The sequence below is a fragment of the Sphingobacterium sp. NGMCC 1.201703 genome (assembly GCF_047784615.1).
Lineage (GTDB): Bacteria > Bacteroidota > Bacteroidia > Sphingobacteriales > Sphingobacteriaceae > Sphingobacterium.
In genome coordinates this window covers 115,344-173,014 of sequence record NZ_JBLOHD010000006.1, presented here as the reverse complement: position 1 = coordinate 173,014, position 57,671 = coordinate 115,344, and the positions used below count along the sequence as shown (strand labels likewise).

The following is a 57,671-nucleotide window of genomic DNA, read 5'->3' as shown; positions in this document are numbered from 1 at the left end:
TAAGATCAATCTTACATCCCGTGTTGTACTTTTATAGTTCGGATCACGTCTTCTGTAAGCCTCAAAATCCATGTAAAACTTAGGAATATTGATTACCCCGACTTTATACATTTTTCCGTCAGCTCCTTTGATATTCAGGATCTCTTTCTTTGCAGATTCTTCCTCGACAACGATTTTTTCACGCACCAAGGAAACAATGCGTGGATGTGAGTTCATCGGTTGTCCGGCCGGAATAATTTTAAGTCGGACAATTGTTCCCTTAGGACCTTTTATTTTGGCTACGGCAGCGTCTAATCTCCAGCCGATGATATCTTCAAATTCTCCGTCTTTACCTTGTGCCACAGCAATGATCTTGTCGTTCACCTGAATGGTCTTATCTTTAAAGATAGGTCCTCCCGGAATAATCTCATTGATACTTACAGCCTCGTTGTCAATGGTCAGTCTGGCACCGATACCTTCAAAAGTATTGGCCATACCCTCATTGAAAGCTTGGGCATAAGATGGATTAAAATAAGATGTATGTGGATCTACAGCATCTGTTAGCGCCTGCATTATAATCTGAAAGGCATCATTTGCGTTGTATTTTTTGGTCTGTGAAATTAGATTCACATAACGTTTCTTCAGTGTCTCCACCTGTTTGGTTTTGGCACTGTCCGTCGATTTTCCACTGGCAGTTTCCAGGTTCAACAGATCATATTTCACCCGTTTACGCCATTGATCGTTTGCCTCGGCGTCTGTTTTGAACCATCCTAATTTTTCACGGTTAGGCTGATAAACCTCGTCTTTGGTAAAATCGTGCTTTTTGTCGATTTCGGAAAGGGCATATTGCATTCTTTCCAAATACCTCTTTTTATAGACATTAAAGATTTGGAAGGCGGATGAAAGATCTCCTCCTTTGATATCCTGGGCGAGGTTATTCTTGTAAGCCTGAAATGCATCAATATCCGATTGTAATAGATAATTCTTGCTCTGGTCCAATCCTTTGATTAGATTATCATAGATAATTCCAGATATCGAATCATTCATTTTGACCTTTTTGTAGCTGGCATTTTCTAATAATCCGATCACTTCTTTCGCGATGATCTGATGCTGGGTGCTCGGTTTGAGCCCGCCATCATCTGGAAGTGCTACCCGCGGTTTTGAGCCACAGGACACAATAGATACCACAAAAAGTGCAAATATGAGTTTCCTAAACATATTTTCGACAGTTTTAATAATCATTTTATAAACTAAGATAAATTCGCTACTATATACAATTTTAAATTAAGCTGAATATAGAACAGATTTATCGTTCTCTTTTTTGCCACCAATAAACTTTTATTAAAGGAAATAAAAATATTCAGCTCTTATTGATAAGCGTGCTAAATTTAGTGAAATTCATAGCACATTAGCATAGATTCTAAAAATTTATTTGATTTATCCTCTAATATTTACAAAAAGCTTAAAGTACGATTTGTTTTTTACTTTCGATTTTTCAGTTGAAATGATCTGATGAAAGTCGATTAATTGTATAATTCATTTTTCAGTTGCGTATAAGCCTTGTAGGTCTGGTCAGCCGAAGGATAGTCCTTTAGGGTAAGGTATACTTCCCCCAATTTGTCCAATATGGCCAGTGACAACTGTTTATTATTCTCATTGGAGGCCAGTTCGGCTGCCTGAATAAATTCCTTGACCGCCACTTTGTAATTGCCATCCTTCTGTTTGGAAGCGGCGAGCAGATATTCGATTTCTGCCAGTTCTCCACTCAGATTTTTGGCATTTGCCAGATCCCGGGCCTGGAGCAGAAACCATTGTGCTTCGGTAAATTTGTTTTGCTTAAAATAAATCTCTGCGAGCATCTCCCAGGCGAATATTTTGCCCTCATAGGCCTTCGCTTTATTAAATAAGGGGATGGCGCTTCGGATGATGTTGTTTTCAGCCGCCTTAAAGTTTCCCTGTCCCGCGCGCGCCATGGCAAGCAACAACCAGGCATTGGCCTGCTCCACATAGCTTTTGCTTACCGTGGCATAGGTATGGTACTTTTGGGCATTTTCTTCGGCCTTATCAAAATCCCCATGATACAGCTGAAAGTTGCTTAGGTTCAGGTTGATCGTTGCAATATCATCTTTATTGTCCGTCCGATTCGCCAATGACAGGGCCTCATATAAAAATTTGGAAGCGCTGCTACTATCGTTATTCTTGATTGAAAATAGCCCCGCTTCGTTGGCCAGGGCATAGCCTGCAATCCAGTTCTCGGCTTTTCTTTGATTGTCAATGACCGTATTCCATGCACTGGTATTGGAGGGAACAGGGCTCATCAAATATTGAAAATGGCCCATGTTATTGGTACTTTTCAATTGTAGCAGTAAGCGTTGGAATAGCAATTGTCTCGCGATTTCCTTACTAAATCCTTTTTTATCGGTATAATTATCTTCGATAATTTCGTTTTCAGTCTTTGGAGGAGGTAGGAAATACACCTCCGGTCCTATACCTTTAAATGTGGTATCGTATTTTTTTATCGCCCCAGTATAATCCTTTGGACTTTGCTGTGCTGCTACCTTCCCGCTTATTCCTACGGTTAAGATTAGGGTAGTCAGAAGTAAGGCCCGGTATTTCGTTCTCCTCATAAATGATTACGTGTCAATTAACGTCTCATACAAACTTAACTAAATTGCCTGCCAAAAGCAATTTGTCGATAGCTGCTCTGTCACAAGCATTTTTAACATATCAGAACAAATATGAAGAAAATTTATGTGAAAAAATGTTAAAGTCCCACTCATATCTCATATCTCATATCTCAATACTCAAATCTAAATACTAAATACTAATTTTGTGTATGGCAACACGTATTCCACTTGCAGAACGACTACGTCCACATCAATTGAGTGATTATGTGGGGCAGCAGCATATCGTCGGTCCTGATGCAGTCCTTTATCATGCAATCCAGCAAAAGAATATTCCTTCGATGATCCTATGGGGGCCTCCGGGGGTTGGGAAAACAAGCCTGGCGCTGTTGATTGCGAAAGAGCTCGATAGGCCTTTCTTTTCCCTGAGTGCCATTCAGGCCGGAGTAAAAGATATCCGTGAAGTCATTGATAAAGCTGAGCGCTTGATGAATTTCAATCAGGATCAGCCCATTCTATTTATCGATGAGATCCATCGTTTTTCCAAGTCCCAACAGGATTCGCTGCTGGGAGCGGTCGAGCGCGGTTTGGTTACCCTGATCGGTGCGACAACCGAAAACCCTTCTTTTGAGGTAATATCGGCTTTGCTATCCCGCTGTCAGGTCTATGTGCTGGAGCATCTGTCCGAAGCTGACCTAATCGGACTGGTTCAAAAGGCGCTGCATGAGGATGAATACCTCCAAAAGCATGACATTGCCGTTGAAGAATATGAGGCCCTGTTGCGCTTGTCTGGCGGTGATGCGCGTAAACTATTGAATGTACTTGAACTTGTTGTCAATGCGGCACTTCTTCACAAGGAGCCGATTACCAATGCCTTTGTCCTGCGCCAGGTACAACAGAATATGGCGATCTATGACAAAGCTGGAGAACAGCACTATGATATTATTTCGGCTTTTATTAAATCGATCCGGGGATCGGATCCAAATGCAGCGGTATACTGGCTCGCCCGGATGATTGAAGGAGGAGAAGATCCCTCATTTATCGCCCGTAGATTATTGATTTTAGCCTCAGAGGATATCGGTAATGCCAACCCCAATGCACTCCTGTTGGCCAATAACTGTTTCCAGGCCGTGAATGTCATCGGCTGGCCCGAATCGCGTATTATTCTTTCACAGACCGTCATTTATCTGGCAACTTCGGTCAAGAGCAATGCATCCTATGAAGCCATCAATAAGGCTCAGGCGCTGGTGAAACAGACAGGCGATCTATCCGTTCCTCTGCACATCCGTAATGCCCCCACCAAACTGATGAAAGAGCTCAATTATGGGGCTGAATATAAATATGCACATGCCTATCCCGGCAATTTTGTGTTGCAGGAATTTCTGCCCAAAGAGGTTAGTGGCGTAAAGCTATACGAGCCGGGACAAAATCCACAGGAGGAAAAGATCCGACAGAGCCTGCGGGACAAGTGGAAAGAGAAATACAGATATTAGTATTTAGACATTGGTAGTTAGATTGTAGTAGCCGCCGAAAAACTACAATTCTTTGATATCAAGCGTAATTATATTGCATATAAAAAGCAATTTATCTATGTTTGTTTTACAAATTGCTTCAACATATGAATATAGTGCCTCTAAAGCAAGTAGGGCGTTGGGCAGCGATAGCGCTAATCGGACTTACGGTTCTTTCCTGTAAAAAGGATCACCCCAAGCCCGAACCACCGGAGCCAAAACCAACTGACCGAACCGAAGGTCAGCTTATCAAAGACGATATTTATAAATACTATAAATTGTATTCCTTGTGGGCAGACGGTTCAGTTCCCGATTATCTGAATAATCCGGCGCAATTTACAGATCAATATAACTCTGCCACAGCTGTACTCGAGGCATTAAAAAAAATGAGTCCGGCACATGCCGCATATGCGAAATGGGGCGGGGTATTGGATCGCTTTTCTTATGTGGAGGGCATTAATGGCTATGATGTTTCGGGACAGGCAAGCACCAAGATGGATAATAGCGACGGTTATGGGATTTCTGTCCAATGGTTTTCGATCGACGGTAAGGTTGCCAAACCTTATATTTCCTTTGTTGAAGGCGGCTCCCCGGCTCAAATAGCGGGATTTAAACGGGCCGACATTATTACTTCGGTCAATAATGATAAGGAGAATTATTCGGTCGAAGTCAACTGTCCCACTAGCACCTGCGAGGTGAAGGATGCAGCTGCCTATAGTCGCCTAAGAAACAATATCAATACAGCTTTAGATGCCGCGAACCTGACACTCCAGGTACAACGTGCCAATAACCAGGTTTTCAAAAAAGAAAACTTGGCCTATACATCTTATCCGATCAATCCAATTTATAAGGATACTGTCTATACCTACAGTAGTAATAATGTAGGCTACCTAGCACTTTCCTCCTTTGAAGAAATTGATAATGTCTCGAGTGGGGGGAAGACCAATAAAACAACTACTGACGCCGCATTTAACAAATTTCAGAATATGCAAATCAAAAGCCTGATTGTTGACTTGCGTTATAATGGTGGTGGCTATGTGGATGCCGCGGTATATATTGCCGATAAGATCGGGGGGGCAAAGACCAAAGGTAAACTGATGCTGACCTATGAGATGAATAAATATATGCAGTCGGATGCCGCAAAAGGATTACGGGAGCAGTTAAATATGAACGATACCTATTTCGAGGGACTGAGCACACTCAATCTCAATAAAGTCTATTTCCTGGTGAGTGAAGAGACAGCTTCTGCGGCAGAGATGCTGATCAACGTGCTTACACCGCATCTAAGCGTAGAAATTATTGCGACCGGGACAAAAACCTATGGTAAACCGGTTGGATTTTTCGAGCAAAAAATACAGAATAAAGCCTCCTATTGGCCAGCTTCATTTATCTTAAAAAATTCACGCGGAAATTTAGGTGAGAAATATAACAATAGAACCGAGGCCAATTTACGTGATTACTGGGATGGTTTGGTTCCTGACGAGGTCAATATAGGTGATGATGTATCGTTCGATGTGGGTAATCCCCAGGAGAAAATGTTGGCGACGGCTTTAGCTGATGCGGCACCGACTAGTAAAGCACGGGCGACATTGCGCAGCCTTTCTACACGAAGTATCCGCACCGTCGAACAGGGTAAAATCCATACACGGCCAGAACGTGGCATGATTAAAAGAATAAACAGATAATCTAAGGGCTCGCTATCTGATTGTAGCACTAGCGCGGAGAGAAGTGAAAACGGGAATGTCCAGTCTTTTTTTGGATATTCCCGTTTTTATTTAGTTCTGCTCAGTTCCCTATAACCTGATTTCAACTATTCAGTTCAAGGCTCGCTTTCTTTATGAAGTTTATCCCCATCAGCAGCCTCATACAGCTTAGTATGCTAGCTTTCCGTATTATCAAATATAAAATCATAACAAAGCTGCGCCGCCGCCGCATCAGGTAAACACTGCAAATAACCCACAGCGACTTCGCCAATTATTTTTTCCAGGATTGTATTCATTTCCGTAAATAGATCTTTATTCCATCGGATTGCTGTGCAGCTGGGTAGTACAGCAATAAAGCCCTTGAGTCCTGGCTGCCAGGTAAAGGTATTGGCTGGAGCCTGTTGTAAGCGTACGAAGGCTTTTAGCGGCAATCGTTCATTTTTATAGCAAGCTGTCTTGCCGCTCCAAGGTGTGCCATAGATAAAAATGCCCTCAGCAGTTATCCGGACGGCAGGATTATCATCATTGAGCAATACCGTGTTAGGAATATTTGCGAGCCACAGCCTACTATGGGTACTTTTTCCGGTTCCGCTTTTCCCTAAGAAGGCAATCCCGTTACCCTGGTGATTGACCACGGAAGCATGGATCATAATGGTATCATGCAAGAGACTGGCCTGGCCAAATATCATCATCGACATCCAGGTTATGACTGCGCTCTGTTCATCGGCTGAACTTTCCGGGACATAAATCGTAGAAAGTTCAAAGTTACGGTTACTATATTGGTACCATGTCCCATTTCCGCGCTCATTTACGATGGTGGTAATAAACGTATCCTCCTTCTCATAAAAACGGAAGCGATCGCCCCAAGCGATAGACTCATCTGTCCGTAGCAGTCCCAAATCCGCTGTTACGGGGGCCTTTTCGAGACTAATATTGATCGTAATATCCGCTTTTTCATCCACAAGATCGATCTGAAAATCCCGAAACGAGCTGAGGATGTGATTCAATGCAATAGCTGTTGGGTGATTAAACTCCAAAATTAAGTCTGCGATGCGGTAACGGGTTTGAGACTCAGATAAATTCGTTATATTCATAATTCGGGTCCTATGTGAATAATTCCTTCAAGAGCACAGCGGCTCGTTTCTTCTTTTAATATGTTATAATGCCTATCCAGCTTGTTTTCATAGCCATTTGCGTTTAATGATTATTGGTATTCCTTTAATCCAGATAAATGCGATGCTGGCATTTATCTGCCAAATGTAAGTCGTGCGTTACAAACAGGCATATTTTATGTTTTCCATAGTCGAGCAAGCGTTGTGTCAGTGTATCCGAAGTGGTTCGGTCTAGGGCCGAGGTCACCTCATCAAAGAGCCAGATATCGCCATCGTGCATCAGTGCACGGGCAATAGCGATACGTTGGGCCTGCCCCTCCGATAGCCCCATGCCGGATTCTCCCACTAAAGTATCCACGCCATCTGGAAAGTCAAATACAAATTCTGCACAGGCCAGCCAAAGCGCTTTATGGATATCGAGCGGGCCATCTTCTTTGACATGGAGCATAAGATTCTCCCGGATGGTGCCGCTAAACAACGAATTGCCCTGCGGGATATAGGCAAAATTGATGCGGTGTTTTGCCTCCAAAAATCTTTCGCCGGTCGAATCTACCAATGTGATCGTACCTTTTTCAGCTTTAAGCAGCGATAATAACAGCCGGATCAAGGTGGTCTTTCCTTTACCGCTGGGTCCGATAATTGCGGTTGGTTCACCTGCTTTCAGCGAAAGATTTAACTGCTGCAGCACCCATTTATCTTCATAGCGAAAGGAGAGGTCCGTGATCCGCAGTTCTTTTGTGCTGTTCAGGCGTTCCTGCTTTACCTGAGGCTCAATCTCACCTTCCTGCAGTTCCAATAGTCGGTCTGCAGATACCCGAAAGCGGACGAAACCTGGGATATAGGCAATCAGCGCAAGAATGGGCGTCTGGATCCGGGCGACCAATTGCAAAAAGGCCGTCATCGTTCCAAAAGTAATCTGTCCCGATTGTAGGCGATAGACCCCCCAAATGAACGCAACCAGATAACCGGCATTCATGGCCACTTTCATGGCCCCCTGTGTATAGGTTGAAAAATTGATCTGGCGCATTTTCAGCAGGAAAAGCTGTTGTTGGCTTTCCGTTAATTTGGTCCGTCTTTTTGGGAAAATGCCCATTGCCCGGATAAGCAGGCGGAAACGCAGATTTTCCTGGAGCACTTTTGAAAAATTGCTTTCCTCCTCTTTGACTTCTTTGCTGAGTTTGCGCATCCGGCGGAAGTACAACTTTGAAAAGACAAACAAAGGGGAGATGGCGAGGATCATCAGGGCGAGCATTGGATCCATATACCACAGAAACCCAACGGAGGCCAGTAACTGGATAATCGTCAATACAAAGGAAATCACGGTGCTGGCAATGGTGTTGGCCACCTCCTCGCAGTCCGTCTGAATCCGTATCTGTATATCACCGGTATGCCAGTTTTTGATCAGCTTCCATACCGACAGCATCTGTGCATCCAGCATGCTCCGTTGCAACTGGAGCGTAAGCATCAATTTGATGCGCTCCAGCAGCCGGCCCGAGTAGCCTTTGATCGCCACATTTAAGCTGATACTCCCAATAATGCCGATCAACAGCCATTTGAGTGGCAGCTCGCCTGGGGAAGTCGCTACATCAACTGCTTTTTTGGATAGGTATACAAAAATCAGCGAAAGACCGATACAGATCAGTTCCAATACAAAGTAGAGTAGTAATCTGCCGCGGTAGCCATCGCTGATGGACCAGGCCCAGCACGCATGTTGTTTCAGGCTGTTATTGTTCATTCAGATGATCAGTGGAAGCGTTATTTTTCCAATAGTCCTTGTTTCTCAAAATCCGCAAGTAAAACTTTTGCATCGGATTGCGCCTGTTGCTCGTCTACATCATAGTTGTCACAGAGTAGCCCAACGATTGTTGTCATGTCAAACTCCTTGCCTTTCAATTGTTCCCATAACCATGCTGCTGAGCTATTTAATGTGTATACAGTTGATAAATCAACCATATCTTGACTAGGGTCAACAATTAAATGATCTGAACCAATTGTTCTCAATACTAAATCCGATCTTAATTTCATATGTGAATTATTTGTTTTTTTTAATGACCATATGCGATATCCTTATGTTTTCATACCAGTTTGGTTTTTTCCGCACATGGATATTTCATATGTTAATTAGCTGTTTTTAATAGTCCTAATTGAATAGCCAAATGATCGCTATGCATTTGGGTACTTTATTGAATAGAACTAAATAGAATAAATAAAATCAAAATTAATAATTATTTTCTCATACTTTCTATCTCCTGTTGTGACGCGCAATTTCAGCTGCTTAATCTGCTCTAGCCCGTTATTAGACGTTTTAGTTTGGCCTTAATCCGGCGCAAAAGACGGATATGGTACCATCCCAAGCCGCGTAATCTTGCCCAGCTATGATTTAAATTAATTTCCAGCGCTGAGTTTTTGGGAAAATGGATCGAAGCAACCGCAATAATGTCGCTGCTATTGATATACTCCCGTAGGACAAGATTGCCATCTCCGGCCAGCACGATCTGTGCATTCTTTCTCCCCACATAACGATGAAAAACATATTTTCCTTCATGCCGGGCTAATATATTACTGCCCAATTGCAACGGTTCACCGCGATAAGCCTGTAATAAAACGCTGTCACCGTCTTCAATAAATGGGCGCATGCTTCCCCCTTTGATGCGGATACGAACTTCTTTACCCTCGTCCAGCATTCGTTGTACTTCGGCAAAATAAAGCTCATTGGAGATAATACGTGTTTTATTGTCTTCCGAATGTCCGGCCATAGTGTATTAATTGGGTTGCACGAAGAATTGAATGACCTGTTGTAAATACGTATCTTTCAATAGTACGTTTTTGTTTTCATCCAAGAGGTATATCGTTGGTGATGCCTTGAGGTCATACAAGTTGAAAGATAGGATCTTGCTGTCGCTATCAAAACCATTAATCCATTTTTCGGACATTTCGGACATATAATTTTTCCATTTGCTGCGGTCTCCCCAAGGGTCGATGGCTACGATCTGCAGTTGTAATTCCGAAAATGCCTGTACCAATTGCGGGGTATCACGGAGCTGATGGATGGTCTCTTTGCAATGCGAGCAGTCCGGATCGTAAAAAATCAATAAGGTAAACTTGGCTTTGACTTCTGATAGCTTTTGTTTGCTCCCATTGGCAAGTTCATAGCTAAAATCCTCCGCGGGTTGACCTACTTTATTGCGCAAGACCAATTTGTAGACCGGCCGATAAGCCTCTTTCTCCAGATCCGATAGTAGATCCGTTTTGATCATATAGCGAAGCACAGACTCGTAGAGGATATCATTTCGCATCGGCGAATTGCCATCATAAAGATAACGTTCGTATAATTTAACAAAGTGGTCGAAACTGGTCCTATTGGATTTGGCTTTATCCAACATCAGGTCTACAGCCTTGTCCCTTGTGGCAGAATCCGGAGTTTTTGATAATAGTCCGAGAAAGTCAGCGAGTTGCTGCTCACCTTTGTCGGGATTCTTCACCTGGGTGCTGTCGTTCATATCGAATTTATCCCAGAAATGTAACAAACTGCTATCTGCAGCGCTTATTGAGCTCGCCTTTTGCGGGATTGTTTCGTTACTTTCTTTTTTTGATTTATTATTTCCATCGCAGGCCCACAGTAGACCTACAATTATGCCTATCGACAACCAAAAACCAAGAGTTGAACTTTTCATTCTAATTTATGCTTAATGTCGCTAAGTTAATAAAACTTTCAGGATTCCCTTGATACAATCCCGGCATTATTGTGCCAAGGAGGTTTACTTAACTTATCGACCCTTTGAATTGATGTGACTGATTTCCTGGGGAACAGGTCGTAGCAGATGGGATCCTTTTTACGTTAGAAAGCTGAATAGCGCAGCATTAAACGAGAATAAAAATGGACTTTCTGTCGTCATGTAGCTTTCTGCGTAAATTTTTTAAACGGTTTAATTAAATAGTTTTACTAATTTTGCGGCAAATGCCAATATATCGAATGAAAAAAATAGTTTTATGGTTTTGTATGATCGGATTTGTGGGCACCGTATGCGCACAGACCAATCCCGCCAATATCAAGGTAGATAATCTGACAGATGCGCAAATCGAGCAATATGTAAAACAGGCTGCCCTAATGGGTTATGACGAAAGCCAGTTGGATGGCTTTGCCCGTGCGCAGGGGGTATCTGCTGTTGAAGTCCAAAAACTAAAAGAGCGTTTGGCAAGGATTAAACGTAAAAAGCAACAACCCGATCAGTCTCAAGACAATCCGAATACCACGAGCAACGGCCGTCGGACAACTGGCCGTCAGGTAGGAGGAGCAAACAATACAGACTCTTTAAGTAATAAACGTAACACTAATCCTGATTCTCTTCAGCAAGATGACGGGAAGTTAAAAATATTTGGTTCGGACCTCTTTAAAAATAATAGCATCACGTTTGAACCCAACCTTCGGATGGCGACGCCAAGCTCCTATATCATTGGGCCGGATGATGAGATCTTGTTGGATATCACCGGTGACAATGAAGCTTCTTATCAATTACCTGTCAGCCCGGATGGAATGATCAAGGTGGAATATGTGGGGCAGATTAATGTGGCGGGCTTATCCATTGCTGCTGCAAAAAGCAAGATCGAACAACGCTTGAGCGGCACTTATCCGGCAATCCGATCGGGAAGGACCAATGTCAGTCTTACCATCGGTAATATCCGGACCATCCGCGTTACTTTGACTGGTGCTGTGACAAAACCAGGGACCTATAGCCTGCCGTCTTTAGCCACGGTGTTTAATGCTCTTTACGCTGCGGGCGGTCCCAATAAAAATGGTACCTACCGTCAGATCCAGGTGATCCGTGCCAACCGCGTCGTTAGTACGATTGATGTCTATGATTTTTTGGCGAATGGGATACAACAGGGCAATATTCGTTTACAGGATCAAGATATTATCCATATCCCTGTCTATGGTGCGCGGGTGCAGTTTGAAGGTGAAGTAAAACGACCTGCTATTTTTGAGACGGTCGCGGGGGAGTCGCTATCCGATATCTTGCGGTATGCCGGCGATTTCACGGAGAATGCCTATACTGCGAAGATTAAAGTATTGCAAACAACAGGGCGTGAGCGCAGTGTGCAGGATGTATATTCCGATCAATTTGCAAATTATACGCCAAAGGGCGGTGATCAATATATAGTCGAGCCGATATTAGAACGCTATGCCAATCGGGTTTCTGTCCTGGGGGCAGTATTCCGCCCGGGTATTTTTGGACTTGAACCCGGATTGACATTGAAACAAGTTCTTGAAATGGCAGATGGTGTACGTGAGGATGCCTTTTTAGAACGTGGTATCATCAACCGCCTACAGAGCGATAATACTGCCGAGCTGATTAATTTTAATGTGCGTGAAGTATTGGCCGGAACAGCTGCTGATATTCCGTTAAAACGTGAGGATAAAATTGAGATCGCCTCTATTTTTGATCTGCGCGATGAATATAAATTTACTGTTCAGGGTGAAGTGCGTTTTCCGGGTGATCTGCCTTTTGCCAGCAATGCCACGCTGGGGGATGTGATTCAAAAAGCTGGCGGGCTGACCGAAGCAGCAAAAAATGCACGTGTGGAGATTGCCCGAAGACTTAAACAGCGCAATGCGGATGATCACAGTTCTTCGCAGACCATTTTAGTGGATATCAAAGATGGTATCCTGACAGATCCAAGCATCGCTTTACAACCCTATGATGTGATTTCTGTATTAGGCGATGCCGGTTTCCGTACGCAACGCCAGGTGACCATAGAAGGGGAAGTTTTATATCCGGGTGTTTACACCATTTCACGCGAGGACGAACGTATTTCGGATATCATCAAGCGTGCAGGCGGATTGACCAATTATGCTTATACCGAAGGTGCATCACTAAGACGCACGGGGATGTCAAAACTGAAAGCGGCGGAGAAAAAGGAGAAAGAGCGTCTAAAAAAAGAAATGGAACAAGATAGCTTGGACGAAGAGGGTAATAACAAAAAGAAAAATACAGATAAGGATTCCGATGAGGAAAACGCTGACAACTCCAAAGCTAAAAATACTGCTTTGGCTAAGGTGTCACAGCAAGGGATGTCAGCCGAGGAGGTTGAACCCAGCGACCTGGTTGGTATCGAATTGAATAAAATTTTAGCGAAACCTTACGAAAAAGGTGATTTATTGGTTTTGGACGGTGATATTATCACCGTACCAAAAGAACTGGAAACCGTGAAAGTCGTAGGTGAGGTTTTGAATCCGAATAATGTTGTTTATGTGAAGGGTAAAAATCTGAAATACTATATCAACCAAGCCGGTGGTTTTACGGATAATGCATTGAGAAAACGCGTTTTTGTTCAATATGCCAATGGTGCAGTAAAGGGTAAATCCGGAGGATATCCTGATGTGAAACCAGGGGCGGAGATTGTTGTACCTAAAAGAGCGCCAAGGGAGAAATTGAGTTCGCAAGCGTGGATCGGTATAGGAACTGGTATCGCTTCAACATTGGCCATTATCATTAGTTTATTTAAATAATCAATCTTGGAAAATAAAAATAGCCAAATGGTTTCTGCTGAATTATCTTTGGGCGAAGTGACAACTAAAATAAAAAAATGGCTTAGCTATCTATTGTCAAAATGGTATGCTATCTTGGCTTTTGGGCTGGCAGGTGCTGTGTTAGGAATGTTCTATGCAAAGCAAAATAAGCCTATTTATACTGCAACAACGACATTTGTTTTAGAGTCTGGTGAAAGTAATACCGGGGGTCTAGGACAAGTGGCAGGATTGGCAGCATTGGCAGGAATAGACTTTGGATCTTCCACAGGTGGAATTTTTCAAGGTGATAATTTGTTAGAATTGTATAGATCGCGAAAAATGTTAGAGGCGACATTATATAGCCGGACAGCTGCCGACTCCTCGGTTTCTATGATTGAAAAATATTTAGATGTTGCTGAGGTGAAAGAGAAGTGGAAGAAAAAGAAACCCGAGCTATTAGAGATCTCTTTTAAAAATATAAAACAAAAATCCTCGTCTTTGCAGCGGGCGAAGGATAGCGTGATGGAATCTGTCGTAGCAAATATTAGAGATAAATGTCTTGTTGTAGAAAAGTTGGATAAGAAGCTGTCTATAATTAGGGTAGAGGTAAAATCAAATAATGAATCGTTTTCAAAAGATTTTAATGATGCCTTAGTAAAAAATGTGAATGATTTCTATGTAGCGACAAAGACAAAGAAATCGCAGGATAACATAAAAATTCTGCAGCATAAAACAGATTCGGTTAGAGGAGTTATGACCGGAGCAATATCCTCGGCAGCAATTGTTATAGATAATACACCGAATCTTAATCCGACAAAACAAGCCCAGCGAATTATTCCAACGCAACGATCGCAGTTCTCTGCGGAGACGAATAAAGCTATTTTAAGCCAATTGATTCAACATTTAGAAATGGCAAAGATGGCTCTGTTGCGTGAAACGCCTTTAATACAGGTTATTGATGAACCTATTTTGCCGTTGAAGAAGCAATTTATAAGTATTTATAAGGGGCTTATTTTTGGAGTCATAATAGGGGTAATGTTATCCTTGTTCTTCATGTCGATTGCATTTGTAATAAAGAGAACGGTCAGATGAGCAATCGCACAAGGAGACTGAAAAGCAATATTTCATATTCATTATTGTTTAAAGGCATAAGTGTTGCGTCTACACTCGCGCTGGTGTCCATTACATTGAATTTTGTAAATAAGGATCAATATGGATTATGGCTAGTCCTGAGCAGTATAATAGGCTGGGTAAATTTCTTTGATATCGGATTGGGCAATGGCTTAAAAACAAAGTTAACAGAATCGATTACTGACGGTGATTTATTAAAGGCAAAAAAATATGTAAGTACAACATATCTTTTGCTGTTTTTTATATCCCTTCTCTTATTGCTTGTATTTTTGCTGCTGCAATTTTTTATAAAATGGCAAAATTTACTCAATGCCCATTTTATGAGCGAGGGAGATCTACGGAAAGTGGCGTTTATCGTTTTTTTCTCTTTCACGTTCCAGTTTGTATTAAACACAATTGTGACGGTAGCAGCCTCGAATCAAAATACTATAATCGGTGCTGTTGTAAATTGCCTGATCAATGTGATATCGCTGTTCTTTATTTTTCTACTAACTATCTTTGTCAAAGACGGCAGCCTAGAAATGTTGGCAATACCCATGGCTTTAAGCCCTGTTCTTGTTCTTCTTGCGGCAAATTTTCTTCTGTTTAATGGTCGATTTAAAACCATTAGGCCCAGTATCAAATTTTTTGACTCTTCTTTGCTAAGGGATATTTTCCAGCTAGGCTGGAAATTCTTTATCATCCAAATGGGACTAATTTTGGTCTATAATATTGATAATTTAATTATCACCCAGGTTTTTGGTCCAACAGCTGTAACCACCTATAACATAGCTTATAGATACTTCAGTGTTGTGACGATGTTGTCAGGTATAGTAATGACTCCACTATGGACTGCTTTTGGCGAAGCGCATAGAACAAAAGATTATGGCTGGATAAAACAAACAATCAAAAGAATGAACTTAATTGTCTGCGGTCTGGGAGTACTTGCCTGTCTAATGGCTTCTTTTTCCAATATAGCGTATAGACTGTGGCTGGGATCTGAAGTTAATCCACCGATATTGCTTTCGTGGGTTTTGGCGATATATACTGTTTTGAATGCATTCAGAACGATCTATCATTTTTATTTAAATGGTGTTGGAGTGATTGGTCTCCAAGTTTTGCTGGTGGTCGGAGTTGGTATTCTAAATGTGCCATTAGGAATATTTATGGGACGTCTTATCGGTCTCCATGGTGTTGTGCTGGCGACCTTGATTTTGAGTTCGATATCCTTTATTATTGAATATACCCAGTATAGAAAGCTTATGTCCGGTACAGCAGTTGGGATTTGGAAGAGCTGATAACTCCCGTTAATTTAATTAAATTTAAAAAAATGACAAATTTTCCTAAGATATCTATTGTTACTATAGTTTTTAATGACAAAAAAAACATCGAAGCTACAATAAAGAATGTATTATTCGAACAGAATTATGCCAATAAAGAATATATTGTTGTCGATGGGGGATCAACAGACGGAACGCTTGACATTATAAATAAATATAAGGATAAAATTGACATCGTTATAAGCGAGAAAGATAAGGGTATTAGTGATGCATTTAACAAAGGGATAAATGCGGCGTCAGGTGATTTGGTGGGTCTAATTAATTCTGGCGACTATTATGAACCAAATATTTTGAGCGATGTTGCAGCTTCTTATAAAAACAATAGTGGTGCCCCTTTCACTGTTATACATGGGAAGCTGTCTCTTTTCAATAAGCAATCGAGCAAAATTTATTTACCGAAAGCTTTGGATACATTCGCTTTTCAGATGGCGGTATGGCATCCGACCTGTTTTGTTTCCAGAGAGGTTTATCTGCAGTTCCAGTACGATCTAAGTTATAAAATAGCTATGGATTATGAGTTATTCTCGAGAATCTACGCTGCAAATGGGGCTTTTTATTTCTTGGATAAAACAGTGGCACATATGAATACAGAAGGCGTGAGCAATGTAAATGCAACAAGGGGATTTGATGAAGTCCGTAAGGCCTCTATCGAAAATTTAAAAATTCCATCTTGGAAAGCGTACCTTTATAGCGGATACAGAAAGGTTTTGTTTCATCTTGTAAACCTCAAAAAAAGGATATGCTAAGTGTACTCTTTTATTTGTTATATTTTTTACTTATACTGTCTACGGTCTATTTTTTTTTAAAGAAATCAATAGGGATTCTATATCCATTAATAATAACTGCGCAGTTTAATGTAACGTCTCTCCTAAAGGTTGGGATAACGGTATCGTTTTTTGAGCTTAATCTCTTTCTTTTACTGTTTATTATTCTATTATTCCAGCGGCAATTTTCAATAGCTTGGCTATTGAAAATTAGGCTGTTTTTGCCAGACTTTATTTGGATATTCTTCCTTATTTTTTCCTTGATCTCTATCATTGTAGGTCTAGTGCGTGTAGCTTTTGGAGATCTTATTCCAGATCCCTTTATGAGCCCTTCTCCATTTATTAGGGGATTGATGTCATTAAACAAGTTTTTTGTGTTTCTGCCTATTTTCTTTGTTATCAGACAATACCTGTTAGACAATTTTAATGTAGAGAAAATAAATAGACATTTTTTACTGGCCATGATTGTCGGGGGGATTTTACCTTCACTAGCTGTTATTATTCAGTTTGTGGGAGTAGGTTTTACCCTTATTCATAATAATCCTTCTTTCGCCGAGACATTCCGAATTGAGACATATCAAGGAGCAAGGCCTGCCGGTCTGACGAATGAAGCCTCATTTTTTGCCTTTCAATTGTTTTTTTCCAACCTCGCGCTTTTTTATGCCTTTCGTAAAAGGATTATTAACTTCAAAATATTTATCACAACAGCATTGCTTTTTTTAATTGGAATTATACTATCCATATCGCGGTTGGGACAATTGTTTTTTGTCATGTTTTATATAGTGGAATCTGGACGATATATCAATGTCTTTAGTTCGAGAGGGATCTTGAAATTGCTCTTTATCATGCCAATATTGTTAGTCATTGTTTATTTTTTAAGTACTATTTCCGTCGGAGGATTCAACATTGGTGAGCGTTTTTTGAGTACATTTGAGGTTGAGGCAGATTTATCAACAATAGAGCGATATGGGACTACCCAGGCACTTTTTAATCTATTGGTGAAAAAGTCTTTGTTAATTGGAATAGGTATGTACAACTTTCAGTACTATATTAAAGATTATCTACCAGATTATATGGACGTAATGTATTACCCTAAGGGAGTTAGTCCTGCTTCTTTCAATTTTGTACTACAAATAATCGCCGAACAGGGTTTATTCTTGTTTTTAGCTTTTATGGTATTAAACGTTATGATTTTAAAAAAGACGAAAAATTCATTTATTAGAAATTGGTATATCTATCTGCTTCTATTTTCAATGTCTTTTCAGACGTTGAATTTTTCTATTCCCTTTTTAATTATGTTTTTTGTGTTTAAGAATGAAGAGAATAGCCTTTTTAATCGATAAGCCAAATTTATACGGAAGTGAACTTCACGTATTAAAATTAATCGAAATGTTAAAGGGAGAATATGAAATTCACCTGATAGCTTTTGATGAAGGGCCTTTGTTGGAAAGGATTCCGAAAGACATCGCTGTACGCGTTATAAAGATAGGCTGGTTTCCAACTGTAGGTGTAAATCAGCTCTTTAGCTATATTAACGAGAGAAACTTTGATTTTATTCATGGTCATCAACCCAAAGCTATCCTATGGGCAGCAATTTTAGGAAGGCTTCTCGGATTGAAGTCCATTATTACCATTCATTCACTGCCAGAGAATAATAGAGATTCATATACAAATCTGTTTAAAAGGCAATTGGTATGTATGTTCCATAAAATGGTACTTTTTCTCGCTGAGTTCTTGTCTCATAAAATTATATATCTTACTTCTTTTACCTTAAAAAGGTCATTTTTTAAAAAGAAAGCATTTTGTATTCCGAACTGGGTAGAAGTGGATAGAAAACAAGCAAAAGGGAATATAGATAAGCCGCCGAAATTTATTTGCGTTGGTAGCATAAGTTTTCAAAAGGGAACAGATAGAATGCTTGAGGCCTTCGGTTTGATTAAGGAGCATCCATGGTCGTTGGAAATTGTGGGGGACGGAGAGGAAAAATATATAACTTTGTTAAAGCAAAGAGCTTTTGCTTTAGGTATTTCTGATAAAGTCACATTTATGGGGTATCGTTCGGATATCGACCAGTTAATGGCAAGGTCTGACTATTTTGTTTTATTGTCTCGAGGTGAGACTTTTGGGATGGTATATTTGGAAGCCATGAATGCTGGATTACCAATCATAGCATGGGATATTCCTGCAGTAAGAGAAATTGTTCCAAAAGAAAATTTGATAATGAGTAATTTAAATGATCTTAAAAAGATATTTGAAGATGACTCCTTTGCTTTATATCGAGAAAGACAGGAGCTTAATAAGCAATTTATCAAGAATCATTTTTCAAAAGAGCTGGTGAGAAAGCAGTATATAAAAATTTATGATTAGATTCTATTTATTTGTTGTCCTTGAGTATGTTCTAAATATCTTGCATTTGAATAAAAAAATGCAGGTACAAGTTATGAAAAAGCAGCGCAGCCCTATTTTAAATAATGAAGTCATTGTGCATACACATGAGTGGTCTGGGTATGCGTCTGAACGTCACAAGGTGATTAAGTATACCGCGAATAAGTTTTTGTGCGGATTGCGATTTCATTTTGAGCGGCTCCAGCAGTATAGAGGAATTCGTCCTATAAGAAACATATTGACGGTGTCGGATTTGAATGATAATTATAGTGAAAAATTAAAAAGTGAAAAGTTCTTCGATAAAAGTGTTGAAATATATGGGGTACCTAATCGGGGAATGGATTTTGGGGGATATGGTTTCGTTGTTAAGAACTTAATAGCTGGCGATAATAGGTATATTTTTCTGACCAATACTTCTATCAACGCTGATTCTGCTATTTTTATTGATGAGTATACTGATCTATTTAGTAAACATAGCAATTTGGGATTGTTGGGAATTTCTTATAGTTCAAAGGTATACCAGTCGTTGATCAGGGACAATTACACACCACATGTGCAAAGCTTTTTTTTATTAACTACCACCGATATTTTGCGTGAAATAACTGCCGCTAATGGAGGAGTATTTCCTGGTGAAAATGAAGATTATAAACTTTCAATTATTCGTTTCGGTGAGGCCAGGTTGTCACAGATTACTTTATCATTAGGATATGATATTGGGATAGTTAATGAAGAAGGCAGGTTGCAGCTTTTACCTGTTCAAAAAGATTCATCCTTAGTGGAAGGCGATTACCGACTTTTTATTAAAAAGCCGAATTTTATTAATAAAATTATCAATGAATAAAATAATCACAATCGTATTGTTCCTATTTTTGGTGCTCAATATTTCTTGCCATGGAACGGCAAAACAGACATCTACGGAGCAGGTGGATGCTAATTTTGCATTGAATGTTCGCGATTTTGGAGCAAAAGGAGATGGGGCTTCAGATGATACGAAATCTATACAGCAGGCGCTGAATCAAGGGATCGGAAAAACTATTTTCTTTCCAATGGGAAATTATCGTATCACCAAGCCTTTAATTTTACCCAATTCGATCAAGCTTCTTGGTGAGGGAGATGTTGGCGGAACAGGAGGTATGGTCATCAGCTCGGGCGTGGGTAAAGATCTATCGTCGATTTTTACGGCAAAGGGAAACCGTTTAGAAGATGTTATATTCGAAAATATCAGAACCCTAGGAAGCAAATCTGGGATTTACCTGAATGTGGCAAACGGTGGAGCTTTTACTAAGGTGAAGATCTATAATTGTGTTTTTCAGGAGCATGATATCTGTATTGATGTTGGAGGGGGAATTGTGGAAGGTATGTATGCAAATATAATTCGCGACAGCTACTTTAAGGCTTCGCGGATAGGTATCTTTTGTGAGGGCACATATAATATTAATACAATCGAGTCAACAGGGTTCGAAAATATGAAAGAAGGCTATCTAAGCTTGGGTAAACGGGGAAAAGCGGCTTTAGCTAACTCATTTCTTCGAAACAGGTGCGAGGCTGTCGTAGATATAGAAAAGGGGATTGGTTTATCATTGAATCCGGCAACTTATGGCTTTGTGATTGATGGGAACTATTTTGAAAATAGTTTTCAGCATCTCATACAATTGAACGGGGCAAAAAATGTGCAGATTCATAGCAATATTGCGACCTCGGATTCCAGTTCAGCGTATTATTTGATTGAGGTCGGCGACGGACAAGCGGGCATCATAAATAATGCGGGGCTAACAGGTTTAATCCTTGATATAGGGGCGAATGGTTTTGTATGGGAAATTGAGGGCAATAATTTTTTAAATTATACAAATCGCATTCAAAGATCCAATCTAGGACGGGTCTTAAATATATATAATCGAAAGTTTGATAAAGAAAAATAAGAAAGGGAAATGAAAATAGCATTAATTACCGGCATTACAGGACAGGATGGGTCATATTTAGCAGAGTTTTTATTGGAGAAGGGATATATGGTTCATGGAATAAAAAGAAGAGCTTCATCTTTTAATACCCAGCGGATCGACCATCTTTATGTTGATCAACATGAACAGCATGTACGATTTAAATTGCATTATGGAGATCTTACAGATTCTACCAACCTGATTCGTATTATACAGGAAGTGCAACCAGATGAGATTTACAATTTAGGTGCGATGTCACATGTCAAAGTTTCATTTGATTCTCCTGAATATGTAGCGAATGTTGACGGTATAGGCACATTGCGTATTCTTGAAGCAGTTCGTATTCTGGGATTGGAGAAGAAGACGCGTATTTATCAGGCTTCCACTTCTGAATTATATGGAGGCTTGGCCGAAAATAAAAATGAACGTGGATTTTATGATGAAAGTTCACCTTTTTATCCTCGTTCACCCTATGGTGTAGCCAAAATTTATGGCTTTTGGATCACAAAAAATTACCGTGAAGCCTACAATCTTTTTGCATGTAATGGAATTCTGTTTAATCACGAATCTCCCCGTCGCGGCGAAACATTCGTCACCCGAAAAATTACAATGGCAACGGCAGCGATTGCACTGGGCAAACAAGATTGTCTGTATTTAGGCAATTTGGATGCGAAAAGGGATTGGGGGCATGCCAAAGATTATGTGGAAGCGATGTGGTTGATATTGCAGCAGGATCAACCAGAGGATTATGTGATTGCTACCGGCGTTACGACTACAGTTCGTGATTTTATCAGCATGTCTTTTGCACAGATAGGCATAGAACTCGATTTTCGTGGAGAGGGTATTGAAGAGAAAGCATTTATCAAAACATGCAGTAATCCCGATTTTACTCTCGAAATTGGTAAACAAGTCGTTGCGATTGATCCGGCTTACTTTAGACCAACCGAGGTGGATCTTTTGATCGGTGATCCTACAAAATCAAAGACAAAACTCGGTTGGAAACCAAAATATGATCTAGCGGATTTAGTAAAAGAGATGGTAGAAGCTGATTTGGATAGGTTGACAAGTTAGCATACTTTTTATTTTGGGCATTACGAATTGAAGCAAGTTGCTGCGACAATCTGTATTGTTAAAGATTTATTGTGGAATAAGAGAGGTAAATTTATGAATAAGAGTGATAAGATATACATAGCAGGGCATCGAGGTATGGTGGGCTCTGCAATATTGCGGGAACTTCAGATTCAAGGTTATGAAAATTTAGTGTTGAAGACCTCTTCAGAGCTGGATTTACGCAATTCGAATGCCGTAGCCCATTTTTTTGAGCAAGAAAAGCCAGATTACGTTTTTCTTGCTGCGGCAAAAGTAGGTGGGATCATCGCCAATAATACCTATCGAGCAGATTTTATTTATGAAAATTTGATGATTCAGAGTAATGTCATTCATCAATCTTATTTGAACGGTGTAAATAAGCTCATGTTTTTGGGATCTTCATGTATTTATCCGAAACTGGCTCCTCAACCGTTAAAAGAAGAATATCTATTAACTGGGGAATTGGAACCTACCAATGAGCCGTATGCAATTGCAAAGATTGCTGGAATTAAAATGTGCGATGCCTATCGTTGTCAATATGGATGCAATTTTATTTCTGTTATGCCTACAAATTTATATGGTTCTAATGACAATTATGACCTAAATAATTCACATGTACTTCCCGCGCTTTTGAGAAAATTTATAATTGCTAAAAATGAAGGGCACACCCAAGTTGTAATATGGGGATCGGGTACACCTCGTCGAGAATTTCTTCACGCTGATGACTTAGCGTCTGCAAGTGTATTTCTAATGAATCATTATGATCAAGAAGGACTCGTCAACATTGGCGTTGGTGAGGACATTTCTATTTATAGTCTAGCTCAAATGATAAAAGAGATTGTCGGATTTGAGGGTGAAATAATTCTTGATAACTCAAAGCCAGATGGAACGCCACGTAAATTGATGGATGTTTCAAAACTCAATAATCTGGGATGGAAAGCAAAAATCTCACTTAAAGAGGGTATTAGAAGTGTCTATAATGAGGTGAAGCTACTGTTTTGAAGTAGCTTCGTTATTAGATGAAGCTTTTTTTAATTTGTTAAATTGAGTATAATAGAAATTAATAGGGGAGGTGGATTTTTTTAAAATTATATAGAAAATAAATTTGTATAATTTTAAAATATAGCCAAAAAAATATTTTCTTAATGTAGCGAAAATGTTGGGTGAAACGTTTGTTAAATAAAACTTAATATTATTATATTTGCATAGCTTTATTTTACTGACTAAATACATTTTATGATCTATATTTTTACCCTAATATTTCTTTTTGCATTAGCGTTTATTTATTTAAACATTGCGGATCGATTTAATATAATTGATAAACCCAATGAACGTTCTTCACATACTAAAGTGACGATTCGTGGCGCAGGGATCATCTTTTATGTCGCTGCGATGATATATTTTGTAAAAAACGATTTTGAATACCCCTGGTTTTTTCTTGGTCTTACGCTTTTGACCTATATTTCATTCTTGGATGATATTCGGGGAGTACATCCTACAGCAAGATTAACTGTCCATTTCACCTCGGTTTTATTGATGGTTTATGAATTTGGGGTGTTCGATTATCCTTGGTATTACCTTGTTCTGGCTTTTGTATTCAGCATTGGTGTCATCAACGCCTATAATTTTATGGATGGTATTAATGGAATGACGGCTTTTTGTACAATGGTGATGGGCGGCCTTTTACTTTACGTTAACACCAAAATAAATTATATAGAACAAGATTTTCTCATCTATACTTTACTCGGGGTTGTAGTTTTTGGATTCTTCAATTTCCGTAAAAAGGCGGCTTGTTTTGCAGGGGATGTTGGGCCTGCAGTACTCTCCTTTATGCTATTGTTTGCCTTGGGCAAGCTGATCTTAAAAACGGGAGATTTTACCTACCTTCTTTTCCTAGGCGTATATGGAATTGAAATCGGCTGGTCAGTGGCGCGTCGTGTCTATCAGGGATATCATATTTTTGAACCGCACCGTACATTTTTACTACACATGTTAAGCAATGAAGTTGGCCATAGCAGCTTGTTAGTATCCACTGCATACGGCCTTGTTCAATTGTTGCTTGGGATGTCAGTAATTTATATTGTCCAATTTGATGCTTCAGTACAATGGTCATTTGCGGTTGCTGTATTATCTGTGCTGAGTGCATTTTATCTTATTCTAAAACAGTATATCTTTCATAATTATCATATCAAAGGTGAAGTGGAACATGCGATCCGTCGTCAACGGATCCGTATGGTCAAAGCGTGGAAAAACAAACGAGTACAGTTGGCCCCAGAGGTGAGATTAGCTGAGGAAGTAAAAATTATTGAAATGCCCCGAAAAGATAAACGGGAAGAATTATTGCACACGGGAGTTTGATAGCGTCTCCTTGCAGCTTTGGGTAAAATAAAAATTTAGTAATTTTACCTGGATTTTCAGAAGGAGCAAATATGCAATCAGGATTAAGTTTTACCGCAATAGATTTCGAGACAGCTACGGCTAACCAAAATTCCGCCTGTGCCATTGGCCTTGTGGTGGTTGATCAGGGCGTTATCGTCGAAGAATTTTATTCGCTTATTCAGCCTCCTCATAACCAATATATGTGGCAGACAACACGTGTTCATGGCATTAAGCCAAGGGATACAGCAGAAGCTCCAACCTTTAAAGAATTATTCCCGCGTATTTTTCCACTGATCAATAACCGGATTATGGTTGCTCATAATGAATTATTTGACCGCGGTGTTTTGCGTAAGACCATGAATTATTATAATCTACCTTATGATAGTTTGGGGTTAATGGATAAATGGGAATGTACCTTCAAAATTTATCAAGAAAAAGGTTTCAAACCTGCTCGATTGAATGCCTGTTGTGAAGTATTGGGAATTGAATTGAATCACCATGAGGCACTTTCCGATGCGCGGGCTTGTGCTAATTTGTATCTGATGCATGCTGATGTCCCTTCTTTGGCATGATATTTACGTAAAATTATAAAAGAACAAAAGATGGTTTTCTATTGTTCTTATTATAAATTTTATCTTTGATTGATAAAATAGGTGTTTCTTATTGTTACTTTAAATTTATTGCAATTATGATAACTATTCCAGCCAAGAATATGCGTATTGGTATTACCTTTAGTGCATTTGATTTGCTGCACGCCGGACATATCAAAATGCTTGAAGATGCTAAGCGTCAGTGCGATTTTCTGATCTGTGGTTTGCAGACCGATCCGACCTTAGACCGACCGGAGAAAAATAAGCCAGCACAGACAGTAGTAGAACGTTATATTCAGCTGAAAGGATGCAAATATGTAGACCAAATTGTACCTTACGCAACAGAACAGGACCTCGAAGATATCCTCCGGTCTTTTAAAGTCGATGTGCGTATTGTTGGTGACGAATATCGGGAGAAGAATTTTACTGGTCGATCTTATTGTGAGGAGAAGGGCATCGAATTATATTTCAATAGTAGAGACCATCGTTTTTCAAGTTCTGGCTTACGAAAGATTGTAGCGGATGCCAATTCAAGTGAAGAAACAGTTTTAAAATCTTTTTAGTCAAAACGAAACCGAGCTTGCGAGCTCTCATCAGCCATTAAAAAAATAATTAGATGAAAATAGGAATTACCTTCGGTGTGTTCGATCTTTTACACGCTGGTCATATTATGATGCTGGAAGAGGCCAAAAGACATTGTGATTACCTGATTGTTGGGCTTAATACGGATCCCTCGGAGGTCTTTCCGGAGAAAGCTAAACCTACACAGACTATTGTTGAGCGTTATATCCAATTGGAAGGCTGCCGCTATGTGGATGAGATTATCCCTTATGAGACCGAGCAAGATCTGATTGATATGATCAAAGCACTACCTATCCAGATGCGTATTATTGGTGAGGAATATCGGGATACAGATTTTACGGGAAGATCCTATTGTGTAGAGGAAAATATAGAAATCTATTATAACAAACGTACACATCGTTTTTCAAGTGAGGGCTTACGTAAGGTTGTTGCTGATAAAGAAGCGAGGAAAAAATAATAAGTAATGAGTAATATTATCCATGTTGTATTGACTGGTGGGGTAGGCAGTCGCCTTTGGCCCTTATCACGTAAAAGCTATCCCAAACAATACCTTTCTTTGTTTAAAGACGGTTCATTATTCGAGATGACCATAAAGCGCAACCAGTCGCTCTGCGGTCAGGTTATTGTCGTTGGCAATTGCGACAATCATGCGCTGAGCCGGGAAGTAATGGAAAACAACAAAGTAGACTATATCGATATCGTGGAAGCCACACCACGCAATACTGCAGCGGCCATTGCCTTTGCAGCCTTTGCGGCGCAACCGGATGATATTCTTATTGTCACGCCATCGGACCATGTTATTGTGGGTGACGAGGCCTATGCAAAGGCGATTAAATCCGGCATCGAAAAAGCAAACAAGGGCTATATCGTTACGTTTGGGATACAGCCTACAAGACCCGAGACCGGTTACGGATATATCGAATACAAAGATGACAAGGTTTTATCATTTCGGGAGAAACCGAATCAGGATACTGCCGAGGATTTTATTGAGCGCGGTAATTTTCTTTGGAATTCAGGCATGTTTTGCTTTCGGGCAGATACCTTCCTAAGCGAATTGCAGAATTTTGAGCCCAAAGTATATGCGACAGCCTTTAATGCCTGGCAGCATCGCCAGGATGGGGAGCTTGACTTGGCATTGTCCAAGGAGATTCCATCGATTTCAATTGACTATGCTGTTATGGAGCGATCGAAGAAAATTCGCGTCGTTGCAACGAGTTTTCAATGGTCCGATCTGGGCTCTTTTGAATCCATGTACGACTATCTCAAACAAACGGGGCACCCTGTCGATGAAAATGGAAATATGGTCATCGGTACAGATGTCTATACGGCTTTTGTAGGTTTAAAAGATAGTATTTTAGTACATACTAAAGACGCTATTCTTGTTCTGCAAAAGGAAAAATCGCAGGATGTCAAAAAAATATACAACACCTTAGAACGCCATCAGTCCAAACTGATTGATTAATTAATAAAGAAATTATGGAGCCTGATTATTAATCAGGCTCTTTTGTTTGGAGATTATCGGCACTATTCAATATTGTCTCCTTCCAGCGGGTTGTTAACAGAAAAATAATGTGCATATGCTGCTGTTTGTTAGCTCATTTGCAATTGTCCCTGATTTGTCCCTATTTATTTAATGTTGAATTAATAACAATATAAGATATTTGGTTAGTATTTGATCGCGCCTTTGTGTGTGCAACATTTTAGTCATTTAATTTTAACCAACATTTTGATATGATAACCATAGTTTTACCTGTTTTTTTATTTTTAGTCGGATATTATTTTTGGCGGAGCAAGCAACAGAAACAACGGTTCAATAGAAGCGTTGGCATAACCGTTTGCTATATGTTTCAGGAGCGCCCGGGACAATACAGCGGTGATAGAAACATCAGGAGTGGGGTGTTTGTCTTTCAGGCGGAAAGGAGTAACGATCGGCTAAAAAATATTGTTATTCGAAAAGTAAAACCTTTACATGCTGGTCTGGATGTTAATCTTGAGCAAATTTTGGTTATTCCTTTTGAAAGGAAAGGCAATTCCAAATCGGATGTTTCTGTTCGTTTTAAGGTAAATAGGCGGAATGCAAAGATCGGTGATTTAACAGGTGGGCGGGTGTATATTTCCGGAGTGCTGAATTTTGAAGAAAGTAGATCTGAGCCATTCACGGCAACTTTAACCATATCGGATCTTTATCAAAAAGCGGAGGCTTAGATCAGTTCATAACTCTTGTTACATTTTTTGGAACTCCTTGTTACGGGGAGCCTAAATTTTATATTTATTTCTGATTGATGTTCCACGTGAATTCTTCTGTTTTAAAGGTTATTAACCAGCATTCAAAAGGAGGTTTGGATAATTTTTGTATTATTTAACAATTTATTCATTTGCATAGCTGATCTGTGTTGAGTACTTTTGTTACTCATTAATGCTAAACCGATGTTGGATTCATTGATCACTTCCAAAACCCGGCTCAAACTGTTGATTAAGTTTTTTGTCTCTGCAAGTAGTCAGGGACATTTACGTGGCCTTGCGGACGAGTTTCAGGAGTCGACAAATGCCATTCGTAAAGAACTTAACCAGCTTTCGGAAGCAGGATATTTGGAAAAGAATACATCCAAAAACAAAATTCTGTACCGAGCGAATACTTCCCACTCTTTATTTAAGCCGCTTCAAAAATTAATTCATGCCTATTTGGGTATTGATGAAATTGTGGAATATATTTTACAAAAATCCGGAGATATTCAGGAAGTTGGCATTCTAGGCGATTATGCTGCGGGTATAGACTCTGGAAAAATAGATGTGTTAATTTTAGGCGAAAATATAAATCAGGCATATTTATTGCAGTTAGCGGAAAAGGTTGGGAAAAAATTGACTAAGAAAGTAAATCTTTCTTTTGAAGAACCTACAGGAGAACAACGTTATATCAATTTGTATAAAAATAATTCCATTATATAATTACTTTCAATAAAATGAGTAAAATATTAATTACTGGTGGGGCCGGATTTATAGGGTCCAATCTCGTAGAGCATTTTTTAGGTAAAGGGCATCAAGTTGTTGTCTTGGATAATTTTGCGACAGGGCATCGCCATAATTTGGTGCAGCATAGCGATAATCCGGACTTTACTTTAATTGAAGGTGATATTCGTAATAATGCGGATTGCCAAAAAGCAGTACAAGGAGCTGACTTTGTTTTACACCAGGCAGCCCTGGGCTCGGTGCCACGTTCGATCAAGGATCCACAGACCTCAAATGAAGTAAACGTAACCGGTTTTTTAAATATGTTAGTCGCAGCGCGCGATGCTGGTGTGAAACGTTTTATTTATGCAGCATCGTCTTCTACCTATGGAGATTCTGAGAGTCTTCCAAAAGTTGAGGATGTAATTGGAAAGCCTTTATCCCCTTATGCGATTACCAAATATGTTAATGAGCTATATGCAGATATCTTCTCTAAAACATATGGATTAGAAACAATCGGTCTTCGCTATTTTAACGTTTTTGGTCGTCGCCAAGATCCTAATGGAGCTTATGCAGCCGTTATCCCATTATTTGTGAAGAAGTTTATGAATCATGAAAGTCCAGTAATCAATGGTACAGGAGATTACTCGCGCGACTTTACCTATATTGACAATGTAATTCAGATGAATGAGCTTGCAATGACAACAGATAACGCGGCTGCTGTGAATACTGTTTATAATACAGCTGTTGGTGATCGCACCACCCTGAATCAATTGGTTGGTTATCTGAAAGAGTTTTTGACGGAGTATGATTCCGAGATTAGACAGGTAGAAATTATTCACGGTCCGAATAGACAAGGTGATATTCCGCATTCATTAGCTTCAATTGAGAAAGCGCGCCAGTTATTAGGCTATGAACCTACACACGTTATACGTGAAGGGTTGAAAGAGGCTGTAAAATGGTACTGGGATAATTTAAAATAACAATTTAATTATTATAAACTCGTATATAAATGAAAAAAATAGCTGTAATTGGGTTGGGATATGTAGGCCTGCCGCTAGCGAGATTATTTGCAACGAAATTTCCAGTTGTTGGTTTTGACATTAATCAAAAACGCATTGATCAATTGCGTTCGGGTAAAGATTTAACCTTAGAAGTTGAGGATGATATCCTTCAAGAAGCATTGGTTAATGAGAATCCATTTGCAACAAATAAGAATGGTTTGTACTGTTCAAATCAGTTGGTGGATATTGAAAATGCTAACTTTTATGTAGTTACGGTGCCGACTCCGGTCGATAAAAATAACCGCCCAGATTTGACTCCTTTATATAAAGCATCGGAAACAGTAGGTAAGGTGTTAAAGAAAGGTGATATTGTTGTTTACGAATCAACAGTATATCCCGGCGTAACAGAAGAAGAGTGTATCCCGGTTTTGGAAAAAATATCTGGATTGAAATTCAACGAAGATTTCTTCGCAGGTTATTCTCCAGAGCGCATTAATCCGGGGGACAAACAACATACAGTTGAGAAGATTTTAAAAGTAACATCGGGTTCCACTCCGGAGATTGGTGCAGAAGTGGATGCCGTTTACAAAGAAGTAATTACTGCAGGGACACATTTAGCGCCATGTATCAAAGTTGCTGAAGCTGCTAAAGTAATAGAAAACTCGCAACGTGATATTAATATCGCTTTTGTCAATGAGTTGGCGAAGATTTTTAATATTTTAAATATTGATACACATGCAGTATTGGAAGCTGCTGGTACCAAATGGAACTTTTTGCCGTTTAAACCTGGCTTAGTAGGAGGGCATTGTATCGGTGTAGATCCTTATTATTTGGCACAAAAAGCGCAAGAACACGGCTATCATCCAGAGATTATCTTAGCTGGACGTCGGCTAAATGACTCTATGGGTGAGTATGTTGCTTCTCAAGTGGTTAAAACCATGATCAAGAAGGGTATCAACGTAAATGGCGCTGAAGTTTTGATGCTTGGAGTAACGTTTAAGGAAAACTGTCCGGATGTTCGTAATACAAAGATTGTTGATGTGATTGCCGCATTGGAAGACTATGGTATTAAGGTGACTACTTATGACCCATGGGCTAATCCTGCTGAGGTAGCGCATGAGTATAGGATCGAGAGCCTAACAGAGTTACCAGATAATATTTTTGACGGTATTATCTTTGGAGTAGCACACAAAGAGTTTTTGAATATGGATCTTAATGCTTTGAAGAAAGAGAAATCCATAGTTTATGATGTAAAAGGGGTGGCTCACGCACAAGCAGACTCAAGACTTTAGAATATGAATGTACTAAATTTAATCGGACGGACAAAGGAGCTATTTTTAGAAGACATTGAGAAACACGAAACAGAGCTTTCTCGCGTAGTGTCTTCCTCTCGTTTCTTGGTTATTGGTGGAGCAGGGTCAATTGGACAGGCTACTACAAAAGAAATTTTTAAAAGAAATCCTCAGAAACTACATGTTGTTGATATAAGCGAAAATAATATGGTGGAGCTTGTTCGCGATATACGTAGTTCTTTTGGATATATAGATGGTGATTTTCAAACATTCGCATTAGATATTGGATCTATCGAATATGATGCTTTTTGGGAGGCAGACGGACAATATGACTATGTTTTAAATCTTTCGGCATTAAAGCATGTTAGAAGCGAGAAGGACCCCTATACATTAATGCGTATGATTGACGTTAATGTATTTAATACCGATAAGACTTTACTTCAGGCTATCAACAAAGGTGTGAAAAAATATTTCTGTGTTTCAACTGATAAAGCCGCTAATCCCGTTAATATGATGGGCGCCTCCAAGCGCATAATGGAGATGTTCTTAATGAGAAGAAGCGAGGAAATAGTAATTTCAACTGCTCGTTTTGCAAACGTAGCTTTTTCTGATGGTTCACTTTTGCATGGCTTTAACAAACGAATTGAAAAAAGACAACCTATTGTTGCTCCAAATGATATAAAGCGTTATTTTGTAATACCAAAGGAATCTGGAGAACTTTGCCTAATGTCATGTATTTTTGGAGAGAATAGGGATATTTTTTTTCCAAAATTAAGTGAGCAACTACATTTGATTACTTTTGCGGAAATCGCAGAAAAATATTTGGAAGAGATTGGCTATGAGCCTTTTCTTTGTAATACTGAGGATGAAGCAAGAGAGTTGATGAAAACTCTACCTGCAGAAGGGAAATGGCCTTGTCTGTTTACTTCAAGTGATACTACCGGAGAGAAGGATTTTGAAGAGTTTTTCACAGATAAAGAGGTGTTGGATATGGAGCGATTTAAAAATTTGGGTGTAATTAAGAACGAATTGTATATAGAGGAAGAAAAACTGAAGTTATTTGAAGAAACAATAACTGAGTTTAAAGTGAACCGTGCTTGGAAAAAAGAAGAAGTTGTGGATCTGTTTTTTAAAATGATACCAGACTTTGGGCATAAGGAAACAGGTAAATATCTTGACGCTAAAATGTAATGATGAATAAATTACAACAGGTGGTTTCATTCGTTCGAGACCAATATAAAACAGATAAATTTATACCCCTTCATGAACCTCGGTTTAGAGGAAATGAGAAAGCTTATTTGTTGGATACTATTGATTCAACATTTGTGTCGTCTGTGGGAGCTTACGTAGATAAGTTTGAATTAATGATGCAAGAGCTCACAGGAACAACAAAAGCTATTGCTGTAGTAAATGGGACTGCCTCTTTACAAGTTGCATTACGACTTGCTGGCGTGAGGCCAGGGGACGAAGTTATTACACAGGCTTTGACATTTATTGCTACAGCTAATGCAATTGCTTACAATGGAGCTGTTCCGATATTCTTAGATGTTGACTTGGATACAATGGGATTGTCACCCTACGCAGTGAACTTATTTTTGGAGGAATTTGGGGAATTGCGTGAAGATGGCTGTTATAACAAAGCTACGGGTAAGAAGATTTCTGCATGCATGCCAATGCATACATTCGGTTTTCCTGTTCATATGGATGAATTACTGCAGGCGTGTGCTAAATGGAATATTCCAGTAGTTGAAGACGCGGCAGAATCCTTAGGCAGTTATTACAAAGGTAAGCATACAGGATCAATGGGTCTTATAGGAGGCTTTTCATTCAATGGAAATAAAACAATTACATCAGGTGGTGGTGGCGCTATTGTTACAAATAATTTGGATATGGGAATACATGCAAAATATTTGACAACCACGGCGAAGAAACCCCATCCATATGAATTTTTTCACGATGAAATGGGCTATAACTTTCGTATGCCAAACTTAAATGCCGCGTTGGCCTGTGCTCAAATGGAAGAGCTGGAAGGGTTTTTAGCAGATAAAAGAAAACTTGCCAGCGAATATGAAGTTTTTTTCCAACACGAAGGAATCAAGTTCCGTACTGAAACTCAAGATACTAAAGCAAATTACTGGTTGATGTGTGTTGAATTGGCTGACAGAACTGAACGGGATAATTTCTTAAAATTTACTAATGACAATGGGGTTATGACGCGTCCTATTTGGACGTTAATGTATCGTTTGCCAATGTATGCCTCTAGCCAAAGAGATACACAGCGTAATGCTGAATTCTTAGAGGAAAGAATTGTTAATATACCGAGTAGTGTAAGATAAGAAGGAAAAATGAAAAAAGTAACTATAATCGCTGAAGCGGGAGTGAATCACAATGGGAGCATTGAAAACGCGTTTAAGTTGATAGACGCGGCGGTAGATGCCGGTGTGGACTATGTCAAGTTCCAGACTTTTAAAGCGGATAAACTTGTATCGAAATCTGCAAAAAAAGCGGAGTATCAAATTCAGAATACGGGGAATGCGGTAGATTCTCAACTCGATATGTTAAAGAAACTCGAACTTTCGCATGAGGATCATAGCCAATTGATTAATTATTGTAAGAAATTTGGGATACAGTTTTTTTCGACAGCCTTTGACTTGGATTCTTTACAGTATTTAAAGGATATTGGATTAGATTTAGTTAAAATTCCTTCCGGCGAAATTACAAATTTGCCTTACCTCAGAAAAGCGGCACAGTTGTTTAATAAGATTATTCTATCAACTGGAATGTGTACTTTAGAGGATATTCGTCTTGCTGTGGCTGTTTTTGAAAAAGAAGGCATAAAAAAAGAAGACATAACCATACTTCATTGCAACACAGAGTATCCGACACCTATGTCAGATGTTAATATGAAAGCAATGTTGCTTATTGGTGAGACTTTTGGTACTGACATCGGTTATTCAGATCATACATTAGGTATAGAAGTTCCAATTGCTGCAGTTTCACTAGGAGCGAAGGTTATTGAAAAGCACTTTACATTAGATAATACGATGGAAGGTCCTGATCATGCGGCATCGTTGGAGCCTGCGGAACTAAAAGCGATGGTTTCAGCAATTCGCAATGTAGAACTTGCCATTTCTGGCTCAGGCTTGAAAGAGCCAAGCGCATCTGAACAAAAGAATATAGCAATCGCTCGAAAGAGTATTGTTGCTAAGACTTATATAAAAAAGGGAAGTTATTTTTCTGAGGAGAATCTTACAGTAAAACGCCCCGGTTCTGGTATTTCTCCCATGAAGTGGGATGAAGTGATTGGAACTATTGCGAATAAAGATTTTGAAGAAGACGAATTAATAAGCATCTAATGAAAAAAATTTGCATCGTAACCGCAACAAGAGCGGAGTATGGTTTGTTGAAGCCATTAATGCTTGAGTTACGTAACTATTCGGAATTCAAATTACAGGTTTTGGTTACCGGAGCACATCTGTCCCCTGAATTTGGTCTAACCTATCGTTTTCTTGAACAGGACGGTTTCTCAATAGATGAAAAGGTTGAAATGTTGTTATCTTCTGACTCAGCCAATGGGATTGTCAAATCTATGGGAGTAGGTATGATCGGTTATGCAGACGCATTTGCTAGATTATCTCCTGATGCTATTGTTATTTTAGGGGATCGATACGAAATGCTTTCCGTTGCTTCATCGGCGGCTATATTTAATATTCCTATTATACATTTGCACGGCGGTGAGATTACGGAAGGAGCCTATGATGATGCTATCAGACATGCAATTAGTAAATTAAGCGCTTTACATTTTACATCCACTGAAGAATATCGACAGCGTGTTATTCAAATGGGGGAGCACCCTGATAAAGTTTATAATGTTGGTGCTATTGGTCTAGATAATATTAGTTCTTTACCGTTAATGGAAAAAGAACAGATAGAAGAAAGTCTTGGGATAAAATTTAAAAAGTATAATTATCAGGTTACTTTTCACCCCGAAACTTTATCAAATATTTCCTCGCAACATCAATTTAATGAATTGCTTAGTGCTATCGAAGAACAAAAAGATAGTTACTTCATTTTTACAAAGGCCAATGCCGATACAGATGGACGTATTATTAATCAAATGATTGATGAATATGTCTCCAAAAATCCAAATAAAGCTTCTGCATATAATTCACTTGGGAGTCTACGTTTTTTATCTGTTGTAAAAATGTGCGATGCTATTATTGGAAATAGTTCTAGTGGGATAATAGAAGCACCTTCTTTGCATACTCCGACGATTAATATCGGTGATCGTCAACGGGGGAGAACACAGGCTGGCAGCATTTTGAATTGTGACGTAGATAAGGCTGAAATTTTAAGATGTTTTGAAAAAGTCAACGAACCTGAATTTAAAGCCGTTGTATCTCGCATTTTGAATCCATATGGAAATGGAGGGACAGCCCAGAAGATAATTGAAGTTATTTCGAAAGTCAACTTTAAAGAATTACATACTAAAGCATTTTACAATATAAAACAGATATAAATGAATATTGTTGAAAACCATAAAATCCTCCAATCTGCTTCTATTCGAGAGGCATTAATCAAATTGGATAGGCTAGCTTCGGATGCTATTCTATTTGTAATAGACGAAGAGGGTAAGTTGCTTGGATCTCTCACTGATGGAGACTTAAGAAGAGGCTTTATAAAAGGATTAGGATTTGATGATAATATAACTGATTTTATTCAGCCCTCACCAAAATACATTCTTGAGAAGGAGTATAGCTTGGATAAATTGGCGACATTTCGCGCTAATCATTTTAAGATTGTTCCTATTTTGAACGAGCAACACAAAATAATTGATATTCTCAATTTCCGAACACGTACGACACTTATTCCAGCGGACGCGGTTCTAATGGCTGGAGGGGAAGGTAAGAGGCTGCGTCCACTTACGGAAACTACTCCAAAACCACTTCTAAAAGTTGGAGAAAAACCGATAATTGAATATAATATTGACCGTTTGCAAAATGTAGGTATTAAAAATATTAATTTAAGTATCAATTACCTGGGGGATCAACTTGTTGATTACTTTGGGGATGGTCAAGAGAGGAATTTGAATATTAAATATGTTCGCGAAGATAAACCATTAGGTACGATCGGCTCAATTCTTTTGATAGATAACTTTGATCATGAAGATATTATCGTTATGAATAGTGATCTTTTAACGAATATCGACTATGCTGATTTCTTCAAAACATATAAGGATTCAAATGCGGATATGGCAGTTGCAGCTACATCTTATCATGTAGATGTACCATATGCCGTTTTGGAAGTCAATGAAACAAACAGAGTCAAATCGCTAAAAGAAAAGCCTCGATATACCTACTATTCAAATGCAGGTATATATATATTAAAGAAAGATATTTTGAAGATGATACCGAGAGATCAGTTTTTTGATATTACAGATCTTATGGACCGTGTTATTGAGATGAATCTGAACCTTATTACCTACCCTATTAACGGCTATTGGTTAGATATTGGCAAACACGAGGATTTTAAGAAAGCGCAAGAAGATATTAAACATATAAAATTGTAAAAATATAATGAAGACCGCACTTTATTTGTTCCTTACTTTCAATATGCTTCTGTTATTTGGAGGTTGTAAAAAGAAGGAGAATTTTGCGATTGATCTTGAGGTTGAGACTCCAACTTTTTCTGATAAAACTATTAGATTAGAAGGGCAGAGTTCTATTTCTCTCATTTTTAGTAGTAAGTTTTATCTTTATAACTCTGAGAAGCCAAACGAAAATTTCGCTTATGCGGATATAATTGATGTAAATAATAAGCTATTTATAATATCTCAACATAGTGAAAACAATATTCAAGACCATCATAAAGGCTATTTGACAATTGCAGAAAGTATGGATGATGGAGAGACTTGGAGTAATTTTAGACCATTGGTTACAGGTTTTGAGGATGCAATAAATGTTAGCGCTCCTTCATTTGTCAAAATTTCAGACAAACATATATTTATCTTTTATCTGGTAAAATACAGTACAAGCCGAATTGATATATACTCACAGGAGTCATTTGACGGTTGTACAACATGGACGAATCCACAAGTAGTGTCAAGAACCAATGTCGGATATCAAATTCTAAATAATGCAAGAGTCCAATATATAAATAATAGAATTATTATTCCTCTTTCGTATCCACAGTCAGGTGATATTTCCAATTATAGTTTATCGAACAACGAACTAAAATTATTTTATTATTATTCAGAAGATCTTGGGAAGACTTGGAATAAATCAAAGGCTCTTTCTGCAAATTTAAGTTTATTAGAGCCAGGGTTAATTTCGCTTTCAAATCCAGCGGAGTGGTTAATGAATATTAGAACTGACAACGGGAAAATTCTTTTTGCTCGGACAAAAGACAACGGAGTAACGTGGAAATATGAAAATAGTGATATTATTTCTCCTTCTTCTCCACAGACCCTTTTATATGATAAGGAAAGAAAAGCGGTTTTTATGGTATGGAATAATACAAATGTTAATGCTCCCAGTCATGGAGCAAATCGGAGCCCTTTAACGATGGGAATAAGTTATGATAATGGTTATACTTGGCAAAAGATTAGAGATATCGAATCCAAAACTAGTTTATATGACTATGCATATGTTGCCCTTAAAAAATTGGATAACCGAATTTATTTGGTATATAACGAACGAAATAATAAGACAGGAAAATTCAAAGTAAAAATCTGTTCGTTTAAATAGGCTAGGGTGTTAGGTAATTACATCATTATTAGGTGTATTTGTATTTTTGTTTTAAATTAATGATAATGTTTAAACTAGAAAAAAATTATTATATAGCTGAGACTGCTTTTCATCATGAAGGCGATGTCACTTTTTTAAAAGAGTTGGTTGGTCACCTACTAAAACTCGATATACAAGCAATTAAATTCCACTTGCTATTCGATGTTGACGATTACATGGTGAAAGGGCATTCTGCAATCGATGTAATTAGACGAATTAGTATTAGTGAAAAAAACTGGGAAGATATTTTTGAACAGGTCTTAGAAGGAGGGAAGGATATTGTCGCATTAACTAATGATGTTAGTTCTTTGAAATATATTAACAGTATACAGAACGAAAGGAATATTGCAGCAATAGAGTTACATTCTACAGGATTGAATGATTTATTCTTATTACAAGAAGCTTGTAATTTTAAGAAGACAGTAATTTTAGGTATTGGGGGCTCTACTTTTGATGAGATTCAATTTGCTGTAGATTATCTAAAAAACAACGGCAAGTCAGATATTTTATTGATGCATGGTTTTCAAAACTACCCAACTAGTTATGAAGATATTAATTTTAGTAGAATTAACTTGATGCGGGAAGCCTTCAATTTACCTATTGGATATGCTGACCATACTGATCCTTTAGATGATCTTAATGCGATTGTTAGTACCTTCCCTCTTTCATATGGAGTACGCGTTTTTGAAAAACATGTAACCCATGTTTATGGTGAAAAACGGATAGATGCCCAAGCTGCAGTTTCCATAAAAAAAATGGAAGAAATTATTGCTTTAGGTAACTCTTTGCTAAAAACAATAGGAGAAAGCACATTGCAATTTTCTATAGCGGAATTGAATTATGGCAATACAGGGCCTATGAAAAAAGCACTTGTTGCTCGACATAAAATTAACAAAGGAAAGCATATTCGATTAGAGGATTTAGCTTATAAAAGAACCGAGATTTCTTCAATGATTCGCCAAAATGATATTTTTAAAATAATTGATGGTGTTGCCAAAAGAGATATAGAGGTAGATGAACTTATTACTTATGATAATGTAGAGTACCAATTTAAAAGTGCCAATTTTGATCAATTTTTTATAAATAAAGACTAATATGAAAGTAGGATTGCTTATTACAGCGAGGCTTAAGTCAACAAGGTTACCTTTTAAGTTGTTAAAAGACCTAAACGGATATTCGATAATTGAGCATGTAATTAATAGAGCTAAAAAAGTCCCTAATGTTGATAATATAGTACTTTGTACTTCTGTTAATTCGCAAGACCGTCCGCTTGTTGAAGTGGCAAAAAGTAATGATATTTATTATTATTTGGGATCAGAAGAGGATGTGTTAGAAAGGCTGAAAGAATGTGCTGATTTTTTTAGCCTTGATTATATAGTAAGTATAACAGGCGAAAATCCAATTTTTTCGATAGATTTTGCTAGTAGAGTAATAGACTCAATGTTAAATAATCATGCTGATTTTGTGAATATTGAGGGATTACCTGTTGGATGTGCGGTGTATGGGCTAAGCACAAAAGCACTAAAACTTGTATGTAAAATAAAGCAAGAGATTGACACTGAGATTTGGGGGCCGTTAATTAATAGACCAGATATATTTAATGTTGTTAAATTACAAGCAAGTAATGATTTGAACATTCAAAATCTTCGACTTACAAACGATTACCCTGAAGATTTCCAATTAATGACGAAGATATTTTCAAATTTTCCATATCGCTCCCTCCCAAGTTTAGAGAGTGTAATCCAACTTTTGAAGGAAAATCCGTCATTTTTGAAAATTAACGCTCATTGCGTACAAAAAGGGGTTGATCCACAAATATTGGAGAGGATCGATACGTTTTATAAGAAAAATGAAGAAGCAATTTTAAAATTAAAAGGAGAAATATATAAATCATGATTTTTGATAAATTAGATAATATTCAACGTTATGGATTTGATTTTCAATTTATATTGGATGATTTAAATAATAACGAATTTCAAAAAGGAAGATTTGAAATTGAGGAGGACAATAAGTTTGGAATAGGACTTTCCTACTCAACGGTAGATGAAAATGCTGGTCTTTGGGAGGCGCATCGAAAATATCTTGACATACATGTAATTCTCCAAGGAGAAGAGATTATTCACCTGAATGATATCAGTGAAATGGAGTCTACTCAAGATTACGAGGAAGATTATGAGTTGTTTAAAGGAAAAGGAAAACATAGTATACATTTGAAGGAGGGGTATTTTTTGCTGCTTTTTCCAAATGAAGTGCATAAAACTTCTATACAAGTCGGCTCTTCGAACGAAGTAAAAAAGAAAGTCTATAAACTACGATTTTAGTTTAAATAGAAATGAGTAAGCGAATATTAATTCTGTCAGATTCACTAGCTTTGCCGAGATCACAGCCGGAGGTGTGTTCTTATGAGAATACATGGCCAGAATTATTGAAAGGAAAAGGGTTCACAATACACCAAGTTTCATTCGGCGGAGGTACTAGTGTTGATCTGCTGTCTCAAGTTTTATATCATAAAAGTTTTAACCCGGATATAGTCATCTTACAAGTTGGGATAGTTGATTGTGCTCCAAGGTTTATGACCAAATTGGAGTTGTCGATTGCAAGAAAAATGGGAATCCTTGGACGTATTTTAATTAAAGCGTTAAACAGAAAAAGTATTAAGCGTTTGCGTAAAATTAACTATGTAGGCCCTATCGAATTTTCTAACAATATTCGGAAAATATGTGAAAGTTTTGACCGAACGCCAGTATTTGTATTAGGGATATTAGATGCCGGGGAGAAATATGAGAAAATTCTTCCAGGCGTTTCCAAAAGGATAAGTCAGTATAATAAAATATTAAGTACATATGGTTTATTTATCAGCGTTGAGGATTTTGATAGAAGAGGAATAATGACAGATCATCACCATTTAAATGAGTTTGGGCATAGACAAATTGAGAAAAAAATTTTAAATAACATAAATGCTTAAAAAACTATTTTCTCATACCTTGATATATGGTTTGGCTCCGCAGATGGTTAAAGTTGCTCAATTGTTAGCTTTACCTATTATTACACCTTTTCTCTCTCCACAGGATTATGGGGTGTTTGGTTTAATAACAGCGGTAGTTGGTGCTATTTCAGTTTTATCTACACTTGGACTGAATATCGTTTTAGCGAATAGTTTTACGCGGTCGCCACAACAATATAAATGGCTTTGGAGGCAAGTATATGGTTTTCTAAATATTTGGAATTATATTTATGCGGTATTATTGGCAATCATTGTATTCTTCTTTATTCCTGTAGAAGCGAAAGACAATACTATTGCTATTCTTTTGTTAAATGTTATTCCAGTCATATTATTTGCTCCTTCTACAGCTATTGGTAATCTATATTATCAGTTAAAGCAGAAGCCATTTCAGATAGCTTTTCGAAGTGTTCTGATAGGAATACTGACAGTTATTTTAAATGTTTACTTTATTAAATATTTAAAAATGGGGTATATGGGTTGGTTTTGGGCTAATGCTATTGCTCAATTATTTTACCAATTTAGTTATTTTATCCCCTTGAATTACCAGATCGGAATTAAACCCATTTATAATTTTAAGCGTAAGACGCTGATAAAGCAATTAAAAATTTGTTTACCGACAATTCCACATTATTATAGTAATTATCTTTTAACAAGTTTTGATAAGGTAATTATGAAATTTTTAGGCGTACCAGTGACGGCTATCGGAAAGTATAATGCAGCTCAAGTTCCTGGTAATCTATTAGCTTCAGCAACTTATGCGGCTAATCAAGCGCTGAGCCCCTTATTGCTACATGCTTACAAGACAAATGATAAAGTAACAGAAAAGAAGTTGAATTTTATCGTTACGATAACATTTTTGGCACTTACATCAGTACTTTGCCTTTTTTTGAAAGAGCTACTACCTTTAATTATTAAAAGTAAAGGCTTAGAGGATATATATCCAATTGCGCTTGTTATTATTATGGCATATAATTATAGACCAATGTATGTGGCTGCCAATAATAGACTTTTTTATGTGGAAAAAACCAAGGCACTTCTAAAAGTTACAACTACAGCAGCAGCTATTAGTATTCTAATGAATCTTATATTTATTTATTTATTTGGCAGTATGGCAGCTGCGGTAACACTTTATATATCGTTTATGTATATGGGATATTCCGGCTTTTTTATAAAGGAGTTTAAGGAGAGCGGGGGCACAAACCACCACCCTCTCTATTGGCTAGGAATAACAGTCTTACTCACTCTCTTTGTATATTATGCGGTGGAATTTGATTTAATCTTTAAGGTGGGGATCGCCGCCATGCTTTTGCTTGCAGGGCTGGTAGGAATATATTTATGTTACAAAAAGTATGAAAATAGTAATAATTGATCACGAACCTTTTTCTCAGAGAAAAATTTCTCATTACTATATTGATGAATTTCTACAAGATAAGGTGGAAGTTGAATATTGGGATGTGAGTGGGACTCTATTCTATACTAAGCATGTTGTATATGCTTTCAAAGAAGAAAAAGAATATGTAAGGGTATTTGAAGACTATAGGACCCTGTTAGAGGAAGTTGAAAAGCTTGATCATAAAAATACAATGATCATTCTAGAAGTTTTTTTTAGAAGTGGAACAGATAAACTATTCAAAAAAATACGAGAAAAGGGGATAAAATGGGCCCGCTTAAATTATTACCATAACCCAACGGCCATTTTAGGAGATCGAATTACGCTGAGAAAGAAGCTATTGAAAATTTTGAATCCTAAGATAATTTGGGATAAATTTCAATTGTTATTCTTAAATCAGGCGAAATATGCGCAACCAGATTTGCTTTTTGTTACAGGGCGTTTGGGCAGTGAGAACAATACGAATACAGTATCGTTAGACTTTTTTGATGTAGAAGAATATAGAAAACAAAAGGGGAAAAATAACCTACCCCCATTTCATGGCTCATATATGGTATTCTTGGATATTATGTTTTCAAGCCACCCAGATTTCAAACGGTTACGAATAGATACAATTGATGAAAATGTCTATTTTAAAAAACTGTGTTCTTTTTTTGATCAATTAGAACGACGCTTTAAAATGCCTATTGTTATCGCAAGTCATCCTAAGGCTAATTATAGTAAAGAGTTTGGAGATAGAGTCGTTATAAAGAACCTCACGGCTGAATTAGTGAAAGATGCTGATTTAGTAATAACACATGGAAGTTTATCTATTTGTTATGCCCTTTTAGAATTAAAACCTCTACTATATGTATATTTTGAAGAGATGCGTTTAACAAAAAAGCTTGCAGTTTACTATCGACGAATGGTTCGAGCGTGTGAAAGCCTTGGTTCAAGTTTGGTTAGTGTTGAAGACAATCTGGATAGTTTAGAGTTGCGAAATGTAGATAAAAAGAAGTATGAATCTTTTTTAAACGAAGTATATTTAAAGGGCTCGGATGATACAAGATCTAATTATGAAATAATCAAAGATAGTTTTATAGAACTGATTAAATGAATATAGACAAATGGAAAATAAGAATATAGCATTTTATTTAGGTGATTTTAAAAGATCTGGGGGGACGGAGCGATCTTGCATCGCTGTCGCTAACGAATTAGCGATGTCTTCAAAACATAACGTCTTTGTGATTGTGACAAACAAAGAGTCTGAGAATCCTTTTTTCGAAATTAATCAAAATGTTTCTATCATTTATCTGGAGATTGAAAATTGTAAAAGGGAATATTTTAGCTTAAGTAAGAGGTTAAAGACTGCTTTGAAGAAATATCAGATAGATATTTTAGTTGCAGTGGAAATAATGTCAATTCTTTTTTTGATGCCTATTTTCTTAGCTAAAAAAATGGGTTTGTCGAAAATAAAACTTTTTGTTTGGGAGCATTTCAATTTTACTGTTAGCCTTAATAGGAAGTTAAGAACATACTTGAGAAAATTTGCTGCAAATTTTGCAGATGTAATTATTGTACTAACACAGAAAGATATCCAATTATGGAAGGATAAATTGAATGTAAAGGCCAAAATGATTAGCATTAGTAATCCCTCTCCATTCTCCGTTTCGAATCAGAAATATAATGAATTATCCCGAAATGTTATTGCTGTGGGAAGGCTGACCTATCAAAAGGGTTTTGATAGATTGTTAGATATTTGGAGCGAATTTATACAGCGTAGCCCCGCTTCAGATTGGAAATTACAAATTATAGGGAGTGGTTCCGATGAATCTAAGCTTAAAGAACAAGCTGAGAAGTTAAAGATAAGTCAATCGGTTGAGTGGATCTCAAATACACCCAATGTAAAGGCATTTTATGAAAACGCCAGTTTTTTGGCTATGACCTCACGTTTTGAAGGACTACCAATGACATTAATAGAAGCACAGTCCTTTGGTCTGCCAATAATTGCTTATAATTGTTTAACTGGACCAGCCGAGGTTATCACTGAAGAGTCTGGTATCTTAATTGATGATGGTAGACAGTCCGAATTTGTGAATGGACTTCTTATGATGTCAACAGATACTTCAAAACGTATAACCATGAGTCAGTTTGCAAAGACAGAGCTAGAGCGATTCACTCCTTCAGCAGTAAATAAGAAATGGAATGATCTAATATCAGGAATATAAATGAAGGTATTACAGATAATTACCTCGTTGGAAACGGGAGGAGCTGAAAAATTGATTTTGGAGAGTGTACCTATATATGAAAATATGGGGTTGGATGTAGATGTACTTGTTTTGAAGGACTCAAAAACTGCTTTTCGGGACCAATTAAGTCAGAAAATATCCGGTAATGTGATTGCCTTGACGAAAAAATCTGTATACAATCCTCTTTTGATTCTCAAACTTGCAAAATATCTAAAAAAATATAATGTTATTCATGCCCATTTATTTCCAGTATTATATTGGGTCGTTTTTGCCAAAATAATTAGTTTTTCTTCGCGGCCTATTGTGTTTACAGAACATAGCACAAACAATAGAAGAAGGAACTATGGAATATTAAAAAATATTGAGAAATTTGTATATTCAAAGTTAGCCTTTATAGGCTGTATTTCTACAGGTACTTTTGATAGCTTAACTTCTTTTGTAGATGTAAAACACAAGACAGAAATTATTAATAATGGCATAGATGTTGAGAAGTTTAAAAATCGAGGAATTTTAGCGAAATCTGATTTTTTTCAACAAGACGATTTTATCTTGATACAGGTGTCAAGCTTTCGTCCACAAAAAGATCAAGAAACGCTAATTAATGCTTTGTTAAAATTGCCTCCGCATGTTAAACTTCTGTTAGTAGGGGATGGACCGTTAAAAAAAAGTCGGGAAGAACAGGTATTGAAACTTAATTTAACTTCGAGAGTAAAATTCCTGGGAAACAGATTTGATATACCTGACCTTTTGAACATTTCTGATGTTGTTATCCTTTCATCAATATACGAGGGATTCGGACTCGCTATCGTAGAGGGAATGGCGGCAGGAAAACCTGTAATAGCTTCAGATGTTGATGGACTTCGAGAAATTGTGCAGAACTATGGATTATTGTTTGAAAAAGGAAATTCGAATCAGCTTTGTGAACAAATAAGCCGTTTATTGGGAAATAGTGAATATTATCTGGAGATAGCTTTTCGATGTAGTAGAAGAGCAGAAGATTTTTCAATTCAAAACATGGTAGATAAATATTTGAAAATATATAAAAAATTAAGTGATGAGGATTAAGTTTTTAATAACCCGTTTTTTTGCATTAATTTGCCTTAGTTTAACGGTCTCTTTAGCTTGCTGTCAGAGCTTTACATATAGACAGATTGGAAATAAACCGGATTTTGTGAATAATTTCAACAAAAGTTCTGAGAAAAATAGACTTTTAAGATCGGGAAAGTTCGTTGACATTACAAAATATCTTCCAAAAGGCTATGTGAAAAACGGTACAGTGGATTACACGAATTATTTGCAGAAAGCTTTGAATGAAAATAGAAAGGTTATAATGCCGAATTTTCCTATTCTAATTAATGACATCGGCTTAGATATTCCCTCGCAAACTACCGTCATCTTTGAGAATAGCTCAAAACTTTTGTTGTCACCTTCTGCTAAAGCAAATTATGAATTAATTAGGATACATAGGAAGAGTGATATTGTAATTTTTTCTCCGACGATTATTGGTGACAGGAAGAATCACAGAGGTAACTTAGGAGAATGGGGAATGGGTATCTCTATTAAGTCGTCAAGAAATATAGTAATAACTAATGCCAACATCTCAGATTGTTGGGGAGATGGTGTTTATATAGGGCAATCTCTTGGAATTACTAATAGTAACATTTCATTAAAGTATGGTCTGATAGACAATAATAGAAGGAATGGGATATCTGTGATTAGTGCGAATGGTCTAACAATCCAAAATATGGTTGTCTCCAATACCAATGGAACTGCGCCTCAAGCAGGCATCGACTTCGAACCTAATGCTAATAATGAAGTTTTAAAGAATATTACTATTAAAAACGTCTACACCTTTAATAATAATAGTCAGGGGATCTTTTATTGTCTAAACAAGTTAAATGGAGGAAGCGATTCTGTGGGGATTGTTGTCGATACTCATCTTGACAATTATTCTAAAGGAGCAATTGGTATTATGAATATGGCACCAGGAAGGCTTTCAAAAGAAAGTCTAAAAGGGAGACTTGTCTTTAGGAATATTGAAGGTCGAAACAATAGGGTTCATTTTCGGATTTTTGACAAATCTGATCTAGATAATATGAATATAGAAGTGTCTCCCAAGGTAAAAACGGGTTTTAAAATGCAAGGAACTTCCAAAAATTTAATTCTGAGCAAGTAAGATGACTGATAAATTCTACAGCAAAAGAAGATTTTTGTTTTGGATTAAATTGTTTGGCATCTTAATGCTATCAGCAATGTATGCAAATTGGCTATGGGATTTGCCGCACTCTATTTTTAGAGATAGGGATAATTATTTAATTTATGCCTCTACTCCTTCTCTCCTGATTGCACAGGTGTTTTCGTCGAAATCATTTTTGTTTAAGGAACCTTTGTTTCTTTTATTAAATCAAGGATTTTTGCTGCTTTTTGGTGATCCGGTAAGAACAATTAATACCTTTGTCTTTTTTATAACTTTTGCTACTGCTTTTTTTTCATTTTTTAGGACTAGGAGCTTTCTCTTGGGAGTTGTTGTGTTGTTTTTCCTGTTCATTCAAACTCAGTATCTAGGGATGCAATTAGTGACTATAAGACAAGGAATAGGAACAGCATTGCTTTTATTTTTATTTCCTGTTATTCAAAAAAAATATTTAATTTTTCTCCTTTTCTTTATTTGTAGTCTTATTCATAATTCTTTTTATATTATTACACTTTTCTATATTGTTTATTGGATATTGAATGAAAAACTAAAAATCAAATCATTCGCAAAAAAAATTTCAATATTCACTGGTTTTGGATTTCTTTTTTTCTCTGTTTTTTTCACTATTTCAAAATCTATCGAAACGAAGCAAAATCTACAAAGTTTAGAGGAAAGCGGTGCCAGTGGTAGTGGTGGGGCATTCTTAATGTGGGCAATTATTTTAGGATATTTATTAATTTTTAAAAGAAGCACAAATAAAACGGATACCAGCCAGCGTATTTTTGATCTCGCAATAATTGGATTAGTTATATACTTAACCGGTTATTTTTTAACTCCTATTGTTGGTAGAATGATTGGGATAGTGATTCCCTTTATTGCGATATCTCTTACCGAAAGATTTCGGGTTAGAGACTTATTCTTTTTTGGGTTTGTTCTCGCGATTAATTTTTACTTATATTTTAATGGTGCATTCGAGGGATTTCTAAATGTTTCTTTAGAAACATTCCACCACTATATTTTTTCAGACACTAAATTCTTTTAGGCAAATAATAACTATGGCGTCGCTTTTTCGTATAACTACGGTTCCCATTTCATTAAAAACACTACTTAAAGGGCAACATTCCTTCATGTCCAAAAATGGATTTGATGTATATGGAATATCTTCCAATGGTCCTGAATTATTAGATATTACGCATGATGAAGGAATAGTAACCATCGCATTAGACATGACTAGACAGATTTCTCCTATAAAGGATTTCATTTCACTTTGGAAATTTTATAAATTATGCAAAAAAGAGAGACCTATCATTGTGCATTCTCACACCCCAAAAGCAGGTATTGTCGGAATGTTAGGAGCCAAGTTAGCCGGCGTCCCAATTAGGTTACATACTGTTGCCGGTTTGCCATTAATGGAATCAAAAGGTATAAAACGTCGACTTTTGGATTTCGTTGAAAGGCTTACTTACGCGTCAGCCACTAAAGTATATCCCAATTCAAAAGGATTATTTGATTTTATCGTCTCCAATAAATATACGTCTTTGAATAAATTAAAATTAATTGCTAATGGTTCATCGAATGGTATTAATACATCTCTATTCTCAAAAGAAATTATATCTGAGGAACAACAGAGGTTATTAAAAAGCGAATTAGGTATTGGCCATAAAGATTTTGTGTTTGTATTCGTTGGGCGGCTTGTTGGTGACAAAGGAATCAACGAGCTTGTAAAGAGTTTTTGTCAATTAAATTATCCAGCGGTAAAACTATTATTAGTCGGGCCTTTGGAAAGTGATCTCGATCCTCTGGATAATGATACACTAAAACTGATCGATGAGAACAAGAATATTATCTCTGTGGGTTTTCAAAAAGACGTCCGCCCCTATTTTGCCCTTTCTCATGCATTGGTATTTCCAAGCTATCGAGAAGGCTTCCCAAATGTGGTTATGCAAGCTGGAGCAATGGAACTTCCGGCAATCGTGTCTGATATAAATGGCTGTAATGAAATCATCATTGAAGGAAAAAATGGAGCAATCATTCCTGTTAAGAATGTGGCTGCAATTAAGAATGCAATGGAAATGATGATAACGAATAAGGAGCTTTATACACAGATGAAAGCAAATGCTAGAAGAATGATAACCGAACGTTATGAACAACAGGTGGTTTGGGATGCCCTATTGGCTGAATATAAAACCTTATTAAAAGATAAAGGACTAGACAATGTATAGGCATTTTTTTAAAAGGCTCTTCGATTTTTTTATTGCACTTATAGGGTTGATTATCCTTAGTCCTATTTTTATTGTTGTGACCATAGGACTTTATTTTGCGAATGATGGCGAGCCATTTTTCTTTCAACCTCGTCCAGGCTTAAACGAGCACATCTTTAAAATCATCAAATTTAAGACAATGAATGATAAAAAAGATGCGAATGGTAATCTCCTTTCTGATGCCGAACGGTTAACACCTATCGGAGCTTTTGTGAGAAAGACATCGCTTGATGAGATCCCTCAGCTAATAAATGTACTAAAAGGCGATATGGCGATTATAGGACCTAGGCCACTTTTAATTCAATACCTACCTTTATACGATGATAAGCAGCGACGTCGCCATGAAGTAAGGCCTGGCATAACAGGATGGGCGCAGGTCAATGGGAGAAATGCGATCTCGTGGACCAAGAAATTTGAGCTTGATGTATGGTATGTCGACCATGTTTCCTTTCTTACTGATTTAAAGGTGTTTTTTACAACATTTAAAAAAGTATTTAAAAGAGAGGGAATTTCTGCCGACGGACATGTTACAATAGAACCGTTTAATGGAAACAACTAATTTTTAATGATGTATTTGTTTGGAGCAAGTGGCCATGGAAAAGTAATAGCAGAAATTGCTGAACGTAATAACCTAAAAATAGAAGGCTTTATCGATACCGATTTGAGTAAATCGTCATTATTGGGATATACCGTTTTTCATAGAAATCCGGAGGGACCGGTTGAAGCAATTATTGCTATTGGGAATAATGAAGTTAGGAAAAGAATAGTAAATGAGGCCCGTTCATTTACTTATCCAAGCTTAATACATCCAGGGGCTAATATTTCTAGCCGTTGTATTTTAGGAAATGGTACAGTAGTAATGGCTGGTGCAACGATTAATGTGGACGTGAATATTGGTCAACATTGTATTGTCAATACTAATGCCTCCATAGATCACGATTGTATTATCGAAAATTTTGTACATTTATCCCCAAACGTAGCACTGGCTGGAAATGTACGTGTGGGAGAAGGAACGCATGTTGGTATTGGAGCTTGTATAATCCAAGGGATAACGATTGGAAAATGGGTCAAGATAGGAGCTGGTGCTGTGATTATTAGAGATATACCAGATGGATGTACAGTAGTAGGTAATCCTGGAAGAATAATAAAGAAGTAACGTTAATTTTTAACACTATGTCAGATAAAATATGGCTATCTTCTCCTCACATGGGGGGAAACGAATTAAAATACATCCATGAAGCATTTGATCATAATTGGGTGGCACCTTTAGGACCCAATGTCAATGGCTTTGAAGAGGATTTGGAAAATTTTTTAAATTCGGATGTTCAGGTAGCGGCGCTTTCCGCTGGAACTGCTGCTTTGCACCTAGCCTTGATTGAATGTAACGTAAATTATGGTGATGAAGTGATCTGCCAGTCAATGACATTTTCCGCCTCGGCTAATCCGATTGCCTATCAGGGAGCGACACCAGTATTTGTAGACTCTGAAGCCGATACCTGGAATATGTGTCCGATTGCTTTGAAAGAAGCAATACGTGATCGTTTTGCCAATGGTAAGAAGCCAAAGGCAATTATTGTGGTCCATCTTTATGGTATGCCGGCAAAAATGGATGAAATATTGGCTGTGGCCAAGGAATTTGATATCCCAGTAATTGAGGATGCGGCTGAGGCATTAGGATCTTCTTACAAAGGAAAAGCATGTGGGACTTTTGGCCGTTTTGGTGTATTAAGCTTTAATGGTAATAAAATTATCACAACTTCAGGTGGCGGAGCTTTGGTATGCCACACAAAAGAAGATAAAGACAAAGCGGTATTCCTATCCACGCAAGCGCGTGACAATGCACCTCATTATCAGCATTCGCATATTGGTTATAACTATAGAATGTCTAATATTTGTGCCGGTATAGGAAGAGGCCAAATGGAAGTATTATCAAATCGTATTGAAGCTCGTCGTGATATGACAAAGTTCTACTCAGATTTATTTGCAAATATTGATGGCATCAAAGTTTTAACGGAACCTAGTGAAGATTTTTATTCTAATCATTGGTTAGCTGCGATAACAATGGATGAAACTATAACTGGGATTTCACGTGAAGATCTGCGTCTTGCTCTATTAGAAGATAATATTGAATCGCGTCCCCTGTGGAAACCGATGCATTTGCAACCTGTATTTGAGAATTCCCCATATTATGGAAGTAATGTAGCTGAAAAATTGTTTGATACAGGACTTTGTTTGCCTTCAGGCTCAAACTTGACGGACGCGGAGAAAGAACGAATTCGCACCAAGATTGAACAAGTTTTTGGTAAATAATTAAAAAAGAGCTTTTAATGAAAATTAAAAGCTCTTTTTTATTAATCTCTGTCTATTCCGAGAAATTTGGAATAGAAATGCATAATCGGGAAGAAGATCGTTTCTTGTGGGGCATAGGGCAGATAGCGCTTAAAATTTCGCCAAAGTCTTTTAGCACCATCAGGATGTACAGATACTGTACTGTTTATTTTCCCGTCTGCATAACGTTCATCATAGTAGCCAAAATTACCACCAAACCATATCTCCTCCAACATCCAAGATGAATCCGTCTGTTTAGGATATGCGAATGGGAGATATGATTTAGGCAGTCCAATAGTATCTACTAGAATCCGGTGGAGTAAATGGGACCATTTTAAGATTCCAGTTTTTTGATAAATCTTCTTTAATGCGTCCGAATCGATTTGATTATTGTAATGAGCATACAATCTTGCCGAATCGCAAAATTGCCTCAATCCCATCCCGAAGGTGATCAAGTGTTTTAGAATATGCGAATTGACTTGAAAAAGTTGTAATTCGGGAGCTAATATCCTTACTGATACATCTTCAATTTTCAAGATGCCCTGTTTTTCACGGTAGTGCTTAGCGATATTACGTAAGTAAGGTTGTATCAGAGGATTTCGCAGATCAAAGAGCTGCTTGTGATGCTCAATAAATTGATTATTGTAGTTATAATGTAGGCTAAAGCTTTTGGTATCTTCTACAGTGATACCTTTTTCTTTTATAAAATTACGTGCGGTAGCATATCCATTATCCTCGAAATGCCAATCAATGTCTCCACAAATTCGATGTAAGGGATTAAGATAGAATTGTGCAACACCCTGTCCTTTTTGTAATATTGGTTGTATACCAATCCTTGTAAAAGCGTTGTATTGCGAAGCAATTACTTGATTCATCTGAATATTATGACGTTCAATTTGATCTACTCGGACTGTCCATTTTAGCCTTAAAGATTGAGGAGGTAGTTGGTCTTCTTCTAATAAAGCAAAGCTATCGTAAATGATTCCTTCTACCGTATGCGGAATTGCCCACGCGAATATTTGGTTCCAATCGCTTTCCTTCAAAGGATTTGTTATAAGAAGTTTTCCTTTACCCCAAAGGCCGATACGCAAAAGTTGAAAAAAAATATTTCGGAGTTGATTGTCCATTAATAAATTGAAAAATTAACCCAAATATAGTAATTTATAAAAATAAAGCGATGGAAATTGACCTTTCTATTCGAAGTTAACTATAAATTTGGAGTGGGTTTTTCAAATAAAAATTATTTTTATTTAACTTTCCGTACATATCCATGCAGATTTTCCAAATCACTGCCAAAAGAAAGAGCCATAGATCTTGTCCAATCATTTGAAATAGCAGAATAATATATATAATATTTGCTTTTTACTTTTATAAAGGATGCTCTGTAAATTGATCTAGAATCAAATGCTTTTTCATTTGTATTTCTTTTAAGAATAGGAAAAGGATTTTTTGTGATCTCGTGACTTTCATTTGTTGCACAATAAAATAAATCAGCGGTATTATTGTTTGCCCCCTTAATTGATTTGTCCCAAGCACAAACAATCATCTCGTATCCTTGTTCTGTCTTAATTACATCCATATGCCAAGGATAAAACTTTGACCAGTCAAAATTCAATATTCGAAAATGTTTTGGCCATTTTTTACCAGAATCGTCTAACGATTCTATATATCGGATCTGACCATCATAACAATACCAAATTTTATATTTCCCATTCTCGAAATTAATCGCAGGACTGAGCATCTGCACTCCGTTAAAATCAAAAATAACTTCTTTGGCTTGCCAGTTTATTCCATCATTAGTAACTCTCTTATATATCGCATTTTTTGCTAATTTTGCATTATAGGGTCTATACCAGCACTCTAAAATATCAAGGTCTTTCCTGTAAACTAGGTGTGTATCACTGTTGTACCCGTTTTCAAAAGAGAGATCTAAAGGATTTGATTTAAAATTATTGGGCACCGTCCAGTTTATACCATCTTGGCTTACGGCAATACAGGGATTTTCGCTGTTAACCTCCCCTTTAGGATAAGGTGTGTATGCCATCCAAAATTTATACCCTTTCCAGCCTTTTTCAAAATAGAGAACTTTGGGATGAATATTCTCTGTATTATTCAAATAATTATTAAAATTTAATGGTTCATTTGCATTTGGAGAATTATTGATATAGGTGATTGTATCCGTAGTACTCCCTATAGTATCTTGCCTACTCACTTGTGGTAATGGAGGTTGCTCATTTTTTTTGTTTTCGTCCTTACTTTTCGTACATGAGCTAATTACTAGAATAAGCATGCAAAATACCAATAGGCAAAATTTACTTTTCATTTTTAATAGGGTAATACTTTTCAGGTATAAAATTATATAATCTGTTCCTATAATACAAAGGAATTTTAACTCTAAAAAAGCTATTTAATGTTTTTTTAAAAGTAGCTTGAAAATATAAGCTATTCTAAGTTAGTGGATAGGAAAAATAGAACTCTGATTTGAAGCACCTTCATGCATGATCTTTGATATATTTTATATCTTCATAAGATTTAGGCATAAATCTTGCTTGTGTGAGGCGGTTGCCATAAATCGTTTTTAAATAGAGCTTTTTAAAGTTAGGTTTGAAGAAAAAAAAACATATTTTTGTCAATTGAAATACTAAGTCAATTTATAATATTAAATAGCGCATGCGATTATTTTTAAAGTATAATATATCATTAGCTTTATTTGTTGTAATGTTAATGATGTTTAGCTCTTGTGGCTCACGCAAGAGCATGGTCTACCTTCAACAGGATTCTAGCCAGATTACAACGCTATATGAGCAGTATGTCCCAAAGATTCAAATTAATGATATCTTAACCATAGTTGTTACAGCTGCTGACCCAAAAGTTACTGCCCCATTTAATCCCGTAAGTTCGATGACAACAGGCAGTTTTACGCAGCAAACCGACATGGCTCTTCGTCCAACGTATACGGTTAATGACCAGGGTGATATTACCTTGCCCATGTTAGGTAAATTTCACGTTGCAGGCCTAACACGCACGCAGGCGATAGAAAAATTGAGAACAGAGCTTAGTAAATACATCAAAGACCCAGGAGTAAACATAAATTATAACAATTTTCGGATTTCAGTTTTGGGAGAGGTGTCTCGCCCTGGATCATTCATTTTGCCGAGCGAACGAGTAACAGTATTGGAAGCGTTAGGTATGGCTGGCGATATGACTTTAAGAGGTGTTCGTAAAAATGTAATGTTAATCCGTGAAGTAGAGGGGAAGAAAACAATACATTACTTGGATTTGACTGAACAAAGTACATTGAATTCTCCATATTATTATTTGGTTCAAAATGATGTCGTTTATGTTGAACCGAATAAGGCACAGATCAATAGTTCGAAGCTTGGTGCAAATACCAATATTATTGTATCGATAGCAAGCTTATTAATTACCGTAATTTCAGTGTTGACTCGATAATAAATTTCATGGAAAAACATCCTATAAAAATTAAAGAAAATCAAGAAGAAGAAGAAATTAACCTGAGACAAGCTTTTGAACAATATGCCTTTTATTGGAAATGGTTTGTGATATCAGTAATTTTATCAATAGGCATAGCAATTGTTTATCTAAGATATGCACAAAAAACATATAGCACTACTGCAAAAATCTTGCTTAAGGATGAACGTAGTGCTTCAGCTGGGGAGCTTGCCGGTATTACTGAATTAAGTAGTTCGATGGGGTTTGGTGGGAGCAGAGCTGCTTTCGTTACTGATCAAATAGAGGTTTTGTATTCACGTAGGCTGATGCGTAAGGTCGTAGATCTTAATCACTTGAATATTATCTATTCGACTAAAGGAAAAATTACTTCTTCTGAAGTAATGGAGAAAGATATGCCATTCATTATTGAGCCTCAAGGAAATCAAGACACTACGAAAATTAGTGTCCGAGTGAATTCTATTGATGGAAAGCAATTAAAGATTACGAACTCGTTTTCTGGCGAGCATATAATGGCCGGATTTGATACATTGGTAAAAATAGGACGTTATAGTGTAATATTTAGAAAAGGAAATAATAACAAGATTAAAATCGATCCAGATACAGAATACCTTATTAATGTAATACCGAAAGATTGGGCGGTTGACGGTAATCTAGCTGCTATTAATATTTCGCCGAGTAAGGAAATGCAATCATATGTTGTTAATTTCTCTATGTTATCTCCGCTTGGAAAAAAAGCTGAGCTGATTATAAATTCTTTGATCGAAACCTATAATAATGATTTGACAAATGATAAGCTGCGGATGACACGTGCAACCTCTGAGTTTATTAACAAACGTCTGATGTTGATATCCAAAGATTTATCTGGGGCTGATGAACAGGCCGCTGAGTTTAAATCCGCAAATGCTATGGTGGATATGGCAACCGAGGCAGGAGTCTTCTTAAATAATGCTTCAGATAATGATAAAAAAGTACTAGAGTATCGTACTCAATTACAGCTTGTAGATCATATGAATGATTATCTAAAGAAACAAGAGGTAGGAAAACTTTTACCATCTAATATTGGTTTGCAGGATGCGTCGATTACAAGCTCTATTGCAAAATATAATCAACTCGTATTGGAAAGAGATGACTTGTTGAAATCAGCCTCCGAACAAAACCCAGCGGTAATTGCACTAAATGAAAGTATTATTGAAAACGATAAAAATATTCGACAATCTCTTCAAAACTATAGAAAAGTTACGCAATTGGCGTTAAGCAGTATTCAGCAGAAATCCAACGAGATAAGGGGGCGCATTAGTTCTATACCAAATCAAGAACAAGGGTTTAAGAAAATCTCTCGCCAGCAACAGATTGTTGAATCACTATACCTATTGCTTTTGCAAAAGCGTGAAGAGAGTGAGGTCAAAGCTGCTGCAACCCCTGACAATTTGAAAATTATTGATGCTGCCTACGGTAATGGATTGCCTGTTTCTCCGCGTAAATCTATTGTACTTTTGGGAGCCTTAATATTAGGGTTTGCAATTCCATTTGGTATCTTATATTTGAAATTTTTATTGGATAATAAAATTCACTCGCGTAAAGACATTGAGGAAATTGTTAAAGTTCCTGTACTCGGCGAAATCCCTACGGCTGAGGATACAATTGTACATTTAAATGATCGCTCCTCTCTTGCTGAGGCCTTCCGTATTTTACGAACTAATATGAACTTCATGTTCGGTGCTGATCAGAAGGACACATCAAAAGTTGTTTTTGTTACTTCTACAATCTCGGGCGAAGGAAAATCTTTTGTAACAACGAACCTCGCTCAGATATTGTCAATGTCTGGAAAGAGGGTACTTCTCATTGGTGCAGATATTCGCAGTCCCAAAGTATTAGACTATTTGGGATTATCTCACCTTCAGCATACCAATGTTGGCATTACACAATTTTTGATTAACCCTGATATGGATGTTGATAATATTATTATCAAAAAACCAGGAAATTATGATTTCGATGTTGTCTATTCAGGGTATATCGCACCTAATCCAGCAGAATTATTAATGAATGGTCATTTTGATGATGTAATTAAGTACGCCCGTGACCACTATGATTATATTTTAGTAGATACTGCTCCAGTAAGTTTAGTAACAGATACCTTATTGATTGCGCATAATGCAGATTTGACGTTATATGTTTCCCGTGTCAATTATCTGGACAAACGCCTTCTACAAGTACCACGTGAACTTTATGTGGAAGGTAAATTGAAAAATGTCGCTGCTGTAGTAAATGACGTAGACTTTGCTCGTGGATATGGTTACGGTTATGGCTACGGTTATGGTTATGGAGATAAGGGGAATAAAAAGAAAACCGGTATTGCTAAGACTTGGCAGGATATCAAAGATCGTTTGAATATAAAATAATAAACTTTGCTGTTTATTGAGGCCCAGGTTGAATTTCAACTTGGGCTTTTTTATTTGGCAATAAAATTGGATACAATCCGTTATGATTGTAAAAATTTTAATACTATTCAACACAGGATGAGAAAAAAACTATTATGTACAACAATAGGGATGTTAAGCTTAATGATTGGATCCGTATCAGCGCAATTTTCACGGCCCCTTAGTGTGGGAGCAGGTGCGGGTGTTGCCTATAATTTAACAGATCTGGCGAATGTAGAGGCTAAATTTGCTTTTTATGGCGAAGCTGATTATTTAATTAATCCTTTTATATCAGTTGGCTTGCACGGAGAGAAAGGTACATTAAGTGGGAACGGCCATAATAGTGAGTTTGAAAATCGATATTTCGCAGGGAATATCAATGGGAAGGTTCGTTTGGGCCAATTTATGGGGCAGGCACGCAATTACAGCTATTATACCTTGCAGGCAAATACATTTGAGTGTATTCTTTCAAATGTTTACGTAGGCGCAGGTGCGGGACTGGTTAAAAATCGTATAAAGCGTCAGATTGACCCGTTCTATGTAGAAGCTATCGCTAATCAAGGTGGTGAACTAGCCGAGGATTTAGGGGAAATCCATTTTGTAGTACCGATCAATGTGGGCGTTGACATCCCATTCGGCCGTACTTTATATGGGCCACAATGGGCAATCAACGTCAACTATCAGCATACCTTAACAACCAATGATAACCTCGACGGCATAAAGAATAAAAACAAC

The 57,671-nt window shown here is 37.5% G+C and carries 53 protein-coding genes (2 of these 53 cut by a window edge); 44 read left to right on the top strand and 9 right to left on the bottom strand.

The window, feature by feature from the left end; all coding sequences use genetic code 11:
• Both ACK8HY_RS14335 and ACK8HY_RS14330 read right to left on the bottom strand, forming a co-directional pair.
• A protein-coding gene (locus ACK8HY_RS14335) for a carboxy terminal-processing peptidase (protein ID WP_416134051.1) crosses the window boundary here: on the bottom strand, positions 1 to 1,197 show its 5' portion. Its footprint begins 924 nt before the window's first position; only the first 1,197 of its 2,121 coding nucleotides appear in the window; it begins with the start codon at positions 1,195 to 1,197; the stop codon falls past the left edge of the window.
• Between the two features lie 305 nt (positions 1,198 to 1,502).
• Positions 1,503 to 2,606, bottom strand: coding sequence for a tetratricopeptide repeat protein (locus ACK8HY_RS14330; RefSeq protein ID WP_416134050.1), 1,104 nt, complete (start codon positions 2,604 to 2,606; stop codon positions 1,503 to 1,505).
• 209 nt (positions 2,607 to 2,815) lie between these two features.
• Between ACK8HY_RS14330 and ACK8HY_RS14325 the strand changes: the two genes are divergently transcribed.
• Together ACK8HY_RS14325 and ACK8HY_RS14320 are read left to right on the top strand one after the other, a co-directional pair.
• Positions 2,816 to 4,096, top strand: coding sequence for a replication-associated recombination protein A (locus tag ACK8HY_RS14325; RefSeq protein WP_416134049.1), 1,281 nt, complete (start codon positions 2,816 to 2,818; stop codon positions 4,094 to 4,096).
• A 125-nt stretch (positions 4,097 to 4,221) separates the two neighbouring features.
• On the top strand, positions 4,222 to 5,799 hold the full coding sequence (locus ACK8HY_RS14320; protein WP_416134048.1) for a S41 family peptidase: 1,578 nt from the start codon (positions 4,222 to 4,224) through the stop codon (positions 5,797 to 5,799).
• Between the two features lie 194 nt (positions 5,800 to 5,993).
• Here ACK8HY_RS14320 and ACK8HY_RS14315 read toward each other — a convergent pair whose 3' ends face one another.
• The 5 genes from ACK8HY_RS14315 to ACK8HY_RS14295 all read right to left on the bottom strand — a co-directional run bounded on the left by ACK8HY_RS14315 (position 5,994) and on the right by ACK8HY_RS14295 (position 10,603).
• The gene (locus ACK8HY_RS14315; RefSeq protein WP_077439082.1) at positions 5,994 to 6,911 is read right to left on the bottom strand and encodes a hypothetical protein; all 918 of its coding nucleotides are present in this window, start codon (positions 6,909 to 6,911) and stop codon (positions 5,994 to 5,996) included.
• 124 nt (positions 6,912 to 7,035) lie between these two features.
• Entirely contained in the window at positions 7,036 to 8,664 is a 1,629-nt protein-coding gene (locus ACK8HY_RS14310; protein ID WP_416134047.1) for an ABC transporter ATP-binding protein, read from the bottom strand.
• A gap of 20 nt (positions 8,665 to 8,684) precedes the next feature.
• The gene (locus tag ACK8HY_RS14305) at positions 8,685 to 8,954 is read right to left on the bottom strand and encodes a PqqD family protein (protein ID WP_416134046.1); all 270 of its coding nucleotides are present in this window, start codon (positions 8,952 to 8,954) and stop codon (positions 8,685 to 8,687) included.
• Between the two features lie 260 nt (positions 8,955 to 9,214).
• Positions 9,215 to 9,685: a S24 family peptidase gene (locus ACK8HY_RS14300; protein ID WP_416134045.1), complete on the bottom strand. Its 471-nt coding sequence runs from the start codon at positions 9,683 to 9,685 to the stop codon at positions 9,215 to 9,217.
• A gap of 6 nt (positions 9,686 to 9,691) precedes the next feature.
• Positions 9,692 to 10,603, bottom strand: a complete 912-nt coding sequence (locus ACK8HY_RS14295; RefSeq protein ID WP_416134044.1) for a DUF5106 domain-containing protein — start codon at positions 10,601 to 10,603, stop codon at positions 9,692 to 9,694.
• 299 nt (positions 10,604 to 10,902) lie between these two features.
• On the opposite strand from ACK8HY_RS14295, the gene ACK8HY_RS14290 reads away from it, so the two are divergent.
• The 39 genes from ACK8HY_RS14290 (at position 10,903) to ACK8HY_RS14100 (ending at position 51,027) form a co-directional block, all read left to right on the top strand.
• Positions 10,903 to 13,437, top strand: a complete 2,535-nt coding sequence (locus tag ACK8HY_RS14290) for an SLBB domain-containing protein (protein WP_416134043.1) — start codon at positions 10,903 to 10,905, stop codon at positions 13,435 to 13,437.
• Positions 13,438 to 13,443: 6 nt separating this feature from the next.
• Positions 13,444 to 14,529: a lipopolysaccharide biosynthesis protein gene (locus tag ACK8HY_RS14285; RefSeq protein ID WP_416134042.1), complete on the top strand. Its 1,086-nt coding sequence runs from the start codon at positions 13,444 to 13,446 to the stop codon at positions 14,527 to 14,529.
• Complete coding sequence (locus tag ACK8HY_RS14280; protein WP_416134041.1) at positions 14,526 to 15,845, top strand: lipopolysaccharide biosynthesis protein; 1,320 nt, start codon at positions 14,526 to 14,528, stop codon at positions 15,843 to 15,845. The genes ACK8HY_RS14285 and ACK8HY_RS14280 overlap by 4 nt, the downstream gene beginning before the upstream one ends.
• Before the next feature lie 32 nt (positions 15,846 to 15,877).
• Positions 15,878 to 16,633: a glycosyltransferase family 2 protein gene (locus ACK8HY_RS14275; RefSeq protein ID WP_416134040.1), complete on the top strand. Its 756-nt coding sequence runs from the start codon at positions 15,878 to 15,880 to the stop codon at positions 16,631 to 16,633.
• Between the two features lie 371 nt (positions 16,634 to 17,004).
• Positions 17,005 to 17,994, top strand: a complete 990-nt coding sequence (locus ACK8HY_RS14270) for an O-antigen ligase family protein (protein WP_416134039.1) — start codon at positions 17,005 to 17,007, stop codon at positions 17,992 to 17,994.
• Positions 17,966 to 19,018, top strand: coding sequence for a glycosyltransferase family 4 protein (locus ACK8HY_RS14265; RefSeq protein WP_416134038.1), 1,053 nt, complete (start codon positions 17,966 to 17,968; stop codon positions 19,016 to 19,018). Before ACK8HY_RS14270 ends, ACK8HY_RS14265 begins: the two co-directional genes overlap by 29 nt.
• Positions 19,019 to 19,076: 58 nt before the next feature.
• Complete coding sequence (locus tag ACK8HY_RS14260) at positions 19,077 to 19,877, top strand: hypothetical protein (protein WP_416134037.1); 801 nt, start codon at positions 19,077 to 19,079, stop codon at positions 19,875 to 19,877.
• Complete coding sequence (locus tag ACK8HY_RS14255; RefSeq protein WP_416134036.1) at positions 19,870 to 20,955, top strand: glycosyl hydrolase family 28-related protein; 1,086 nt, start codon at positions 19,870 to 19,872, stop codon at positions 20,953 to 20,955. Before ACK8HY_RS14260 ends, ACK8HY_RS14255 begins: the two co-directional genes overlap by 8 nt.
• A gap of 9 nt (positions 20,956 to 20,964) precedes the next feature.
• The gene (gene gmd / locus ACK8HY_RS14250) at positions 20,965 to 22,044 is read left to right on the top strand and encodes a GDP-mannose 4,6-dehydratase (protein WP_416134035.1); all 1,080 of its coding nucleotides are present in this window, start codon (positions 20,965 to 20,967) and stop codon (positions 22,042 to 22,044) included.
• 93 nt (positions 22,045 to 22,137) lie between these two features.
• Complete coding sequence (locus ACK8HY_RS14245) at positions 22,138 to 23,064, top strand: GDP-L-fucose synthase family protein (RefSeq protein WP_416134034.1); 927 nt, start codon at positions 22,138 to 22,140, stop codon at positions 23,062 to 23,064.
• Positions 23,065 to 23,298: 234 nt separating this feature from the next.
• Complete coding sequence (locus tag ACK8HY_RS14240) at positions 23,299 to 24,420, top strand: UDP-GlcNAc--UDP-phosphate GlcNAc-1-phosphate transferase (RefSeq protein ID WP_416134033.1); 1,122 nt, start codon at positions 23,299 to 23,301, stop codon at positions 24,418 to 24,420.
• Positions 24,421 to 24,491: 71 nt separating this feature from the next.
• Positions 24,492 to 25,013 carry a 3'-5' exonuclease gene (locus tag ACK8HY_RS14235; RefSeq protein ID WP_416134032.1) on the top strand — a complete coding sequence of 174 codons (522 nt, stop codon included), beginning with the start codon at positions 24,492 to 24,494 and terminating at the stop codon, positions 25,011 to 25,013.
• A gap of 116 nt (positions 25,014 to 25,129) precedes the next feature.
• Positions 25,130 to 25,594 (top strand): adenylyltransferase/cytidyltransferase family protein, encoded by a 465-nt coding sequence (locus ACK8HY_RS14230; RefSeq protein WP_416134031.1) that lies wholly within the window; start codon positions 25,130 to 25,132, stop codon positions 25,592 to 25,594.
• Positions 25,595 to 25,647: 53 nt separating this feature from the next.
• Entirely contained in the window at positions 25,648 to 26,070 is a 423-nt protein-coding gene (locus tag ACK8HY_RS14225) for an adenylyltransferase/cytidyltransferase family protein (RefSeq protein ID WP_343563027.1), read from the top strand.
• 6 nt (positions 26,071 to 26,076) lie between these two features.
• Complete coding sequence (locus ACK8HY_RS14220) at positions 26,077 to 27,075, top strand: mannose-1-phosphate guanylyltransferase (protein ID WP_416134030.1); 999 nt, start codon at positions 26,077 to 26,079, stop codon at positions 27,073 to 27,075.
• Between the two features lie 269 nt (positions 27,076 to 27,344).
• Entirely contained in the window at positions 27,345 to 27,818 is a 474-nt protein-coding gene (locus ACK8HY_RS14215) for a hypothetical protein (protein WP_416134029.1), read from the top strand.
• A 222-nt stretch (positions 27,819 to 28,040) separates the two neighbouring features.
• The gene (locus ACK8HY_RS14210) at positions 28,041 to 28,559 is read left to right on the top strand and encodes an ArsR family transcriptional regulator (RefSeq protein ID WP_416134028.1); all 519 of its coding nucleotides are present in this window, start codon (positions 28,041 to 28,043) and stop codon (positions 28,557 to 28,559) included.
• A 14-nt stretch (positions 28,560 to 28,573) separates the two neighbouring features.
• Positions 28,574 to 29,542 carry an SDR family oxidoreductase gene (locus tag ACK8HY_RS14205; protein WP_416134027.1) on the top strand — a complete coding sequence of 323 codons (969 nt, stop codon included), beginning with the start codon at positions 28,574 to 28,576 and terminating at the stop codon, positions 29,540 to 29,542.
• Positions 29,543 to 29,571: 29 nt separating this feature from the next.
• On the top strand, positions 29,572 to 30,855 hold the full coding sequence (locus ACK8HY_RS14200; protein ID WP_416134026.1) for a nucleotide sugar dehydrogenase: 1,284 nt from the start codon (positions 29,572 to 29,574) through the stop codon (positions 30,853 to 30,855).
• 3 nt (positions 30,856 to 30,858) lie between these two features.
• A complete protein-coding gene (locus tag ACK8HY_RS14195) occupies positions 30,859 to 32,046 on the top strand; it encodes a UDP-N-acetylglucosamine 4,6-dehydratase (RefSeq protein ID WP_416134025.1) in 1,188 nt (395 codons plus the stop codon).
• On the top strand, positions 32,046 to 33,191 hold the full coding sequence (locus ACK8HY_RS14190) for a LegC family aminotransferase (RefSeq protein WP_416134024.1): 1,146 nt from the start codon (positions 32,046 to 32,048) through the stop codon (positions 33,189 to 33,191). The genes ACK8HY_RS14195 and ACK8HY_RS14190 overlap by 1 nt, the downstream gene beginning before the upstream one ends.
• A 9-nt stretch (positions 33,192 to 33,200) precedes the next feature.
• A complete protein-coding gene (neuB, locus tag ACK8HY_RS14185) occupies positions 33,201 to 34,211 on the top strand; it encodes an N-acetylneuraminate synthase (protein WP_416134023.1) in 1,011 nt (336 codons plus the stop codon).
• Positions 34,211 to 35,374, top strand: coding sequence for a UDP-N-acetylglucosamine 2-epimerase (gene neuC, locus ACK8HY_RS14180; RefSeq protein ID WP_416134022.1), 1,164 nt, complete (start codon positions 34,211 to 34,213; stop codon positions 35,372 to 35,374). Before neuB ends, neuC begins: the two co-directional genes overlap by 1 nt.
• Positions 35,375 to 36,424 (top strand): nucleotidyltransferase family protein, encoded by a 1,050-nt coding sequence (locus tag ACK8HY_RS14175; protein WP_416134021.1) that lies wholly within the window; start codon positions 35,375 to 35,377, stop codon positions 36,422 to 36,424.
• 7 nt (positions 36,425 to 36,431) lie between these two features.
• Positions 36,432 to 37,601 (top strand): sialidase family protein, encoded by a 1,170-nt coding sequence (locus ACK8HY_RS14170; RefSeq protein WP_416134020.1) that lies wholly within the window; start codon positions 36,432 to 36,434, stop codon positions 37,599 to 37,601.
• A gap of 65 nt (positions 37,602 to 37,666) precedes the next feature.
• The gene (locus ACK8HY_RS14165; RefSeq protein WP_416134019.1) at positions 37,667 to 38,734 is read left to right on the top strand and encodes an N-acetylneuraminate synthase family protein; all 1,068 of its coding nucleotides are present in this window, start codon (positions 37,667 to 37,669) and stop codon (positions 38,732 to 38,734) included.
• Position 38,735: 1 nt separating this feature from the next.
• On the top strand, positions 38,736 to 39,536 hold the full coding sequence (locus ACK8HY_RS14160; protein WP_416134018.1) for a cytidylyltransferase domain-containing protein: 801 nt from the start codon (positions 38,736 to 38,738) through the stop codon (positions 39,534 to 39,536).
• Positions 39,533 to 39,961: a YhcH/YjgK/YiaL family protein gene (locus ACK8HY_RS14155; protein WP_416134017.1), complete on the top strand. Its 429-nt coding sequence runs from the start codon at positions 39,533 to 39,535 to the stop codon at positions 39,959 to 39,961. Before ACK8HY_RS14160 ends, ACK8HY_RS14155 begins: the two co-directional genes overlap by 4 nt.
• A gap of 11 nt (positions 39,962 to 39,972) precedes the next feature.
• Complete coding sequence (locus ACK8HY_RS14150) at positions 39,973 to 40,605, top strand: SGNH/GDSL hydrolase family protein (RefSeq protein ID WP_416134016.1); 633 nt, start codon at positions 39,973 to 39,975, stop codon at positions 40,603 to 40,605.
• Entirely contained in the window at positions 40,598 to 42,013 is a 1,416-nt protein-coding gene (locus ACK8HY_RS14145) for a lipopolysaccharide biosynthesis protein (protein WP_416134015.1), read from the top strand. The genes ACK8HY_RS14150 and ACK8HY_RS14145 overlap by 8 nt, the downstream gene beginning before the upstream one ends.
• A complete protein-coding gene (locus tag ACK8HY_RS14140) occupies positions 41,994 to 43,130 on the top strand; it encodes a hypothetical protein (protein ID WP_416134014.1) in 1,137 nt (378 codons plus the stop codon). The genes ACK8HY_RS14145 and ACK8HY_RS14140 overlap by 20 nt, the downstream gene beginning before the upstream one ends.
• A 10-nt stretch (positions 43,131 to 43,140) precedes the next feature.
• Entirely contained in the window at positions 43,141 to 44,241 is a 1,101-nt protein-coding gene (locus tag ACK8HY_RS14135; RefSeq protein ID WP_416134013.1) for a glycosyltransferase family 4 protein, read from the top strand.
• Positions 44,242 to 45,327, top strand: coding sequence for a glycosyltransferase (locus ACK8HY_RS14130; RefSeq protein ID WP_416134012.1), 1,086 nt, complete (start codon positions 44,242 to 44,244; stop codon positions 45,325 to 45,327). It begins immediately after the preceding gene.
• A gap of 106 nt (positions 45,328 to 45,433) precedes the next feature.
• Positions 45,434 to 46,438 carry a right-handed parallel beta-helix repeat-containing protein gene (locus ACK8HY_RS14125; RefSeq protein ID WP_416134011.1) on the top strand — a complete coding sequence of 335 codons (1,005 nt, stop codon included), beginning with the start codon at positions 45,434 to 45,436 and terminating at the stop codon, positions 46,436 to 46,438.
• Position 46,439: 1 nt separating this feature from the next.
• Positions 46,440 to 47,498, top strand: a complete 1,059-nt coding sequence (locus ACK8HY_RS14120; protein WP_416134010.1) for an EpsG family protein — start codon at positions 46,440 to 46,442, stop codon at positions 47,496 to 47,498.
• 85 nt (positions 47,499 to 47,583) lie between these two features.
• Complete coding sequence (locus tag ACK8HY_RS14115) at positions 47,584 to 48,678, top strand: glycosyltransferase family 4 protein (RefSeq protein ID WP_416134009.1); 1,095 nt, start codon at positions 47,584 to 47,586, stop codon at positions 48,676 to 48,678.
• Positions 48,671 to 49,276, top strand: coding sequence for a sugar transferase (locus ACK8HY_RS14110; RefSeq protein ID WP_416134008.1), 606 nt, complete (start codon positions 48,671 to 48,673; stop codon positions 49,274 to 49,276). The genes ACK8HY_RS14115 and ACK8HY_RS14110 overlap by 8 nt, the downstream gene beginning before the upstream one ends.
• Positions 49,277 to 49,282: 6 nt before the next feature.
• A complete protein-coding gene (locus ACK8HY_RS14105; RefSeq protein ID WP_416134007.1) occupies positions 49,283 to 49,873 on the top strand; it encodes an acetyltransferase in 591 nt (196 codons plus the stop codon).
• A gap of 17 nt (positions 49,874 to 49,890) precedes the next feature.
• Positions 49,891 to 51,027 carry a DegT/DnrJ/EryC1/StrS family aminotransferase gene (locus ACK8HY_RS14100; protein WP_416134006.1) on the top strand — a complete coding sequence of 379 codons (1,137 nt, stop codon included), beginning with the start codon at positions 49,891 to 49,893 and terminating at the stop codon, positions 51,025 to 51,027.
• A 41-nt stretch (positions 51,028 to 51,068) separates the two neighbouring features.
• Here the strand turns inward: ACK8HY_RS14100 and ACK8HY_RS14095 are convergent, their stop codons facing one another.
• Entirely contained in the window at positions 51,069 to 52,172 is a 1,104-nt protein-coding gene (locus tag ACK8HY_RS14095) for a nucleotidyltransferase family protein (protein ID WP_416134005.1), read from the bottom strand.
• Positions 52,173 to 52,291: 119 nt separating this feature from the next.
• Complete coding sequence (locus ACK8HY_RS14090; RefSeq protein ID WP_416134004.1) at positions 52,292 to 53,368, bottom strand: hypothetical protein; 1,077 nt, start codon at positions 53,366 to 53,368, stop codon at positions 52,292 to 52,294.
• A gap of 401 nt (positions 53,369 to 53,769) precedes the next feature.
• Between ACK8HY_RS14090 and ACK8HY_RS14085 the strand changes: the two genes are divergently transcribed.
• From ACK8HY_RS14085 to ACK8HY_RS14075, 3 genes are all read left to right on the top strand, one after another.
• On the top strand, positions 53,770 to 54,498 hold the full coding sequence (locus ACK8HY_RS14085; protein ID WP_416134003.1) for a polysaccharide biosynthesis/export family protein: 729 nt from the start codon (positions 53,770 to 53,772) through the stop codon (positions 54,496 to 54,498).
• An 8-nt stretch (positions 54,499 to 54,506) separates the two neighbouring features.
• On the top strand, positions 54,507 to 56,918 hold the full coding sequence (locus tag ACK8HY_RS14080) for a GumC family protein (protein ID WP_416134002.1): 2,412 nt from the start codon (positions 54,507 to 54,509) through the stop codon (positions 56,916 to 56,918).
• Between the two features lie 117 nt (positions 56,919 to 57,035).
• Positions 57,036 to 57,671, top strand: partial view of an outer membrane beta-barrel protein gene (locus ACK8HY_RS14075; RefSeq protein WP_416134001.1) — the 5' portion only. 57 nt of this gene lie beyond the right edge of the window; 636 of the gene's 693 nt are visible here — the first part of the coding sequence; it begins with the start codon at positions 57,036 to 57,038; the stop codon falls past the right edge of the window.

Excerpts from the sequence above, each read along its gene's own strand:
- ACK8HY_RS14130 (WP_416134012.1), top strand. The coding sequence starts at position 44,242 with ATGAAGGTATTACAGATAATTACCTCGTTGGAAACGGGAGGAGCTGAA.
- ACK8HY_RS14225 (WP_343563027.1), top strand. The coding sequence starts at position 25,648 with ATGAAAATAGGAATTACCTTCGGTGTGTTCGATCTTTTACACGCTGGT.
- ACK8HY_RS14170 (WP_416134020.1), top strand. The coding sequence starts at position 36,432 with ATGAAGACCGCACTTTATTTGTTCCTTACTTTCAATATGCTTCTGTTA.
- ACK8HY_RS14160 (WP_416134018.1), top strand. The coding sequence starts at position 38,736 with ATGAAAGTAGGATTGCTTATTACAGCGAGGCTTAAGTCAACAAGGTTA.
- neuB (WP_416134023.1), top strand. The coding sequence starts at position 33,201 with ATGAAAAAAGTAACTATAATCGCTGAAGCGGGAGTGAATCACAATGGG.
- ACK8HY_RS14175 (WP_416134021.1), top strand. The coding sequence starts at position 35,375 with ATGAATATTGTTGAAAACCATAAAATCCTCCAATCTGCTTCTATTCGA.
- ACK8HY_RS14155 (WP_416134017.1), top strand. The coding sequence starts at position 39,533 with ATGATTTTTGATAAATTAGATAATATTCAACGTTATGGATTTGATTTT.
- ACK8HY_RS14100 (WP_416134006.1), top strand. The coding sequence starts at position 49,891 with ATGTCAGATAAAATATGGCTATCTTCTCCTCACATGGGGGGAAACGAA.
- ACK8HY_RS14260 (WP_416134037.1), top strand. The coding sequence starts at position 19,077 with ATGCAGGTACAAGTTATGAAAAAGCAGCGCAGCCCTATTTTAAATAAT.
- ACK8HY_RS14290 (WP_416134043.1), top strand. The coding sequence starts at position 10,903 with ATGAAAAAAATAGTTTTATGGTTTTGTATGATCGGATTTGTGGGCACC.
- ACK8HY_RS14280 (WP_416134041.1), top strand. The coding sequence starts at position 14,526 with ATGAGCAATCGCACAAGGAGACTGAAAAGCAATATTTCATATTCATTA.
- ACK8HY_RS14245 (WP_416134034.1), top strand. The coding sequence starts at position 22,138 with ATGAATAAGAGTGATAAGATATACATAGCAGGGCATCGAGGTATGGTG.
- ACK8HY_RS14135 (WP_416134013.1), top strand. The coding sequence starts at position 43,141 with ATGGAAAATAAGAATATAGCATTTTATTTAGGTGATTTTAAAAGATCT.
- ACK8HY_RS14330 (WP_416134050.1), bottom strand. The coding sequence starts at position 2,606 with ATGAGGAGAACGAAATACCGGGCCTTACTTCTGACTACCCTAATCTTA.
- ACK8HY_RS14085 (WP_416134003.1), top strand. The coding sequence starts at position 53,770 with ATGATGTTTAGCTCTTGTGGCTCACGCAAGAGCATGGTCTACCTTCAA.
- ACK8HY_RS14305 (WP_416134046.1), bottom strand. The coding sequence starts at position 8,954 with ATGAAATTAAGATCGGATTTAGTATTGAGAACAATTGGTTCAGATCAT.
- ACK8HY_RS14295 (WP_416134044.1), bottom strand. The coding sequence starts at position 10,603 with ATGAAAAGTTCAACTCTTGGTTTTTGGTTGTCGATAGGCATAATTGTA.
- ACK8HY_RS14300 (WP_416134045.1), bottom strand. The coding sequence starts at position 9,685 with ATGGCCGGACATTCGGAAGACAATAAAACACGTATTATCTCCAATGAG.
- ACK8HY_RS14220 (WP_416134030.1), top strand. The coding sequence starts at position 26,077 with ATGAGTAATATTATCCATGTTGTATTGACTGGTGGGGTAGGCAGTCGC.
- neuC (WP_416134022.1), top strand. The coding sequence starts at position 34,211 with ATGAAAAAAATTTGCATCGTAACCGCAACAAGAGCGGAGTATGGTTTG.
- ACK8HY_RS14105 (WP_416134007.1), top strand. The coding sequence starts at position 49,283 with ATGATGTATTTGTTTGGAGCAAGTGGCCATGGAAAAGTAATAGCAGAA.
- ACK8HY_RS14275 (WP_416134040.1), top strand. The coding sequence starts at position 15,878 with ATGACAAATTTTCCTAAGATATCTATTGTTACTATAGTTTTTAATGAC.
- ACK8HY_RS14255 (WP_416134036.1), top strand. The coding sequence starts at position 19,870 with ATGAATAAAATAATCACAATCGTATTGTTCCTATTTTTGGTGCTCAAT.
- ACK8HY_RS14200 (WP_416134026.1), top strand. The coding sequence starts at position 29,572 with ATGAAAAAAATAGCTGTAATTGGGTTGGGATATGTAGGCCTGCCGCTA.
- ACK8HY_RS14080 (WP_416134002.1), top strand. The coding sequence starts at position 54,507 with ATGGAAAAACATCCTATAAAAATTAAAGAAAATCAAGAAGAAGAAGAA.
- ACK8HY_RS14325 (WP_416134049.1), top strand. The coding sequence starts at position 2,816 with ATGGCAACACGTATTCCACTTGCAGAACGACTACGTCCACATCAATTG.
- ACK8HY_RS14090 (WP_416134004.1), bottom strand. The coding sequence starts at position 53,368 with ATGAAAAGTAAATTTTGCCTATTGGTATTTTGCATGCTTATTCTAGTA.
- ACK8HY_RS14320 (WP_416134048.1), top strand. The coding sequence starts at position 4,222 with ATGAATATAGTGCCTCTAAAGCAAGTAGGGCGTTGGGCAGCGATAGCG.
- ACK8HY_RS14205 (WP_416134027.1), top strand. The coding sequence starts at position 28,574 with ATGAGTAAAATATTAATTACTGGTGGGGCCGGATTTATAGGGTCCAAT.
- ACK8HY_RS14215 (WP_416134029.1), top strand. The coding sequence starts at position 27,345 with ATGATAACCATAGTTTTACCTGTTTTTTTATTTTTAGTCGGATATTAT.
- ACK8HY_RS14310 (WP_416134047.1), bottom strand. The coding sequence starts at position 8,664 with ATGAACAATAACAGCCTGAAACAACATGCGTGCTGGGCCTGGTCCATC.
- ACK8HY_RS14110 (WP_416134008.1), top strand. The coding sequence starts at position 48,671 with ATGTATAGGCATTTTTTTAAAAGGCTCTTCGATTTTTTTATTGCACTT.
- ACK8HY_RS14145 (WP_416134015.1), top strand. The coding sequence starts at position 40,598 with ATGCTTAAAAAACTATTTTCTCATACCTTGATATATGGTTTGGCTCCG.
- ACK8HY_RS14120 (WP_416134010.1), top strand. The coding sequence starts at position 46,440 with ATGACTGATAAATTCTACAGCAAAAGAAGATTTTTGTTTTGGATTAAA.
- ACK8HY_RS14095 (WP_416134005.1), bottom strand. The coding sequence starts at position 52,172 with ATGGACAATCAACTCCGAAATATTTTTTTTCAACTTTTGCGTATCGGC.
- ACK8HY_RS14210 (WP_416134028.1), top strand. The coding sequence starts at position 28,041 with ATGTTGGATTCATTGATCACTTCCAAAACCCGGCTCAAACTGTTGATT.
- ACK8HY_RS14235 (WP_416134032.1), top strand. The coding sequence starts at position 24,492 with ATGCAATCAGGATTAAGTTTTACCGCAATAGATTTCGAGACAGCTACG.
- ACK8HY_RS14190 (WP_416134024.1), top strand. The coding sequence starts at position 32,046 with ATGATGAATAAATTACAACAGGTGGTTTCATTCGTTCGAGACCAATAT.
- gmd (WP_416134035.1), top strand. The coding sequence starts at position 20,965 with ATGAAAATAGCATTAATTACCGGCATTACAGGACAGGATGGGTCATAT.
- ACK8HY_RS14165 (WP_416134019.1), top strand. The coding sequence starts at position 37,667 with ATGTTTAAACTAGAAAAAAATTATTATATAGCTGAGACTGCTTTTCAT.
- ACK8HY_RS14150 (WP_416134016.1), top strand. The coding sequence starts at position 39,973 with ATGAGTAAGCGAATATTAATTCTGTCAGATTCACTAGCTTTGCCGAGA.
- ACK8HY_RS14115 (WP_416134009.1), top strand. The coding sequence starts at position 47,584 with ATGTCCAAAAATGGATTTGATGTATATGGAATATCTTCCAATGGTCCT.
- ACK8HY_RS14195 (WP_416134025.1), top strand. The coding sequence starts at position 30,859 with ATGAATGTACTAAATTTAATCGGACGGACAAAGGAGCTATTTTTAGAA.
- ACK8HY_RS14140 (WP_416134014.1), top strand. The coding sequence starts at position 41,994 with ATGAAAATAGTAATAATTGATCACGAACCTTTTTCTCAGAGAAAAATT.
- ACK8HY_RS14315 (WP_077439082.1), bottom strand. The coding sequence starts at position 6,911 with ATGAATATAACGAATTTATCTGAGTCTCAAACCCGTTACCGCATCGCA.
- ACK8HY_RS14230 (WP_416134031.1), top strand. The coding sequence starts at position 25,130 with ATGATAACTATTCCAGCCAAGAATATGCGTATTGGTATTACCTTTAGT.
- ACK8HY_RS14270 (WP_416134039.1), top strand. The coding sequence starts at position 17,005 with ATGTCATTAAACAAGTTTTTTGTGTTTCTGCCTATTTTCTTTGTTATC.
- ACK8HY_RS14265 (WP_416134038.1), top strand. The coding sequence starts at position 17,966 with ATGAAGAGAATAGCCTTTTTAATCGATAAGCCAAATTTATACGGAAGT.
- ACK8HY_RS14240 (WP_416134033.1), top strand. The coding sequence starts at position 23,299 with ATGATCTATATTTTTACCCTAATATTTCTTTTTGCATTAGCGTTTATT.